A 57,671-nucleotide genomic window follows, 5' to 3' on the forward strand; every position below is an offset into this window, starting at 1 on the left:
ATAGAAAGTATAAAATTAATAACAAAGATAAAAATCCTCCTGGGTACCCCCCTACGATCCGTTTGGAGTATTGATAAATGGTCTTACCGGGAAATTGTTGGCTCAGTTTCACCATTATCACAGCAACCAACATTACAATAATGCCACCGAGCACAACAGACATCCATGCGTCCGGAGTCTTGACGGATTCCACCACATCTCTGGGCAAAGTGAGAATCCCCGCCCCTAGTACCGAATTCGTCAAGAATAGTGATGTCTGTCTTGTTGTAATTTTATCATCAGCACGCACAAACATTTCTTCCCCTCCTTCCATTTATTTCTTTGGTTCTGCATAATTGGATGGGAACATCAAACGCTTGCCTCTACTTCTGCCGGTGAATAAGCAGCTGAAAAAGCTACACAAGTATAGCTCTTTCTGAATTTATTTACTATTTGATTCTGACTGTCTGATTTATATCTGAATGTCCTTTTTTTCATATAAAACATATTATTTCCATTCATATATGATTTATTCCTCAATCTCTGACCACAAATAAGCTGTATTCAAGCATTTCTTACCAAAGCTCTACTTTTCGCAACAGCCAAAGATTGCTCGTGGAACGCTACCTTCTGCCTGGGCATAAGATAGCGTATCAAGAGTGAAGGTGGAATCTGTATGTCTAAGAACAAACGTGGCAAAGCACTATGGCGTACTCCATCCCGGAGCAGAGGAACATGTCCGCTCTGCGGCAGCACGCGAATCAAGCTTCTGTATTTCGGTAAAGGCCTTTCCGGTGAGAAGCTCACCGTCTGTAAAAAATGCGATGGGAAGCAAGCAGTTTAACAAGGTCCACCCTGGGGACCTTCTATTCAATACCATCGGCTTAAAAAAAGGAAGTGCCGTAATTGCGGCACTTCCTTTTCCTTATGAGACTGGAGTATCGCTGCTAGCAGAACGGCTTTCCTATACGTTTAACCGGGCATAGACCGTTTCATGGACAGGAATTCGATTCAGTCTCTTTTCAGAGTATAGGCAAATTCAAGAGAATCTGAACCTTAGTGCGCTGGCTTGATCCACAGCTTGGAGATATCCAGGAAACCAAATGAGCTGGTATGCAACCCAAGCAGGCTATGATTGAGCTGTGCTCTTTTGTTAACATGAGAACCATATAGAAGCCAGCAGTGATCCCGGATGATTCCCTCCACTTTATCCAGCAGCTCAGCCCGTCCCTCTCCGTTTAATAGTGTAAAGTCCTCCAGTTCCCGGTCCAGTAAAGAGCTTTGGGCAGGCTCCAGGTAGGCGTGTAAATAATTGGATTTATTCCTAAAATAATTAATTAATCCCCATTGCCAGTCATCCTCCAGAATTTCCTCCGCCATAATCAGTTCGGCTGAGCTAGGCGCGTCTTTGGCATGTGATTGGATATAGGACTGGAGCTCAATACGCAGCCCGATCTCTGCTCCGCGCCGTTTAAGCCAGTCTGCTTCTTCCAGGTCTTTATGAACTGTATATGCAAGGAGGATACTCTCGCCTTGATAACCACTGCTTGCCAGCAGCTCGCGCGCCTGTTCCAATGGAGGCTCTGTCCAGTCGCTTTGAGCGCTCTTCCAAGGCAGGAAGCTGTCTGCTGGTGTAATGCGGTTGCCGCCCAATTCCCTTACGAGTGCCACTTGGTTGTACAGGATTCGCAGTGCTTGCCGAAAAGCGAGCTGATGATGGACTCCCTTTTTACGGAAATTAACCAGCATGTACTTGCAACCCAAAGCCGGGTAGTTAATGCTGTTCGTCACGGAACCTTCCGAAGGGAGCTTCATCCGGTACGCACCCGGCAGCTCATATTGACGTTCATTCGGGCCGTGATCCGGCACAAACCAAATATCCACCCGATCCAGATGCGGGCGAATCCCGTAATATTGTTCAAATGCGCTGAGCACCAGCACATCTTCATTCAAATCGCTGATACGGTAGGGTCCAGTCCCGATTAGTTCCGTACGGATGTCTACATCATAAGGTAGAATGCTCATGTGCATGCAACTAAACAAATGCAAGAAGAATAGATTCGGACGACGAAGATGGAAACGAATGCAGTGATCCCCCTCTACACTCACGTGCTCGATGTCCTCATAGTTCCAGATGGCTGGACTGTCCAGATCGAATAAACGCTGCAGAGTTTCCTTAACATCCCGCGAAGTCATCACTCTTCCATGATGGAATCGCACGCTTTTACGAAGAAAGAATACCCATATCTTATAATCCTCACTGCTTTCCCATGTGTGAGCCAGTCCCGGAAGAAAAGTCTGGGTTGAGGCTTCATAGGTGACTAACGTGCTGCAGATTTGCCCTAGCAAATAAGCTTCAAAAGCCGTAATCACAAAAGCCGGGTCCAGCTTCTCCAAACGGCGCCCGCGCATCATACGCAGGACATCCTGCCTGGAGGCGGTTTCCGCTTCACTATGAAAGCCCATTTGTATATTCAGCGAGCTGAGCAGCCGTTCCTTTAGCGTTTCATTGGCTTCAGTGACACCGATCAATTCGATGGCTTCCTTAATCTTTCCTTTTCCCATCAACTCCTGAAAGTTATCCTCAATGGCCTCGTCAATTCCCCGCAAAAAAGTCAACTCCGAAGTATGGCCTCTCCCGCGTCCCGGCTTCCAATGAATAAATGCATTTTCTTCAAGCCTCCGCAAAATAAATTTCACATTACGGGGAGTACAGCACAGGGCGGCGGACAAGCTGTCTATCGTTACAGGAACAGGCTCATGGATCCGAAAAGGAATGTTAAACGTTCTTGCTAAATGTATAAAGTGTGCGGTGCTGGTATCCATTGTCGTTGCTCCTCATTAAAGGTGAAATACATCGAATAAATCTTACACTTTTATTTCCCCCTTTTATCATTACAATTATACACAAGTCGTTTTTTATTTCATAGCAGCATTCATAAGCAATCCCAAATTCATCAGTAAGATTAGGAGATCCTCAATCACATGAAACAGCATTTGCGGCACATCCATCCCTTGGCCTGGACCATTATTATCGGCACGATGTTCGGCCGCCTCGTGACCTCGATGAGTATTCCTTTCTTATCCATCTACTTAACCCAAGTTCTCGGTGCTTCGCACTCGCAGACGGGCATAACGGTGGCCGTCAGCTCATTGGCAGGTGTGTTGATCAGCTTCTATGGCGGATACATATCGGATATCTTTGGGCGTAAAATCGTCATGCTGGTCTCTGTATTCGGCTGGGCCTGTGTCTTCTTCGGCTTCGCATCAGCGCAGCATATCTGGGTTTTCTTCCTGGTGAATACGCTGAATGGCCTATGCCGTGCCGTATTCGAGCCAACGTCACGTGCACTACTCTCGGATATCACCCCTCCGGCTCATAAGCTGCTGGTCTTCAATCTGCGGTATGCAGCGGTTAATCTGGGTGTTGTATTCGGCCCGATTATCGGTTTGCAGCTGGGCTCCGCTAAGTCCACCTTCCCGTTTGTGATCGCTGGAGTCGTCTATATTGCTTACGGAATCGTGCTGTTCTTGCAATTCTCGGTCCATCGGTCCAGCCTGCCTGTCCGCTCAGAAGCACACGCTCCACAGCTGCGTGAAGCTCTGGCAGTCACCAGCAGGGACCGGGTATTTTTGCCAGTGCTGCTGGGGACCATCTTTTGTGTACTGGGTTATGGTCATTTCAGCTCTACGCTGGCCCAGTATCTGGCGGTCGATACGCATTTCTCGAACGGCAGTCAGGTCTTTTCCTACATGCTGTCACTTAACGCAATCACCGTATTGGTCGTTCAGTATCCGATTGTCCGCACAGCAAGCAAATTCCCGCCGCTTATTCCGTTAATTCTGGGGAATATTTGTGTGGCGCTGAGCCTGCTCCTGTTCGGGCTTGCCGGTGGAGTAGCGCTTTTAATGCTCAGTGTGGTATTGTTCACGATCGGTGAGGTTCTGCTCTTCACTATGATGGATATGCTGATCGACCGAATTGCCAAGCCTGAATGGAAAGGTACGTATTTCGGCACGATTGGCTTCAATAACCTGGGTAACGTAATGGCTCCTATTCTCGGTGGCCTGCTGTTGGATCAATTTGGCGCCACTAATGGCCCGGCTGTATTTGTTCCGCTTGCTTTAAGTACAGCACTGGGGCTTCCTTTCCTGATTACCGCACACAAAAGGCTGACTGCCAGAGAGCGCACAGAAGCAAAAATCAGCTCGCAAAGCGCTTGACTCCACAAAGGACCTCTCCTAAACAGCATGAAACAAGACCCGTGTAAGCCAAGGAGCTTAGCGGGTCTTGTTTATGAGGAAGAGGGTTGCAACAGGTTAACATAATATATAATATGTTTCCGGGACGGATCAACGTCGGTGATCTCGCTGAAGCAAGCTGTGCTTGCCGTGGAAACTGCTTTTGAGATTACACACAAATTGTCTTGAAGATTACAGAACAAATAAGGAAACCAGGCACCCCTACCCTTTTTCTGTGTTTTAGTATTGCTGGATCGTCTATTGTTGTGTTTAGGCGATGTACGGTGGGAGGTGTTGCTGGGTTTGCTTTGCTATTGTGAATTATTCATATGATGAAATAAGAGAATTGATTATCCAAAATCTTGATAATTCGGCTTGTCGATTACATTACCATTGAGTATAGTTTACGTATTTAATGTTATGTTAACTTTGTTGTTTTTTATCATCAAAAGTATCCACTTCACCCCTATTTCCAGCAAATCGCCCGACTTCACGGCCCCTTTTTGCTATAATAAGGTAAATAGTGATGGGGAGGGATCTAATTTGAAAGATGACGAAAAGGTAGATGCAACCTATGTGGAATTCACAGGCAAGCCAGTTCCTAATAGGACTGATCTTCCCCACTCCCGGTACAGAAAGAACCAGAAGATATTATCTGGCATACCGAAACGATGAGTGTAGACAGCTTTCATGAAGCACATGAATGGATAATGAGCGGACCCTACAACGAGATTGGATATCTCTACAATGGCTATATAACAACGAATTGGATGCTAGCCCATGTTCTTGTGTATGAATCGACTTGGCGGAATACAAATTCTGATCCTCAATTTCTGGTGTACACAAATTATGATTATACCCGTGAAGGCATACTGTACAAAGTTTGGGTTACCCCCGTATCAGCAGTCGGTGTACAAGAAGTAAGACCTGAAGAGTCCTAAAGAATTATAGATAAATCCTGATTAACGCAACCTGATTATAGTTAACATATTTATTATTATGTAATCTTACTGTGTAGGATTGGCTCCGATCAGCTTTGACTTGCATGAAAATAGGAAAAAGGCATACCGTTATAATACGTTACGCCCTCTCTTCATTCCATTCGTCAATCGATATTTGCAACCTTCCACTCCCCTTGCTTGGTGCGCAGCAATGAAATCGTATAGCTCTGGTCGGCCTGATAGCCTTCATCCGTCATAAACTGATAGCTTACATTGAAATTTGCCCGCTGCGTACCTTCTGCAGGGATACCCTCATAGGTCATCTCTGTAAAACGGTAAGATGTCGAGGTATTGATGAAGAAGCTGAGGTAGTCTCCGGTTTCCGGTGAGTACATAGTGCTCATAAACTTTTTTTTATCATGTGCAACTATGGCCTGGAGACAGATCATGACCTCATTCAGCATCTGTCTGTTCTCTTTGCCCACTCCAACATTAGGCTCCTGAATAAAAACTCCGGCAACCAGCGGTGTCCGTTTCTTCATGTATTGCACTTCTCTCAGGATATCTATGAACAGGGGTAGGAGCTCTTCCCGCTGCGCTGGTGTGGTTCGGATTTCAGCTTGATAGATTTCTTCTTTGGCTCGGATTCTGAATACATCCACCCTGCTGTTTCCATCGGGATAGCCGCCCTGGTATTCCTTATATTGAAGCAGAGCAGCAGCACCATCGGCTATTTCAGGTTTGTATGCACCTGCCAGAGCAGAATCATCTGTCTGAATTTTCCGAAAAGAGATCCAGTTCGACTTGTCGCTTGTCCCCCATGCAGTTCTGCCGTTCCTCTCAAAACGGATTAAGTTCTCCGGCATAAATACCGCCAGCGGCAAATTCCGGTCACTGGAATAATCGCCCTTCAGCTCCGTTCCTCCAGTCGTATAAGCCCTTCCGCTTCCGTCATATTCAGGCACTTCGTCTTTGATCAATGAGACTGATTTTGCCGCAGGCAAAGAAGTTGCCCCAGCAGTAGGCACAGTAGTTGCAGTTGCAGATGGAGCGGAGTTAACCTGTGTCGGATTAGCTTTTGACTCCTGAGTATGAGAATTTGAATTACTGCTACAGCCTGAACTTATCGTAGCCATAACAGATACGCAGCCTATCCAGAAGATTTTTTGGATGCTGGACATGAACAATCACCTCAATATCCAGACGCTGGAAATCTCTACATGTTGCACTGTATCGAACGATTTTGCTGCTTTATGCTCAATGAATGAGTTGTATATTCAATCCTGTTTTGGTTATTTTATTTATTCACTCTATTAATACTTAATGTGCTGAAATATTGACTGGGATTCCCCTGCCTGGAATTAAAACGTTCTTTGAATTCACCGCCTGTGTAGGAACCGATGACCCGGTGCCAGAAGTTGCGTGCGGGAGTATTGGCGCGAATCTGCGATACCTTCCAGTCACCAGGGAACATATCGAACAACCGGTGTGCTGCCCATGTGCCTACCCCGCTGCGGCGGTATTTTTGCATCACAAAAAACTCTGTCATGTAAAATTGCCCCTCCGAACTGCGAAGCAGCCTATCCACTAGGGCGAAGCCGGCAATCTTATCATTCACCGTAAATACATAGGCGAATTTATTGTTACCGCTATTCCAGTAAGCCTCCAGGCCGGGATATGGCGGGAACATGCCGTCACGGTCCACCTCAAGCTCCAGATAGCGGGTAAAGTCATATAGATAAAACTGCATCAGCCTGCTGATGGTTTGGCGTTGCTCTTTGGGAACCAGCTCGATTCCAAGTTCCATGGGGTCACCTCTGAGATTCACTTTTATTACACATTCTATAACTTTGTCCCTTCAGGAGCAAGGCAGGCCCCTCATAAGAGCTGTGAATTCCGGCCAAAAGCCACGAAACATGATAAAATAGGAGGAAATCAGAAAGACTAGTCCGCTGAATACCAGAACCCTTAAGGCAGGTGAACAAGTTTTGAGCATTCAAAAAAACACTGACCGCACACATCTCGACCAAAAAGTGCTTCACATGCCATGGTTTGTGCAGCAGTTCATTGACTACAAACGTCCAGATCTCTCACCCTCTACCCTGCTGGAGTATATCCGCGACTATGAATCGTTCTTCGGCTGGCTTCGTGGCGAGGGACTTACCCAGGCCGCCAGCCTGGCAGAGATTACTTTGCTGGATCTGGAGACGTTGCATATGGACAGTATCGTCGGTTACCGCCTGCATCTGACAACACGTGCAGATGGTACAAATTCCAAAGTTACCGTCTCGCGTAAGCTGTCTGCTCTTCGTTCACTATTCCATTATTTAAGCCAGATCGCTGAGGACGAGAACTTCTATCCTTTGCTCAAACGCAACGTGATGGCCAAGGTTGAGATCAAGCGTATTCACAAACCTAAGGATACCGCCGCCAAGCTTAAAGGCAAAATTCTGGAGGACGAAGAACTGCTGGAGTTCGTAGGGTATATTTATGAAGGGTATGGGCGCGATATTGAAGCAAATAAGCAAGCCTATTATTCGTTTCAACTCAACCGTGAACGCGATGCCTGTATCGCCAGCCTTATTCTCAACTCCGGCCTCCGTGTCTCAGAAGTGGTCAACCTTAATGTGGATGATCTGGATGTGAATAACAAGCTGCTGTACGTCTACCGTAAGGGCCACAATGATGAAACGTTCAAGACACCGGTCTACTTCCGGGAGCAAGCCAAAGATGATCTCTCCCTCTATCTAACACTGCGCCAGTCCCGTTACAAAACGCCCAAGAAAGAAAAGGCATTGTTCATTGCTCTGCCTAACGGAAGTCATGAAGGTAAACGGATGACCAAGCGTGCAATCCAGGAGATGATTATCAAATACGCCAAACGGTTCGGTAAGCCGTACTTGACTGTGCACAAGCTACGCCACTCATTTGCCACGGACTATTATTTGCAAAATGATATCTACAAAACGAAGGAACAGCTCGGACACGCCTCAACGGAAACAACGGAAGTCTATGCCCATCTTACAGACAAAACAATGTCTGAAGCAATTGAGCGGCGTCTGGAGAGCTGAATACCCATCCACGGAGGGAGTTTATTGTCTCAAATGTTTCAACATATGGATTTACAGTCCAACTGTGAAGAGTGCTTCGGCCTTTGCTGCGCCGCATTGCCCTTTGCTGTATCAACAGATTTTGCTATTAACAAAAATGCGGGCCAGCCTTGTCCCAATCTTCGGGATGACTTCCGCTGCGGGATTCATACCGGCCTGAGAGCCAAAGGATTTAAAGGATGTACGGTATACGAATGCTTCGGTGCAGGCCCCAAGGTTTCCCATTACACCTTTGCCGGCCGGGACTGGCGGGCGGCTCCGGAATCAGCGGCTCTAATGTTCGAGGTCTTCCCGGTAGTGCGTCATCTTCATGAGCTGATGTACTATCTGACCCAAGCACTTGAGTTACCGGCCGCGGAACCGATCCATAGCCAGCTCCATTCCGCACTTGAGCAGACTACGCGGATGACTCTACTGCCGGCCGAGAAGCTGCTGGAGGTGGATGTGCCTACTCACCGTGCAGAAATTAACGAGTTGCTGCTGCAGACAAGCGATCTGGCACGTGATGCCGCTAGGCGTCAACTGACCAATATCCCCAAACGACCAAAAAACTATGGCAGAGGTGCCGACCTGATCGGAGCAAAGCTCAAAAAATCCGATCTGCGCTGTGTTAGCTTGCGTGGAGCTTATCTGATTGCGGCAGACCTCAGCGGGGCTGACCTGAGGGGAGCCGATTTGATTGGCGTTGATTTCCGAGACGCGAATCTCTGCGGGGCCGATCTCACAAATACCCTCTTCCTGACCCAATCCCAGCTCAATGCTGCAAAGGGCGATGCATTAACCAAGCTTCCTGACGCACTCGCACGTCCTGAGCATTGGTCTTCATTGTAAACCTGCTGTCTACATCTCAACACTTTAATTCCAGCAGTCTGTAAGAGCAGAACAGCGGCCTTGTGCTCCTCCTAGTGGGGAGGCGGGCCGCTGTTCTTTATGACGGGGTTCTATAAGACGTAACTTGTTCGATTACTACTGCATTGTTGGATTTCTATTATGAATTTTTCATATGTTGAAATTTTGAAAATAAGATCGTTGATGCCATAGAAAGCTGGCTAATTCTGCTTTTTCGTTAATGTCAAATCGACGAATACCCGGATTCTGCAGCAGAGAAGGATGATCTTGAATCGAATTCCACATGGCCGCTGCAATAATATGGCTGGTCCCGCTAAGTATATTAAGGTCTTCTTCACTACGGATCAATACGATTTTGGGATATCGTTCCTGCTTAAATCCCTCTACTAGCACAAAATCATACTCCGCAAAGGATTCGATCAGTTCAGCCAGACTGCTTCCCCGTTCCTGAATGACTGATGTCCGTCCCCCGCTTGTGATGGCAACTGCCGAAGCCCCTGCCTGCCGCTGCTTCCAGGTATCCGTTCCCTCATGATCTATCTCAAATTCATGTCCGTCATGTTTAATTACCGCAACAGAACAGCCTCTCTGCCGCAAGAGCGGGATCAAGCCGCAGATAAGGGTCGTTTTACCACTATTTTTAAATCCGACAATCTGGCATACGGCAGGGCTGCTCCTTATATTCTTCAAGCACTTTTGCGATTGCTGTCTACGCCGCCTCATTTCAGCTGCCTCCCACCTTTTATGATCCAGCCATGCTCTCCAAGCCCCTAATTTCCCCGGGCAGCTTAAGCACTTTTACGGAATCACCTGCAGAAAGGCCCCGTTCTTCAGGCGGAACCACAATTAAACAGTCACTGTCCTTGATCGTCACCATGACCGATGATTCGTCTATGCTGACCGGATAGGCGTAAAGGCGGCCCTCATGGATCTCAAGCCTGGAGCGGACAAACCGGGTATAGTTGTTCACTTTAGAATATTCTGCTCCAAGCACTGCTGTCCATTCCGGCAGAAAGGGCTGGACGGCTCCCTGCATTTGTAGGATAACTGGCCGAGCGAATAAATGAAATCCAACAAAACAGGCTCCTGGATTACCTGATAGTGCCAGCAAGAGCGTACCTCCACGCACAGCAGCCGTTGTCACACTTCCGGGACGCATGGTTACCTTATTAAACAACATGTCACCGCTGTTCTCGCGGATCAAATCACCCATGATGTCATAATCCCCGACCGATACCCCTCCGGTGGTAATCACCAGATCGTAGCTCTCAAGTGCCATCTGCACCTTGCTTCGTGCCAGTTCAATATCATCCACTATTGCTCCAAGCATTACCGGATCACCGCCGCTCTCCCGGACCAGTGCCTCCAGCATTGGCGAATTGCTGTTGCGTATTTTACCTGGAACAAGCGGTTCATGCACTTCCAGCAGTTCGGTTCCAGTTGCACATATTCCCACCTTGGGTCTGCGGATTACCTTTACAAAGGGAATTCCGAAAGCCGCCAGAACCGCGATATCTCCCGCCTTAATCATGCTTCCTGCAGGAAGCACAAGCTCTCCTTCCCCCAGCTCAAAGCCACGCGGAGTGACATTCCGGCCCGCCTTGTGCAGCTTGCGGATGCCTACCTGGAGGAGACCGTCTACTTCCCTGCTCTCCGTAGCTTCAAGCATCACAACCGTATCCGCTCCCTGCGGTACCTGAGCTCCTGTCATTATGCGGGCAGCTGTCCCCCGCCGTATATCGACAGCTGGCACTGCTCCGCATGGAATGTTGTCCACAATGTCCAGCCAGATCAGATCCCCTTCATTCATCACCTCAGTATCAGCTGCAATAAGCGCATAGCCGTCCATACCAGAACGGTTAAAGGCCGGGAACGGATGCGGCGCATAGACAGGTTCAGCCAAATAACGTCCCGGACTTTGATATAAAGGCACTTCTTCTGTATCAAGCACCTTCGCATATTCAATGATCCTTGACTGGGCTTCCTTAACCTGGAGCGCCTTACGATGAAACTTAGAATGAGTTACTTCCTCTCTACTGTTCATATACACCCAACCTCTTCTGTCCTGAATTTTTATTGCCCGAACAAAGCCGCCACTATTCTAACCTATTTTAACATGACAACCGGTGATACGATATTTGTTCAACGGTCTTACCCCAAAAAACAGATGCCTCCACAAAAAATGGAGGCATCTTGTCATGATCCATATGATAAAAGCTGAAATTAGAAGAAACACTTGTTCGGGGCATCAGGCACGGATGACCTTTACATCTCCCGGGATCACCTTTTCACCCTCGTATAGCATAAACCGTCCATTCTGCCATTCAACGCGGAGAAGACGTGATTCATCGGACTGGTACTGCCAGACATGCTGTTGACCGCCGTTCATATAAGGAGTTTGACCAGTCACTGACGCATATCCCTCATATTCCTCTTCCAGATAATACGTATAATCGTCCAATTCCAAGGTTGCCGGGACCTCGGCAGGATCATCCAGACGCCCGTCAATCGGCTGATATAATGCGTACTGCAGCTGCTCCCGTTCTTCAATATGCAGGTAGGCAATACGGCTGCCGTCACGCAGGGTCAGAACCACAGCATTGCGGCCGCTGGTTTGCGTACGTCCAGTTACCTCATAGGTCACCAGCGATACCTCGCAAATATCTCCGGCAGACAGGTTCAACATGCTCTTGGGTACTGCCGGTGCCTCAGGTTTGGAGAAGATATTTCCAATACGTTTCCATATACTCAAATGAACCATTCCTTTTAAAGGTTTTGTACAACGCTTGATTTTGAATATCTAAGACCTCAGCCCTTGATAAAGGCCGCTATGATCAAAGCACCGGTCACATGCAGCGAGCCTGCCAATACACCGTAGCCTATTTTGCCCAGCATTGTACCATGATCCAGGTCGAGCTTCGCCCAGCGGAACAGAAGCAGTCTCACTAGTTTTTCCAAGAAGAATAACAGAACAAAGGATACTATAGAGACCACCAGTGCATCTCCCAAACTGTTCGTAGAGGCAATGGAGGACGATAGAATATAACCTTGTGCCAGCAGCTTAAGCACAAACCGCATGGTAACCGCCATATTTCCTGCCCGGATCTCTTCCAAATCGTTATAACGGGTAAAGAGCGAATCCACGTACATCAGCACACTCAACAGTACTGAGCCGCTCACCGTCCATACCACCATGGACACCAGAATGTGGAAATCCATTGTTTAGCCTCCGATGTTCAGTCTGCCTGCCCTCACGGGCAGCATAGAGAAGGCGAAGGAGAAACGTTCTTTCTGTCTCCCCTTCGCCTGTGGACACCAGCCTTATTTGCGGCTTATGCCAATATGTTATTGTTGTTTGTCGTACTGCTTCATCAGCGCAGCCAATTCATCTTCAACCGCCTGATCCTTGCCCAGCTTCTCGAATTCATCATCCAGCGATTTGTTGCCGGAGCTCATTTCGTTGCTGGCTTCTGCCTGGGCTTCCGCCTGCAGCATTTTGTCTTCCATGCGTTTCAGACCGGCTGAAGCGGAATCGGAGCTGAAGCCGCTCATGGCTTTATTAATTTCGGTTTGGGCCTTAGCTGCATTGTAGCGTGCAACCAATGTCTCGCGTTTGTTCTTCATCTGGGTAAGCTGTTTGCGCATTTCCTCCAGCTTGCCGCGCAGATTATCCGCAGAGGCCTTGTTCTGGTCAAAACTCGCCTTGTATTCCACAAGCTTAGCTTCTGCAGCCTTCTTCTCTTCCAGAGCGCGGCGTGCCAGGTCAGCATTGCCAGCTTGAGCAGCAGCATGAGCCTGCTGATTACGTTTGTTCACGAGTGCTTCCTGTTCTTCATAGAGCTGCTTGAATTTTTTCTCAATGGCGATTTGGGCCGCTACAGCTTTTTCTGCATCTTCCAAATCCTCCGTCATGTCACGAATGTATTGGTCCGTCATCTTGACCGGATCTTCCGCTTTGTCGATAATCGCATTCACATTGGACATTGTTAAATCACGCAATCTTTTAAATATAGACATGGTTCATTCCTCCAAAATAAAAGTGAGTTGCTCATTTGTTATCTTTTACGCAGGAAGTGCCATTATCGTTTCAAATTTTGCCCAAATAAATATTGATCGACTTTAAAGTTTACAATTTCCACAACCCTTGCAATGCCTTCCTGGGTCAAATGGTCGTAATGAATGCCCATAACTACGGTAACCGTCCGATGAAGTGCAGCAGCAACACGCATTGCAATCGACTCTGTGATCGTATGCTCCTTATGATGGGGTACTGCTGACGTTGTTACCTTGACGTCACCCGCATCCAAATAAGCGGTACTGGCTGCGCCGATGTGACGGGCGCCCCCGGTAATCAGTAGCAGCAAATCACGGCCGACCTCAGTGGCAGACAATTCAATATCGCCTGGGTCCAGCTCTGGAGAAGACATGAGTTTCTCCCCTTTTCCATTATATTAACCATTGCTCATAAAGATATCTCAGAGAAGTGTAGACCTGATTCTTCACACTGAAATCATCTAGATAATGCCACGGACTTCATCCAGTGACGAAATGCTCTCCTCTATCATAAACTGCTGCAATTCTTCAACAAGCGTACTGCCTGCACGCAAATTCATGAAGTTATACGTTCCAACCTGAATTACTGTTGCCCCGGCCATAATAAATTCGATAATGTCTGTAGCCGAAGTGATTCCGCCCATGCCGATTACCGGAATCGTTACCCGCTTCGCTACCTGGTGCACCATTCTCAGTGCCACCGGCTTGATCGCAGGCCCGGACAATCCGGCATATAAATTATTGAATACGCTACGGCGGCGGCGGACATCAATCTTCATCCCAGAGATCGTATTAATCAGTGAAATGGCATCTGCGCCTTCCTCCTGGCACATTTCAGCCATTCCCGCGATATCCTCAGCGTTCGGGGACAATTTCACGGCAAGCGGCAGCTTGGTTGCGGCTCTCACGGCACGGACTACCTCCTGTGCAGCAGGAGTTTTGACACCAAATGCGATCCCGCCTTCCTTAACGTTAGGGCAGGAAATATTCAGTTCAATCATATCCACTGCAGGTTTACCGGCAGCACTTCGCGCATCGGCGTCACGCTGAATCAACTCCGCACCCAGCACATAGTCATGCAGTGTGTTGCCTCCCAGGTTCACCAAACGGGCAGTATCCAGCGTTTCCCAATAAGGAAGTTCTTTGGCGAGAAATGCTTCAACACCCGGATTCTCAAGTCCGACACTGTTCAGCATGCCCGAAGCCGTTTCAAATACACGGACACCAGGATTACCGGCCTTGGCATGAAGTGTAAGACCTTTGCCGGAGATGCCCCCCAGCAGCGATACATCATAGAGCTTGCTATATTCACGGCCAAACCCGAAAGTTCCGGAAGCCATGATGATCGGATTCTTAAAGTGGACACCTGCTATATTGGCTGTCAGATTAATCATTGAAGATCACCTCATCCGCGAGGAATACCGGTCCGTCAGCACAAGCCTTGCGCTGACCGTCACGGCAGGAGACACTGCATACGAGACAGGCGCCAATTCCGCAAGCCATACGGTTCTCCAGAGATAAATACACGTTAGGTCTCTTGCCAGCCGTTTCTGCGGCTATGCCTTTCAACTGAGCAGCTTTGAGCATCGGATGAGGTCCGCAGACAAAAATATGATCATAGCTGGTAAAATCTACGCTATCAAGCACTAAACCCCCAACATTGACTGTCAGTTCGGCAGCCAGAGGACGAAATGCTTCTGTACGAAATGCTTCTCGGCTGAAGCCCAGATAAATATCACTGCCAGGAAGCTCTTGGGCACAATAATACAGAGGCGCGATCCCAATTCCACCGCCTACCAGAGCAACCTTTCCCTCAACCGCCGGAAATCCGGTGCCAAAAGGTCCTTCGAGCTCAACAGAATCTCCGGGTTCCAGCCCAGCCAGTATCTTCGTTCCCTCACCCACCACATGATACAAAAAATCCACACCATCTTCGTTTACTTGATGTATGCTAAGCGGTCTGGACAGCAACGGATAGGCTCCCCATGCCCGCAACATGTAGAATTGCCCCATCGTTCCCCCGTGATCCCCCTCAACCCGAAGGTGATACACTCCATCCGCCAGCCGTTCGTTACTAATCACCGTCGCCAAGTTATCAAGCTCCTTCAAATTTAATCTTAATAACCATGCCTTAGAAGGAACTTAAAATCTGTGATAAAGTTCACATTCATAAGTGTCTATTTCCGCTTCCAAACTCCGCGTTCGTATGGCTTAGGCACATTAGCCTTATCAACTCCGCCAAGGGCTTCCTCGGCGTGAAGCGCCCAATACGGGTCACTTAACATCCCCCTGCCTACAGCTACAAGCTCTACTTTTTCCTCAGTCACAATAGACTGCGCCTCTTCATAGGATTCAAGGCGTCCGACTGCAATTACAGGGATCTGTAGCCCGCTGCGGATGTACTCTGCCAGATCAACCTGGTAGGCCGGCCCCGCATTGGGTCCACCATTTGATCCAATCGGTCCTTCACCGCCTGAGGACACATGAAACATATCCACTCCAGCTGCCTTGTAGCGCCGGCAGAATTCAAGAGCGTAGGTTTCATCATAACCGCCTTCTACGTATTCCTTGGCGGAGACTCGCATAATCAGCGGCATTTCAGCGGGAAGCACCTCCCGCACTGCCCGGGTCACCTGTTCCCCGAATAGCATCGGGTCTGCACCGTATTCATCATCTCTGACATTGGTCAGCGGAGAGTGAAACTGGTGAATGAGATAACCGTGTGCACCGTGAAGCTCAACGGTATCAAATCCTGCATCCACAGCCCGCCGTGCACCTTCACGGTAGGCTGCAATCAGTTCAACGATTCCTTCTCTTGTGAGCGCCTGCGGTGTCTTGGAGTTGGCGTCGAAAGGGATGGCTGAAGGTGCAACGGGAGGATCGGCATCCAGCGCCTTTCGGCCAGCATGTCCTAACTGAACAGCTATTTTGGCGCCATGAACATGTACAGCTTCAGTCAGTCTCCGGTACGCTTCAATTTGTTCATCGCTCCAGATTCCTGTATCTTGATTTGAAATCCGTCCATCCGGATGGATACCTGTCATTTCCACAATTATGAACCCGGTACCGCCGATGGCGCGGCTGACGTAATGAACGAAATGCCAATCATTTGGAGTACCATCCTGCTTGACTACAGCGTATTGGCACATTGGGGGCATCACGATCCGATTTTTTAGGGACAAAGCCTTTAACTCATAAGGAGCAAATAAATCCGGCATTTCCATTCCTTCCTTTCCGTTGTTCACGTATTCAATTTCGGGTTATTCTCCAATTTAGTATACACGTATTTTCTGCGCCGATAAATCTTAATCAGAAGCACGATGATCCAGCATAATTCAGTCTGCGGAAGGGAATAACAAGACAAGCATAATCTTTTCCCGGAGATTCCAATCCCGATATTGTTTTTCTGTACAGGTTCCATTTATATAGTAAAAGTTTGGTTGCAGTATCATAAAAAGGAGGCGTACCTTGATGAAAAGCCTGCAGATAAGCCGATATCTGCTCATTTTAGCGATTGTCTGCTTCTGTCTGCTCAGCCCCGCATCCGCCGGAGAGCTTGCAGCAGCCCATCCTAAGTTTCCCGGTTTGTTCCCACAGCTGGATAGTGGTACAAGACCTGTAGCAGCTCCCATAGAAGATCAGGCGATCCCCGCAGGTTCTTCACGTTCAGCGTCCCAATCACAAAAACGGGCAGAAACCCTTACCCTCAGCCAATTGCTGCGCAAATATCCTGAAACGATCAAGACACAAGGACCGCGGCGCAAACATATTGCACTCACATTCGATGATGTGCCGGACCCCCGATTTACTCCACAAGTGCTTGATGTACTGCGCAGGCATCATGTTCACGCCACTTTCTTTGTCGTGGGCAGCCGGGCAGAGAAACACCCCGATCTTGTGGCCCGGATGATCAAGGAAGGCCATGCCATCGGCAATCATTCCTATAACCATCCGAAGTTTGGTGAAATCAGTGTAAATGCTTTTAGGACACAGATTATCCGTACGGAAAATATCATCAATACGATGGCCGGCTATAAGCCGCGGCTGATCCGTCCTCCCTATGGAGATATCAGTGAACAGCAGCTGAAATGGGCCAAAGTCCATGGATACAAGCTAGTGAACTGGAATGTAGACTCCCTGGACTGGAAAGGGCTGTCGAAATCACAGGTACGGAATAATATCATTACCCACGCAGGCAAGGGCTCCATCATCTTGCAGCATGGCGGCGGGGGCCGGGGCAGCAATTTACGGGGAACAATCCAGGCTCTCCCTGAAGTGATCAACATCATGCGTAAACGGGGTTATACCTTTGTCACCGTCCCGCAGATGCTCCAGGTCAGCAAAGAAAAGGAAGTAAGAAAATGAATATTAAATAGCACTGAACCTGAGATCCAAAAAAAAGGAAACGAGGACTGCCGGGCTTCGGCATGTTTCGTTTCCTTTTGAGTCTTGAGTCTATTCAATCACATACAGCTGCACATATTGGAAACCGAAATCTGAAACAAAGCTTTGACTGCCAGGGATAAAGATATCGATGCGGTTCCCTTTGATCGCACTTCCCATATCCGTTGCAGTGGCAAGAAATGCCTGCTTAGGCAACCCGGGATGGGAATACCCGGTTACCAGTACCTGGGTCCCAAGCGGGATCACACTAGGATCCACAGCAATGGTACCCAGTTTCAGCGGATTGCCAAAATAGTCAACTGCACCCCATTTGCCATTCTCGCTGGCTGCAGAGGAATAGGCTGTTGCTTTCACCTGAAGCACTTTGCCGTAGCTGTATTCTTTACCCCAGGCTTGAACTGTGTTGCTCTGCGGTTCTACACTTAAGAGTGACACTCCTGTTGATTCCTTAGCTGAGGGTTCAGCCGCCGCAACATTCTGTGTTTTGAGAATGCCAGGGATTGAGAGCCTAAGTCCAGGATAAATATTACTCGCTGGAATATCCGGATTGGCATCCATAATTTTATCCATGCTTATGCCATAATGATTGGATAGAGTATAATAGGTGGTAGTATCTCCTGCGATATGTATACTGTCTGCCTGGACGGGTGCGGCTTGTATCAGAGTGCTGATTCCTATGGCTGCAGCGAGTGCTGCAACGGCTCCAAATTTGATTTTCATGATTTCCTCCTTCATTAGTAGCGCAGTCAGACCCGGGGAAAATCCCTGTTCATGCTGCTTCAAAATAACTCCGGACGTATGTATGTTTCCTTATGCCCTGGTGTTTGTAAAACTAACAGTTATTAATATATCACAACTTTGTAACCTATGCCTAAGAAATTGTTACCATTTTGACAGAAATGGAGTTTTGAAGCGTTATCATTTGATTTAAAATTAACATATCTTTCAATAATGCAGCCGAAAATTCATTATTTCGTTGCATCTTCTGAACATTTTCGCGCAAATTTTACACAGATTTAACATTTCTCCCTTGAGCAAATAGTAGAATGATAGAAGACAAAGACATTGAAGCACTTGGAGGGTCTATGAACGTGAATGCAGAAGAGAAAAAGAACATCCATACCAGCCCAGCAACAGCATATCTGAACCGTGATCTAAGCTGGATTGAATTTAACCGGCGTGTCCTCCAGGAGGCACAGGATATGGATAACCCGCTTATGGAGAGGGCCAAGTTCCTGGCGATTGTCTCCAGTAACCTGGATGAATTCATCAGTGTCCGTGTAGCGGGGATTCAGGATCAGATCCGGGCAGGCTATACAAAAAAAGATTTTACCGGTTACACCCCCTCCGGCCTTTATAAGCGCTTAATCAAAAGGGTCACCAAAATTATTGCCGACCAATACAGAACATTCCGGGATATCTCCAGAAGTCTGCATAAAGAAGGTATCGTGTTTGTAAATTACGACGATCTTACGCAGGCGCAGGAGCTCTCGATTGAACAATATTACCGGGATATTATTTTCCCTGTACTGACTCCAATGGCCGTAGACCAGAGCCGGCCTTTCCCGCTCGTTCACAGCCAGTTTATCTATCTTGCGGTCGTGCTGACACGAAAGGGTAGTCTGGAAGAGGATCCTTATTTTGCAATTCTGCAGATCCCTTCCAATTTGCCCAGATGTATTCCACTTCCCCACCGTTCCAACAGCAAAAAACGTCAGTTTGTGTTTATTGAGGATGTAATCCGCCATCATATCCAGACTTTATTCAGCGGTTATGATCCAGTGGCCGTTAGTGAATTCCGCTTAACGCGCAATTCCGACCTTACTATTGATGAAGAAGGAGCGGAAGACCTGCTGGAAGAGATTGAAAAGGAGCTGCGCAAACGGCGGAGAGGTGTTCCCGCCCGTCTGGAAGTGCAAAAAGGGATTCATCCTTATGCCCTGGAACAGCTGCAGGCTGAATTCGAGCTTGAAGATTTCGTATTTGAGGTGGAGGGGCCGCTGGATCTCGGTTTCCTGCGCGGTTTTGCAAACAGTCTAAAGGGCTTCTCCTATCTCCATGATGCTCCTATCGAACCGCTCTATCCGGCTGAATTCGATGAGAACGAGGATTTCTTCGAGGTGCTTCGGGAACGTGATGTACTGGTATACCATCCCTATGAATCCTTTGATGCAATGACGGACTTCATCATTCAGGCTTCAGAGGACGAGCAGGTCATGGCCATCAAAATGACATTGTACCGCGTCAGCGGCAACTCCCCACTGATTACAGCACTGGCCAATGCCGCTGAATCGGGCAAGCAGGTCACTGTAGTCGTGGAGCTAAAGGCACGCTTCGATGAAGAGCGCAATATCGCCTGGGCGCGTAAGCTGGAGCAATCGGGCTGTCATGTAGTATACGGTCTGGTTGGCCTCAAGACTCATGCCAAGGTTACGCTGATTGTCCGCCAGGAAGGGCTTGAACTTCGCCGTTATGTACATGTCGGAACAGGCAACTACAATGACAGCACGGCCAAGGCTTATACTGACCTTAGCTTGTTCACCGCCAATAATGAGATCGGCCTGGATGCCTCCGAGCTGTTCAACCAGATGACAGGGTATTCCGCCAATTATGACTGGAACTCCTTCATCGTTGCACCAACCAATATGAGCCTTTCGCTTCAAAAGCTGATTCTGCGTGAAGCTGAGCATGCCGCCGCCGGGCGTCCATCCCGGATCATCGCCAAAATGAACTCCCTCTCCAACCAGGAGGTCATCGACAATCTGTACAGCGCAGCCCAGGCAGGAGTACCGATTGATCTGATTGTGCGCGGGGTGTGCTGCCTGCGTCCAGGGATTGAAGGACTTAGTGAACGCATCACTGTACGAAGCATTGTGGACCGTTTCCTGGAACATTCCCGGATCTATTATTTCGAGAACGGCGGCAACCCAGAGGTCTACTTGTCCAGTGCCGACTGGATGACTCGTAATCTTACCCGGCGTATTGAATTGATGTGTCCCGTGAAAGACAGCCAAATCCGTAAACAGATTGTCAAGATTCTTGATCTGACGCTTAAGGATAATGTAAAGTCCAGTTTCCTGCAGCCGAACGGATACTACGAGCGTGCAGACGACAAAAAGGCCCCTTTCCGGAGCCAGTTCGCCGCTATGGATGTTACCCGCTGGAAGGGAAGCCGAGCTTTACCTTGAGCCCCCAAACATTCCTGAACGTTTTGAGGGCATTCTCAATGTCCTCCAGACCGATCAGGAGCTCACCGGCACCCTGCAGCTCCAGATCAAGCGTATTGCCGTGGAGGCGGGCTTCTAGTCCGCTTACGATACCAATCTCGGTACTATCCAGCGCAATGCATAGCTGTACGAGTGTACCAAGCTTATGAATCCATTCTTCGTCGGAAGCCAGTAAAATGTCCTTGTAGGTCTGGGACAATTTCTGCTTCCGGCTTTTTGTGCTGTAGGAGGCAATCAAAGCTCCCAGAATCAGCTGACGGTGGGTTAGTCCGCGGATCGGAGAGTTCATCAGCCAGTACCGCGTATGCCGCTTGGATTGATAATGGTTAATATTGGAGCCGGTCCGATGCAGCATGATTGACACGTAGATCAGCATCCGTTGCTCATCCCGGTCCCCTTCTGCACCAAATGCATCAAAGAGGCTGAGTGCCAGCTTAAAGATATGATCCAGATGCCGCTTCGATGTACGGATATCAAACCGGATGATCGTATTGAGACTGAATTCCAGCGCACTCTCCCGCACAGGCTGCTCCGGTTCGAGCAGGTCATGCAGCATGCCTTCCCGCAGGCCCTCTCCACTGATTAATGCCTCGCTGGCGCCAATATACTTGTAAACCGTGTGGAAAATAATCAGCCCCGAGACGATAATATCCCCACGGCTCTTGGACAGCCCCTCCAAATCTTTGCGCTTCTCATACGGAATAGTAGGCAGTGTCTCCATAAAGTGATCTATGGTCTCACTGGATAAGGTATAGCCGTGTGAATTCGGAAGGGAATAATCCCGCATCTTCTGGTCCAGCTTCCCCAGAGAGCGCAAAGTTCCACCAAGCCCGTAAAGCGGGAGTCCTGCCCCGCTGTTCAGCCAGTCATGCTCTACTAGTCTCCCTATCACATAGGCCTGAAGTTTACGTACTTGGTCTCCGTTCCAATTGCCACCATGGCTGAACATCAGATTTGTATTGACCGCACCGAACGGAAAAGAAATACTTTGCTGGTAGCGTCGTCCCCGAAATAAGGTGATTTCCGTGCTTCCGCCACCGATATCAATTACAAAGCCATCCTGAACATCAAAGGCATTAATAACGCCCAAGAATCCAAAGTAAGCCTCCTGGTGTCCGCTGATGACTTCAATATGAATCTCTGATGCCTCTGAAAGGTAGGTGATAATCTCCTCGGAATTTGCCGCATTGCGGATAGCCGCAGTGGCGCCGGCGCGAATTTTATCAACCTCAAAGGCGCTGCAAATCTCCTTGAACTGGTGCAGAACAGGAACAATGGTATTCATGTCCTTCCGCTCCAGCCTGCCGTCTTTTGTGATCTTTTCACTCAGACGAGCGGAGTATTTGCACTCCTTGATGATTTTGTAGCCTCCTTCTAGCGTAGTATCATATATTACAAGTCGAATAGAGTTGGAACCAATATCAATAATGCCAATCCGGCATAGATCATCTCTCATCTGTATGTACTCCTTTTCAAGTTGATTGGACATTTATGTATACTATATCACCCATTCCGCTGCGAACCAAAAACAAACGGCCGCCGGAGAAAGGTTCCGGGGCCGTTTGGAGCTAATCTATAGAACTTTACTTAAGAAATCCTTCGTCCGGTCATGCTTTGGATTGCCGAAAACCTGCGACGGTTCGCCTTCTTCCACAATCACGCCGCCGTCCATGAACAAGATGCGGTCGCCTACTTCACGGGCAAAGCCCATTTCATGGGTAACGATTACCATCGTCATGCCATCTTCAGCCAGTTTCTTCATGACCTCCAGCACTTCACCGACCATTTCAGGATCAAGCGCCGAGGTAGGCTCATCGAACAGCATTACATGCGGCTGCATGGCGAGAGCCCGCGCGATAGCAATCCGCTGCTTTTGTCCACCGGAAAGCTGAGACGGATAAGCATCCCGTTTATCTGCAAGACCAACAGTGCGCAGCAGTTCAGTAGCGATTTTTTCTGCTTCTGATGCGGGCTGCTTTCTCACTTTCAATGGAGCCAGCATAATATTCTGCAGTACAGTTTTGTGTGGAAACAGGTTGAACTGCTGGAAAACCATACCCATTTTTTCCCGCGTCACGTTGATGTCATGCTTCTTGTCTGTAATTGATTCACCTTCAAAAGTGATTTCTCCGCCTGTAGGCTGCTCCAGCAGATTCAGACAACGCAAAAAGGTACTTTTGCCCGATCCGCTGGGGCCGATAACGACGACCACCTCTCCTTTTTGGATCTGCAGGTCAATGCCCTTCAGGATTTCCAGCTTACCGAAGCTTTTTTGCAGGTTCTTAACGGTGATCACCTGTTCTTAGCCTCCTTTCCAATAAACCAAGGATCTTAGACAATGTAAATGTCAGAATAAAGTACATTACAGCAATTACGAGCAAGGGATTCAGCCCTTCGTAGCTTATAGATGTAACGGATCTCGCTTCGAACAGCAGATCGGCTACCCCAATCATTGAAACGATGGAAGATTCTTTAATGATGGTGATGAACTCATTACCGATAGCAGGCAGTACATTCTTGATGGCCTGGGGCAAGACTATATAACGCATCGTCATCCCTTGCCGCATACCAAGCGAGCGTGCTGCTTCTACTTGTCCGCGGTCCACACCTTGTATCCCGGCACGGAAAATCTCAGCGAGATACGCGGAGCTGTTAATAGTCAGTGTGATTGCCCCGGATTGAATCGGCGAAAACTCTATGCCAAATTCAGGAAGGCCGTAATGGATTAAAAACAGCTGGACCAGCATTGGTGTTCCACGCAAGAATTCCACCCAGGCTGTCGCAATGAAACGCAGTATCCACCACTTGGACATACGAAGCAAGGAAACTACAATGCCGAGCACAAATCCGAAGAATACCCCCAGCACAGCCAACAACAGCGTGTACTTCAAACCGGAAAGGAAAAAATTGCGGTACTCATAAGCAATATCGAATACATTCATTTTTGGCATAACCTCCTGTCTGCAAAAAAATAGAAAACAGCGGATCACCGCCATTTTCATATCCACTCTTATTATTAAACCTTCCCCCGCAACATTCTGCAGGGGCAGTTAAAAGTAACCCTCCTAAAAGCAAGCCAGAAACATTACTTCTCGGCAAGCTCGCTGGCAGCAGCAACATACTCGTCAATCTTGCCTTCGGCTTTCAGGCGGGTCAGTGTCGCGTTAATTTGTTTCAGCAGTTCATCGTTGCCTTTTTTCACGCCAATTACATAACCGTCATCTGCAACCTCAGGTTTGGCATCTGTAATCGCCAGTCCTTTGACGTTCTTCACGAAAGCTTTGGCAACAGGTCCTTCCATAATAGAAGCATCTACACGGTTGGATTGCAGCTGCAGCACGATTTCGGAAATTTTCCCCAAGGAAGTCAACTGAGCACCTTCAATGCCTTTGGCGATGTCTTCCTGGATGGATCCGGTCTGCACACCCAGCTTGATACCTTTCAGGGAATCCATGGTTGCAAACTTGTCTTTGTCGGCTTCCCGCACAACAACAGCCTGCTCTGCTTTATAATAAATATCAGACAGTCCTACCGCCTTCTCACGCTCTGGAGTTGGACTTAGTCCGGAAATCACCATATCCACTCTGCCGCTGGACAGCTCATTGAGCAGGGAATCGAAGTTAAGGTCCTTGATGACGAGTTCAGCGCCCATATCCGCCGCAATATCTTTGGCAATGTCGATATCAAAACCCACAATGGTATCTTTGCCATCCACTACTTTATGGAACTCATAGGGAGGAAAATCCGCACTGGTTCCCAAAGTAAGTGTCTTGGCAGCAGCTTTGGTACCTGTATTCGCACTGGTGTCCGTAGCTGCACTATTGTTTTTGTTATTGTTGCCGCAGCCGGTCATCAGACCTGCTACCAGCACCATTCCTAGTGAAAGTTTACCCCATTTGTTCATTCTGTGTATCTCCCCTGTTCTCTTTAAGTTCTTAAGTTCTCTAAGTTGTCCCATTGACCGATTTATTATAAATCACTACGCATGAATATGCAAAGACAAATTTGTGACAAAGCTTGCTAAATGCAGAAGGAAAATCAGGAGCACTGCTCAGTCCCCCAACCATTTTGCACATGCTGTTAAAAGAAGTATATACTATATACTATGTACTATCTCCAATTACTCCCGGAATAACCGTGTTGGTTCATACAGTCTCTGCCGGTGGTATTAACTTCTGAACTCACAAAACATAAATTTATGTTTACGAAGCGAGTTTTATGCACAAAACTTTTAGGAGGTGCAATCATGCTAGTTGAGGCTATGTACCATGTTCCCCGCGACAAGTGGGCTTATGCCTACGATGCAAAGACTATACATCTGCGTGTTCGCACCAAACGGGATGATGTGGACTGTGTAGTAGCACTTACCGGGGACAAATACAATTGGAAAGATACTTCTTACGATATTATGATGGAAAAAGCGGCCTCGGACGACATGTTCGATTATTGGGAAGCCGCGGTCCGGCCTAAATATAAACGCCTTAGCTACACCTTTCGTGTGAGCAAAGGCAATGAAACAGTATATCTGCTCGACAATGGGATCCGTTCGGAATGCCCGCAAGCACCCAACCATTTCTATGAGTTTCCCTACATCCACCAAATCGATCTGTTTCAGGTTCCAAAATGGGCCAAGGATGCGGTGTTCTACCAGATTATGACGGAACGGTTCGCCAACGGTGATCCTTCGAATGATCCGGAGGGAACGGAGGAATGGGGCGGCAAGCCGAAGCTGGACAACTTTTTTGGAGGAGATCTGCAAGGAGTGCTGGACCATCTGGACGATCTGCAGGAGCTCGGGATCAATGCGGTCTACTTCACTCCCCTTTTCGTGTCACCCTCCAACCACAAATACGATATTGTCGATTATAAGAAGGTCGACCCCCATTTCGGGGATAATGAGTTGTTCAAAACCGTTGTCGAAGAATGTCACAACAAAGGCATTCGCGTCATGCTGGACGCCGTGTTCAACCACTGCAGTGACAAGTTCCCGCCGTTTCAGGATGTTCTGGAGAAAGGCGAGTATTCGGTATACAAAGACTGGTTCCATCTGAACTCCTTCCCGGCCGAAATTGTCGACGGTATTCCTACGTATGACACTTTCGGTTTTTTTGGCAACATGCCGAAGTTCAATACAGCCAATCACGAGGTGAGGTCCTACCTGCTGGAAGTTGCTGAATACTGGATCAAGGAAATTAAGGTGGACGGCTGGCGGCTGGACGTTGCCAATGAAGTCGACCATCATTTCTGGCGGGACTTTCGCAAAGTAGTCAAAGCTGCCAATCCGGAAGCCTATATCGTTGGCGAAGTATGGAGTGACTCGTTGACCTGGCTGCTGGGGGACCAGTTCGATTCTGTCATGAATTATCCTTTTTCGGGTACGGTACTGGAGTTCTTCAACGGAGGGATGGACGGTATTACTTTCGGTCACCGGATTGGAGGCCTCCTGATGCGTTATCCGCAACAGACCAATGAAGTGGTCTTCAATTTGCTTGGCAGCCATGATACCCCCCGGCTCTTGACCGTATTAAACGAAGACAAGCGGAGACTGAAGCTGGCCGTTGTTTTTCTTTTTACTTTTATGGGTACGCCCTGCATCTATTATGGCGACGAAATCGGCCTTACCGGCAACGAGGACCCGGACTGCCGCAAATGCATGGAATGGGATGAAGCGAAGCAGGATCGGGAGTTGTATGATTTTTACCGGATGATGATTGCGTTGCGAAAGGAAAACAAGGCGCTGCGGGAAGGCCGCTTCCGCATTCTGCAGGCGTGTGAGAATGACCCGTGCATCGTATACGAGCGCTCGGATGACGTGATTCATTTTACGGTATGGATGAACAATTCTCCGGAACCCCGTATCCTTAGCCATCCCATGGAAACCGACGATTGGCAGGATGCGCTTACCGGAGCGTCTGTCGCCCCGGAAGACGGCCTGATGCATATCTCGCTCGACCCTTACGGGTACCGGATTCTCAGCCGGGACTTGGGCTAAATGTTCTGAATGGTCGCAGCACTGCCTTATGGCATCAGATAAACAAAGGACGTTCTGCAAAGATCAATATGATCTGCAAAACGTCCTTTTTATATACTTAAGCTTCTCTTCTACTCCAAAATACGGTTATAAATGTCAATGTACTGCTGCGCCGATACGTTCCAGCTGTAATCACCGGCAAACGCATTTTTGGTTACTTTTTTCCAGTGTTCCGGCTTCTGATAGAACGACACCGCCCGGCGGATGGTGTACATCATATCATGGGCGTTGTAATCCTTGAAGGTGAACCCGTTCCCCTCTCCGGTTTCCTCATTATAGGCATGTACGGTATCGTTCAACCCGCCTGTCTCGCGGACTACCGGAATACTTCCGTAGCGCAGGGCCAGCAGCTGGCCGATTCCGCAGGGCTCGAATTTGGACGGCATGAGGAACAGGTCGCTTGCCGCATAAATTTTGCGGGACAGTGCATCGTTGAACAGGATTTGGGACGACAGCTTGGACGGATAACGCCACTGCGCCTCACGGAACCACCGTTCGTAGACTTCATCACCGGTGCCCAGCAGCACAAACTGGATATCATCATAATAGAGCAGCTCATCCAGCACACGCGTTAGGAGATCCAGACCTTTGGAGTCGACCAGGCGGGTGACCATCGCTAACATCGGGATATAAGGTGCGACCGGAAGTCCCAGCTCCTGCTGTAAGGCGAGTTTATTTTCGGCTTTTTTGGCCAAATTGGAACGGTATCGGGTGTAAATTTGCGGATCGCTGGCCGGATTATAGATCTTAGTATCGATCCCGTTGACGATCCCGCTCAGGCTGTCTGCCCGTGAGTTGAGCAGTCCATCCAGCCCATATCCATAATACGCCGTGCGGATTTCTTCAGAATATGTCGGACTAACTGTCGTGATATGATCGCTGTAGACAATGCCCGCTTTCATGTAATTCACATTCCCGTAATACTCTACACCGAGGAAGTAGCTGTCATCCAGACCCAGTAGTTCACCAAGCACCTCGTAAGGAAATACCCCCTGATACAGAAGATTATGAATGGTAAACACGGTACGGATTTCCTTGTAGAATGGATTGTGGCGGTAATGCCCCTGAAGAAGCATCGGAATCACCGCCGCATGCCAGTCATGACAGTGCAGCACATCCGGCTGAAAATCAATAATCTCCAGGCACTCCAGAACCGCACGGTTGTAGAAGGCAAAACGCTCGCCATCATCCATATAGCCGTAAATTCCGTCCCGTCCAAAATAATATTCGTTATCAACAAAGTATATCGGAATGCCGTCATATACCAACCGTTCAATGCCGCAATACTGATTGCGCCAGCCGATCGGTACACTCAGAACAGCAACATGTTCCATTTGGGAAACAAATTTCTCTGGAATCCCCCGGTACTTAGGCAAAATCACCCGGACATCCACACCTGCGCCTTTCAGCGCTTTGGGCAACGCTCCAATGACATCGGCCAGCCCTCCCGTTTTGACAAACGGATGGGCTTCAGCTGCAGCGAATAAAACCTTCATATCTCGATATCCCCCTTAATTGTATGGACTGCGGTCCCTTTTTTATTTTACTGCCTTTCGGCCTGATTTCTTCAACACCAGGAAGCTTAGTGGGGGAATGGTTAGTTCAATGCTGTTGACCTGATTGTGCCATTCATATTTGGTGCTCTTCATCGGATCATTGTGCATACCCGACCCACCGAATTCTATATTCTCCGAGCTAAACAGCTCCTCATAGGTCCCCGGGCGGGGAACTCCAATCCGGTACAATTGCCGTTCCACCGGTTGGAAATTGATGATGATCAGCAAGGTATCGACCGGTTTTTTGCCACGCCGGATATAAGAGACAATACTCTGGCCGCTGTCGTCGGCATCAATCCACTGGTACCCTTCCATATCATGATCAAGCTCCCACAATGCTCTTTCGTTCACATAGAGCTTATTCAGCGCAGCCGTGAAGGCCAGCATGCGGCGGTGGCTCTCATAATCCAGCAGCAGCCAGTCGAGCTGGTCCTGGTCCTTCCATTCGATATACTGACCGAATTCCCCTCCCATGAACAGCAGTTTTTTGCCGGGATGGCTGATATGGTAACCCAGCAGCAAGCGAAGGCCTGCAAATTTCTGCTCGTAGCTGCCTGGCATTTTGTCGAGGAGTGACTTCTTGCCGTGCACCACCTCGTCATGGGATAACGGAAGCGTATAATTCTCGGCATAGGCATAACAGATGGGAAAGGTCAACAAATGATGATGATACGGTCTCTCCCCGAAATCATGTTCTATGTAACCCAGTGTGTCATTCATCCAGCCCATGTTCCACTTGTAGTTAAATCCCAGTCCTCCCTCATGCACCGGAGCTGTAACGCCCGGCCAGGCACTTGACTCCTCCGCCATCATCAAAGCCTTCGGATAATAGTGGTAGATCGTCTTATTGAGTTGCTGAATAAACCGGATGGCATCCAAATTTTCCAAACCGCCATTTACATTTCTGCGATATTCATGATTCTTTTTTTCGAAATCCAGTCTGAGCATACTGGTGACTGCATCTACACGCATTCCGTCAATATGATACATCTCGAACCAGAACAGCGCATTCGATATCAAAAAGGATGAAATTTCCGGTTTGCTGAAATCAAAGGAAAGTGTCCCCCACCCCGGTTTCTCGGCCAGCATTGGATCAGCATATTCATACAGCGGCGACCCGTCGAACAATCGAAGTCCATGGGCATCTTTGGCAAAATGAGCCGGAACCCAGTCGAGGAGCACGCCGATGCCTGCCTGATGCAGCTTGTCGATCAGAAACATCAGATCCTGCGGTTCCCCAAAGCGGCTTGTCGCAGCAAAATACCCGGTGCCCTGATATCCCCAGGACAAATCATATGGATGTTCAGCGAGAGGCATGAATTCGACATGGGTGTAGCTCATTTCCAGCAGATAGGGAATCAGAAGCTTACTCATCTCACGATAAGTGTATAGTTCACCATCTTCTTTTTGGCGCCAGGTTCCAAAATGCATTTCGTAAATATTCAGCGGTGCCTGATAAGGTGCCTTGCTCCGCCGCCGCCAGGCAGCGTCCCCCCAGGTGTAGCCATCCAGTTCAGCAACAATAGAAGCAGTGGCCGGACGCACCTCCGCTTGGAAGGCATAAGGGTCTGCTTTGAGGAAGCTTGACCCGTCTGCAGCCACAATCCTGTATTTGTAAAAAGTTCCCGCTTTCATCTCCGGAAAAAAACGACTCCAAATTCCTGAATCGGGTATCTTATATAACGAGTCCACGTCTTCAGTTCCATCCCAGCCGTTATGATTACCAGCCAATCCTACATATGTCGCATGAGGAGCCCACACGGTAAAGCGTACGCCAGGTATTCCTTCTTCAGCGGCAATGTGCGCGCCCAGCATCGTATAGCTGCGATAATTCGTGCCCTCATGGAACAAATAAATATCATCGTTTGACGGGAGGTTAACAGTTGCTGATATATCGGCCAAATCATCACCACCTTCTAATATAGGATGCACCTTTAACATTACCCGAATGTGCCTGATTTGAAAATGATTTCGGGCAGAAAATCGGGGGTTCAAGAATTAAGAAAATTATTCATGTAATTTTTGCAGAGATAAGGCAATATATTTCACCTATGCGTTTCAAGTGCTTGCTGAGCGTGTATATTACAAGCATTGACAAAAAAATGGGAGGGATAACAAATGAGTAAAAAAGAATGTATCGCCATGCTTCTGGCAGGCGGGGAAGGCCGCAGATTGGCTCCCTTGACCTCCACCATGGCTAAGCCCGCAGTCCCTTTCGGAGGACAATATAGAATCATTGACTTTCCCCTCAGTAACTGTGTGAATTCCAATATTGATACTGTAGGGGTACTGACACAATATGAAGCTAATTCCTTGCACAACCATATTGGAGCGGGTGAGCCATGGGGGCTCCATACCCAGTCGAACAAAGGTGTGAAGCTGCTTCCTTCCGGCGTTGAAGGCAGAGACAGCTACACAGGAACAGCCGATGCTATTTATAAAAACATTGAATTTATTGACAGCCACAGCCCTGAGCATGTCCTAATTCTGTCGGCGGATCACATTTACCATATGAATTACAAGAAAATGCTCAATTATCATGTGGGCAAATCGGCAAAAGCCACCATTTCAGTCATGGAGGTGCCTTGGGATGAGGCCAGCCGGTTCGGTGTGATGAATGTGAATGAGGAGCTTAAGATTTCCGAATTCGCAGAGAAACCCAAGGTTCCAAAGAGCAATCTTGCTTCGATGGGAATATACTTATTCGATTGGAAATACCTCAAAGAGCATTTGCTGCGGGATGCAGCTAACCCTGCCTCCAGCCATGATTTCGGCAAGGATGTGATTCCAGCCATGCTGGATGGCCATGATGAATTGTTCGCATACCGTTTCAAAGGCTATTGGAGAGATGTTGGTACCGTCGACAGCTTGTGGGAAGCTCATATGGACCTGTTGCACGAAGACAAAGGCTTCAAGCTTGATAACTCCCGTTGGCCCATGTACAGCAGAGCCCGCAGGATAAAACCAGCTCCACATAAACCACGCCTTCAGATGCCTACCACTGACAGCCTGGTGAACGAAACCTGCCTGCTGGAGGGCAGTCTGAATCGTTCGGTTGTTTTTGGAGGAGTTGAAATCGGCAAGCTGAGCCTGGTTAAACAGAGCGTCATTATGCCTGGGGTAAAAATTGGCCGTGGGGTATTGATTGAGAACGCCATTATAGGCGAAGGTGCAGTCATTAAAGATGGTGCCGTGATCAAAGGCAGTGCAGAGAACATTGTAGTCGTTGGGCCACATGAGATCGTAGCTGCCAAACCGGTGATTAAGACCCAGCCTTCCCGTCTTTTGCAGGAAGTATACGAAAAAACAGGCCGTCTGCGTGCAGAAGGACTTCCTTCTTAACAACTATATATGTTCAAAAAAGGATGAGGAAGCTGTCAACGACAGCTTCCTCATCCTTTTTATCATCTCAATATTCATGTTATAGCAGTTTGTCTTCCTGCGAAGCAGTGACAGTCTGCTCTTCCGTCATAGGCAGGATCACTGTTACCTGCGTCCCCTTGCCAAGCTCACTGTCCATTTCAAGCTTGCCGCCATGAAGCTCCACGATTTGCTGAGAAATCGCGAGGCCTAGACCCGTGCCGCCATTCAGCGCATCCACCTGGAAGAACCGGTCGCGTACTCTGCCAAGATGCACCTCACTGATACCTATCCCGCTGTCACGAACAACGACTGCCAGTTCACTGCCGCTCAGACAGTGTGCGGACAAAACAATGCTTGAATCTTCGGGGGAAAATTTCACAGCGTTATCTACCAGGTTAAGGAATACCTGCTTCAACCGGTTAGCGTCAGCCTTGATATAGAACGTCTCGTCGCATTCCAAAAGCAGATGAATCCGTTTCTTTTCTGCTTTGGCCCAAATGTTCAGAATCGTCTCCTGAAGCAGCACTTTGATATCTACACGGCCCATTGACAACTTCATCTCGTTCTGCTGTAGCTTGGAGAAATCGAGAATCTCTTCCACAAGCCCAATCAGCCGGTCGCTTTCTTTGGAGATAATGCCCATGCCCAGCTTGGTTTCCTCGGGATCATACCCGCCTGAAATAAGCGTTTCGCTCCAGCCCTTAATGCTAGTAAGCGGGGTCCGCAGCTCATGCGAGATGGAGGAAATGAAATCATCCTTAATCTGATTACTGCGGATAATTTCATCTGCCATGTAATTCAGGGTAGAGGCCAAATCCCCAATTTCGTGTTTGTAATCGCCTTTGATCCGCGTTGTGAACTTGCCTTTGGCCATCTGGGCTGAGACCGCCGTAATATTCTTCAGCGGCTTCACAATGGAATTTGCCAGACCGAAACTGAACAATACCACAATCGACATCACCGCCACACCAATTCCGATCGATACCAGTGTCAGGTTCAACAGGTCACTGTCGATTCTCTCCATGGAGGTAATGTAACGGATCACATAAGTTTCTCGCCCGTTGATATGCACCATCTTGGACACCGCCATTACACTCTCATTCGTTCCGGGCTGGCGTCCCACCCAGCGGCCGAAGCTTCCCCCCACCGCCTCTGGTACATCACTTGTTGTAATCGTGCGGTCGGGCTGAAATCCAGTGGAGCTGATGAGCATATTGCCATCCAGTGTCAGCACCTGCAGCTCGGTATAGTCCATTTGAAAGAAATCCAGCAGCTTTTGCAGCTGATTGGGCGAGTGATCCCCGGAAATCTCATATTTCTGGAAATCCTCCGCCATTCCGATATGCAAGGTGATTTTACTGTATACACTGTCATAGTAATACGTCCGGATCGCCAGCAGGAATATAACCTCAACGAGGAGAAGCGCCACAAAGACGACAAAAATATAGTGCAATACAATCTGTCTGCGCATCCCCTTCTTGATCATTGTGCTTGGCCTTTCCACTTATAGCCATGACCCCACACGGTCTGAAGATATTCCGGCTCCGAGGGATTATTCTCGATCTTCTGACGCAGCCGGCGGATGTTCACATCCACAATCTTGGGATCCCCCATATATTCCTTGCCCCAGACATGATCAAGCAGTGAATCCCGGCTAAGCGGGGTATTCTCCATCTCCAGAAAATACTGCACCAGTGAAAATTCGGTCGGTGTCAGCTCAATGGCCTCTCCGCTGCGCTTGAACTGCTTGGAAATCAAATCAAGTGTAAAGGGTCCGGAATGAAAAGATACCTTGGCGGACTGCTCACGGTGAACATTGACCCGGCGCAGCAGTGACTGGATGCGTGCGATCAGCTCAGTAGGACTGAACGGTTTGCTGACATGGTCATCTGCTCCTACCGAAAGGGCATATACTTTATCCTGTTCCTGTACTTTGGCCGTCAGAAAAATGATCCCCAGACGCTCATTGGTCTCCCTGATCCGTCTGCATACCTCAAAACCGTCGATGCCTGGCACCATGACATCCAGAAGTGCAATGTCAATATCCGGCACCGTTGTCAGCTTGTGAAGGGCTTCATTACCGTCTGCTGCCTCCAGTACTTCAAAACCGTTCCGTTTCAGATTAATCACGATAAAACTCCGGATGGATTCTTCATCCTCCAGGATTAATACCTTACTCATCGATTCCCTTCCTTTCAATAGGCGAGGTGATTTTATTGCTTTCTCCTCCGCTTTTGCTCTCATCCAATTCTCCACGGTAGCCGATTATTTTGTCCATATCGCTTCCTAACAGCTCCCAGCCTTCATTTTTCTCCCGCTCCCATTCAACAGGAGTAAAAAAAGAAACCTCAGCGACCGTTTTTCCGGTGTCCAGCATAATAAATCTTAGATATTTATCCTGAACGGACTTGGTGTCAACCGTCACCTTCTCGAACCACTTCGGTAAAATGTTAATCGTGAATCGGTCAGACGGGTCCTGGTACAGCTGATCGGAGAACGTAAGACCGTTCTTCCCATCCCATTTGTAATAGGAATTAAAATAAGGGATCGTCTGCGGATCGAAATATTCCCAGCCCTTTGGCGGCTCGAGCAGGCCGATCTCCAAAATACCGTCACCGTCGATGTCTTCACTGACAATCTTTCGTTCTTTAAACGTCCGCGCGTCTCCCGGAACAACCACCCGCAGCTTGTTGTTATCCATCACAACCATGGTTGTGTATGCCGAATGGGAATCCACCGCAGCATCCAGGATAATACCTTCTTTGTTCTCTGCTACTTTTCCTGAGACAATATTGTAATAATTACTGAAATACGGGTCCAGATCATCCAGTTCATCCAGAACCTTGAACCCGTCACTGTACTGATAGGTTGTAATTGTGGCAAATTCATTACGCTTGAAATTCACAACCGTGATGTCTTCAATGCCATCCTCGTTCAGGTCATCCAGCAAATATTTGGTGTAGGGCTGGGTCAGCACTTCCTCCAGGACTCCGCCCGTATAGCGGTACACTACCATGCCTTTTTCTTCACCGCGTGAGTATCCTGCAATGATATCCAGTTTGCCGTCGCCGGTCACATCCTGGATATCAACAGAATCGAGCTCCATCCCGTTGCCGTCAAATACAAGCTTCTTCACCCAGCCTTCATCCTGCTTCTCCAAAATCATCCCGTGAATCTGTACCGTTTCGTTCTTGGTAAGATAGAACACCAGCGTCTCCATGACGCCGTCCTTATCCAGATCCTCCGTGAAAATAGAACTGTCATCGTCATTCGCCGGACGAATCAGTGTGGAGCCGGCGGGCTTCAGTGAATTGATCGCTGTCATCAGTGATGCCTTGTCAGCCGACAGCTGGGGTGCCTTCATCCGCGAAACAGGGTCACTGATAAAGGTGCAGCCTGACAGCACAGACAGTGACAGTGATAACGCCGCCAGACGCTTTATAACATGTCTACTCAACTTCATCACTCTTTCCCGGTTACGTGGTTCGATCTGCTATAAATGGGCACGCTCCTGAGAGGTTAGGCGGCGGCCTCTGACATCATGTTTGATTCTTCCGTCTTCCAGCACCCAAAGGCGTGTAGCATATCGCTCTGCCAGCTCAATCGGGATCACGGTAATCACGGTAAGCCCTGTCTCCTTGCACAGCTTGCGCAGCGTCTCCAGCACATTCTCCGCTGTTTTGGGATCCAGGCCGGTAACCGGCTCATCTGCCAGAATAACCTTGGCACCATGCACCAATGCACGGGCAATCGCCACACGCTGACGTTCCCCGCCGCTGAGCTGGCTGGTCTTCATCTTCGCCTTGTCAAGCAGGCCGAGTAAATCCAGCTCGTCCATTGCACCCATGTAATCATCTGAACGCACCATGCCGGTAGCCATCCGCCAGAGAGGCGTCTGGGAGGACTGTCCGATCAGCACATTTTTGAGCGCTGTACGGTTCGGATTCAGTTCCGCATTCTGCTCCAGATATGCCCATTCCCGGTGGATCTTGCGTTTGCCGGCAAAGACACTTTTCATGATATCCGTTCCGTCTACCCTGAAGTTGCCCCTGTCCCATTTCTCCTTGAGCGCCAGGCATCGCAACAGTGTCGATTTGCCGCTTCCGCTGGCTCCCAGCAGAACCACAAGTTCACCTTCTTCTAATTGAAAGCCAATATCCTGCAGGACCGGATTCTTCTCTTCTCCTACTGCTTTGGCCAGATGTTCAACTGTAATCATAGTTCAGCCTCTCCCTGTCTTCATCTCTACTCTATAGTGTACTCTGAAAGCGGGATCAAATTCCATGCGAGCACTCGTTCTTATCTTACCTCAAATCGGCTTCCGTGGCGAGAATAATAACCCTGCCAGGCCGAACACAATATATAAAACACCCAGAAGAACAAAAACCCCTCCGCCCCAGCCAAATTGCAGCAGCACGCCGCCAATTCCCGGACCCATAATGCTGCCGAAACTATAATGAAAAGATGAGACTACGTTAGCGGCAGGCAGTAAATTGCGGGGAAGGATATCTGCAGCATAGCTGAGCCCGAGTGAGAAAAAGGAACCCACAAGCCCGCCCGCTGCCATAAGCACAGCCAGAGTCCATAAGAAGCGGTCTCCCGTAAGAGGCAACAAGGCAAACGCCAATCCCCCGCCCACACCGGAGAAGATCAGTATTTTTTTCCGCCCGTACCGGTCGCTCCATATACCTAACGGCATTTGAAGCAGCAACCCGCCTATTCCCGCGAATGGAAGGAGCGCTGCAATCTGGTTGGCACTGAAGCCGATACGCAGACCATAGACCGGAAAGTTGCTGTTCAGGCTTGCCTCCATATATCCGTATAAAAGAGCGGGAATCAGCGCATACCACGCAAGAGTATAACTGCGGGCGAAACGGCGTGCCTGCCCTTCCCCATGTTCCACTTTGTCCGGATGAGAGTCGGGAAGCTTCAGCGCCACCAGGATCAATACGAACAGAAATAATAGCGCAATCACAGCAAAAGGTACCGCCTGCCCGAAACGGAGCAGACTTATGCCAAGCGGCCCCAGGCTGAACCCTAGCCCGTAGGACATACCATACAGGGATAGATTACGTCCCCGGTGCTCCGCAGGTGTCATTAACAGCACCCAAAGCTGGGCAGCGTAATTGATTGCTGAATCCCCGATCCCTACCAGAAGACGCAGCACGAACCATGCCTTGACACCTGGAAGCAGCGGAAAACATATTAACGAAACCAGCACAATGCTGATGCCTGCTGTGATTAGTTTTTTGAAACCGATTGCGCTGAGAATCCGTTCTGCTACCAGCGTCATGGCAAACGAGCCTACATACAGTGCGGCGGCATTCAATCCGTTGAGTGAGGATGAGACCCCTTTTTGCTCCAGCAGAATGGATAAGACCGGCAGCAGCAAGCCTTGGCTCAGTCCCGCCGCAATGATAACAGTAATCAGAATGATATAATTGAGCCTGCTGCTCTGGTTCACTGATATTGAGTGACTGTCTGACACAGATGAATCCTCCTATGTATTTCTTTGGTTATGGCTGGTGAAACCGCCTGGCAAACACGGAACATTATAGTGGACAACCTTCTTCAAAACAAGAGATAATATATAGAAGTGACCGATTTTTCTGGGGGTGCAAGCTTCATGAACTATAAAATAGAAATTGATGTTTCGCCGGTATATGAGCTGCTTGACAGTTTTATGTTATATGTAACAAAAAAATGGATTTCGAATCTTGACATCGGTCCTGACTGGATCCGTGATGTGGACAGCCGTATCGCTCCGCTTCAGATTTCAGTCTTGCGTCAGGCCGCGGAGTGGCCTTTTGACGACTATGATGTGCTCTACGCATGGGCATACACCAGAGGTACGGCTTCCAAAGTAACGCAGTTCCTCGATGACCTTGAATCCTGCTCGCTGGAAGAATGCTTCGAGCGTACAACACCTTTTTTCCAAGAGTTCACTCTGGAAGAATGCGCCCGGATCAAATATGGATACATTCCGCTCTTGCGCCTGTGGTACGAGCAGTATTTCCGTCATACGGAGCAAAAGATTCTGCCGCTGCTGATCGAGGATGCCTCCGAGAAAAAAATGCTGGAGAGTAAAATGGATATTGTGCCTCTAATTGAATATGCCTCCGGCGGAATTGTCGTGGAGGACATCCCGGAGCTGGAAACCATCGTACTGCTGCCCACCGTCCATAATCGGCCGATTAATACCTATTGCTTCTATAAAACAATGATGCTGGTACAGTATCCGGTCGATGTACCTCTGGACAGTGAAGATGAGCCGCCTACAGTGCTGCTCCGCTTGACAAAAGCTCTTTCGGACCCGACCCGGCTGCGCATGCTGCGCTTTATTGCCCATGAGCCTAAGACCCTGTGGGAGATGCAGTCAGAACTCAGCCAATCCAGAGAAATGCTGATGCATCACCTGCTCATTTTGCGTGTCGCCGGATTGCTGCGTGTACACCTTCGGGGAGAAGGCACAGAACGCTACAGCATTAGGCCTGACGGTGCTTCGGAACTTCAGATGTTCCTAGAGTCCTATATTCGTCTATAATAGGTATACAAATTCAGAAAGAGATACAGATACAGACACAGGGTAGTTGCTCTCAAAACATGGCCTATGCTTCCGAAGCGAGTTTTGAACGAAGCCAGTCAAGGAGCAGTTGCTCTCAAAACATTTAGGAGTGAGCATTATGAAATATTTGACACAGCAAGTGATTTTTGATCTAGACGACACCCTGGTGCATTGCAACAAATATTTCGACCTCATTCTGGGGCAATATTTCGAGCTGATGTCCGAGTGGTTTGGTGAATATGGCGCAACCACCGCAGAATTCCGCAGCAAGCAGGTGGAAATCGATGTGCAAACCGTAAGCACAAGCGGCCTCGCCAGCGATAATTTCCCGAAATCACTCATTGCGACCTACCGCTTCTTTTGCATCAAATATAACCGTCCCGCTGAACCTTTTCATGAACAACAGCTGATGAAGCTCGGGATGAGCGTTTATGATCAGGAGGTCGAAGCTTATCCGGGCATGGTGGAAACGCTGGACACGCTGAAGCAGGACGGTCATGCCCTATATCTCTACACCGGAGGCGACGATACCATCCAGCAGCGCAAAATTGAGCAAATGAAGCTTGATGCTTATTTTGACGACCGGATCTACATCCGCCAGCATAAAAACATCGAGTCGCTGGAGAATATCCTGAGTACGCATAGCTTCGACCGTAAAAACACCTGGATGATCGGCAACTCCCTGCGCACAGATGTGCTCCCGGCTTTAACCGCAGGCATCAACAGTATCTATCTGAAGCAGAAGAATGAATGGCTATACAATCTCATTGAGCTGCAGCGCGAGATGCAGCAGTCCGTCCAGACGATCTCCAGCATCATCGAGGTACCTCCGGTCATCCGGTCTGCAGTACAGTATAAGAGTCAGGGCTGATGCGCTCCCTGGTTCGATGTTACAAATGACATATGCAGCCTACGGCGGGTATGATTATACTATTTGAGTAGATTTTCATCCCACGCAGGAGGTTAGCAATGAATAAGAAAACAAACCCAAACACCTCAGCGAATACCAGACGATTATTGCCAATGCTGCTCGGGGTCGTTGTCATTCTGCTGATTGGCGCTCTTGTCTTTGTCACTACAAAAGGCAAAGCCAGCGAAACAGGCGAACTAGACCAACTCCCGAACTACACAGATGTCAAAGGAACCATCGTTGTGGACGGGCTGAAATACGAAAAACAGCCGCATCTGGGAAGCGAAGATGCCAAAGTAAAAGTCATTGAATTCGCTGATTTCAAATGTCCCGCCTGTAAAAAGTGGACCGCCGCTTATCTGGATACATTCATTAAGGATTATGTGGATACCGGAAAAGTACAGTTCTATTTCATGAATTTCGCCTTTCTCGACCGTGACTCCTATCTTGCCGCCAGTGCCGGCGAAGCCATCTATCATCAAAGCAATGAGAAATTCTGGGAGTATGTGCACAAGCTGTACGAGAACCAGGGTGATGAGGGCAAAATATGGGCGACCCAGAAATTCATTCTAGGCTTCGTGAAGGATAACATTAAAGGCATTGACTACAACAAGTTCGAGCAGGATCTGAAGAACCATACCTATATGTACGATGTAAAAGAAGACTTCAAAATTGCCGGCTCATATGGTGTTAACGGCACGCCGAAGTTTATGGTAAATGGAAAGCTGCTGCCTGACTCCTCCTATGAGGGACTGACCGCTGCTATTGAAGCCGCCACGTCTGACAGCAAATAAATTCACCAAAAGAGGATGCGACCCGGCCAGGAACCCTGGAGGCTGGAGCGCATCCTCTTATATATTGTTTCGAGATGAACATTCAAGCTGCGGATTGATTGCTGCAGATAATCTTACTCGACGCCGAGCTGTCCCGTGTCCCTGCTCTTCAGAACCAGCTTGCCCTCCAGCGGTGAGCCGTCCTCCGCAGTGAGCTTTAGCTTACCGGTGCGCCCCTTCTCAATCAATGCCTTCACTTGGGCATCGGTAAGCGTCCGTCCAAAGGTTTCTTTCCAGATCACGAACTTGCAGCCTTCCTTGTAATGGGAGCAGCCATAACCTTTGCGTCCCATAAAAATCAAACCGCCACAACCCGGACGTGGACAAGCTCCGATAACCTTGGGACCGTTATCCGTTTGGCTATCCGCTGCAGTCTGCTTGCTTCGGGAAGGCTTAGCTGCTGTAGCTGTGCTCCCCTCATCCCCACTGCGCTTCCTTGGCGCTGACGGCTTGTTGACTGGAGTCCGGGAGCCTGCGTTGCTACGGCTCTTGGCTCCGCCGCTGAGGGCAGGCGTCTCCCCTTCGAAAGAGGTTCTGTCCGCCCGGGACTGCACACGGACCTTATCCACGATCATGGAGGCGAAGCGCTTCACATTCGCCATGAACTGGCTGTCTGCTGCTGTTCCCCGGGCGATTTCATTCAGCCGCCGTTCCCACTGACCGGTCATTTCCGGTGAAGTCAGCAGCTCAACACCCGCTCCACGGATCAGCTCAATTGCGGTCCGGCCTTTTTGGGTGATGGCAATTTTTTTACCCTGCATTTCCACATAACCCACATTCTTCAGCCGTTCAATGGTTGCCGCCCGGGTAGCCGGTGTGCCGAGCCCTGAATCCTTCATGGCGTCGCGGAGCTCTTCATCTTCAATCTGCTTGCCCGCACTTTCCATCGCTTTGAGCAGCGTCCCTTCGGTATAGTGCTTGGGCGGCTGGGTATCCTTCTCTTTCACAATAGCATCGCTGCAGTGAACCTCAGCATTGGGATCCATCGAGAAGGGTTCACTAACCTCGATTTCTTCCTCCTCCTCGTCCTCCTTGCCCTTGCCTTTGGCCGGTTTGGACTTGTCCTTCTTCTGATCGCCGTAGATCACCTTCCAGCCCAAACTCAGCAGTTCCTTGACGGTTGTTTTGAAGTGTTCCCCTTCAACCTCGGTAATGACCGTATGCACCTTATACTCCGCAGCCGGATAGAATTGCGAGAGAAACCGCCGGACAATCAGATCATAGAGCTTAGCCTCATCGGCGCTTAGTCCGGAAGCCTTACGGTTCGTTGGCAGAATGGCATGGTGATCCTCAACCTTGGAAGGGTTACAGATGAATTTGTTGCCCTTGTGGACCAAGTTCCTGTTCGCTCCTTTGACCCATTCGTCATAAGCCGTTCCCTGAAGTGCGGACAGTGTCTTGTGCATTTCCGGAATATTCTGCTCAGTCACATAGTTGGAATTCGTACGCGGGTAAGAAATCACCTTATGCTTTTCGTAAAGCGCCTGGGCGAGATCTAGCGTTTTTTTGGCAGAAAAGGCATATTTGCCGTTGGCTTCCCGCTGCAGCAGCGTCAAATCATACAGCTTGTTCGGATATTCTTTGGTTTCTTTCACCTCGTATGAAGCAACCCGCGCCGGTTTGCCCTTCACCTTGGCAGCAATTGCTTCAGCCTTGGCTCCGTCCGTCATCCGTTCTCCTTGCCACATGCCTTTGTAGGCCATCTCATTCTGGGCAAAATGACCCTCGACTTCAAAAAATTTCAGTGAGGAAAAGGCCTCAATCGTCTTTTGCCGGTCATATATCAGCGCAAGCACAGGGGTCTGTACCCGCCCTACTGACAGCAGCACATTATGTTTGGTGGTAAACGCACGCGAACCGTTCATTCCAATCAGCCAATCCGCTTCACTGCGTGCCTTCGCAGCCTTGGTAAGGTTCTCATACTCAGACCCGTCCTTCAGCTCCTGGAAGCCTTTGCGGATGGTTTCCGGGGTCAGATCGGAGATCCATAGTCGCTTCACGGGCTGTGCAAGCTGCAGGTGACGCTGAATCAGTGAAAAGATATGCTGGCCCTCACGCCCGGCATCGCAGGAATTCACCAGCAGATCACTACGCTTCGCCAGCTCCCCAATCACCTTCAGCTGATCCAGCGTACGCGCATTCGGCACCAGCTTGAACTCCTCAGGAATGATGGGCAAATCGTTAATATTCCATTTTTTGTACTTCGAATCATACGCTTCCGGCTCGGCCAGACCGATCAGATGACCAATAGCCCAGGTAATGATATACTGCTCACCTTCCAGATAAGAACGGTAGTTTTTGGCCTTCGGTTCTATTGCGGCGGCGATATTCCGTCCCATATCCGGTTTCTCCGCAATAATAAGTGTCTTCAAAAAGATTCGCTCCTTAGCCTCATTCTTCCAAAATACGTCCAGTAGTCTATTATAACATTAACTCCGCTACTTTTTAACGTATTCCAGGAAACTTTGTCCGGTCATCAGATCTGCCCAGAAGCAACACGGGACAACGCTTCAGCAATGTCCATAACCTCTTTACTGCCCAATCTCCGGTCCATGTACTCCACTTTGTGCTCCCCCGCATCCTTGCCGACAACAATGGCCACAGGTATGCCTATCAGACTGGAGTCTTTAAATTTCACTCCTGCCCGTTCATCCCGGTCATCCAGTAGAGTCTCAATACCGAGCTCTATAAGCTGCTTGTACAGTGCTTCTGCAGTTGACTTCTGTACCTCGTCTTTAACGGACAACTGCAGGATATGCACCTTATAAGGCGCGAGTGCCATAGGCCAGATGAGCCCCTGCTCATCGTTATTCTGTTCAGCCACCGCAGCCAGCAGGCGTGAGATGCCAATACCATAGCAGCCCATAATCATAGGTTTACTTCTGCCGGTTGCATCGAGGAATGAAGCGCCGAGCTTATCACTGTACTTCGTCCCCAGCTTAAATATATGTCCGATTTCAATCCCCTGATGAAAGTGTAGGACCCCTTTGCCGCAAACTGGACAATGCTCCCCTTCCTGGGCTGTACGAAAATCCCCCACTTGCGAAAGACTGAAATCGCGGCCAGGCACCACTCCACTGAAGTGGTAGTCCTTTTCTCCAGCTCCTGTAGTCCCGGAAGTCATTGCAGCTACCGCCCTATCGACCAGCACAGGTAGTGAGAGTCCCACAGGCCCGACATAACCGTTCTCCACTCCTGCAGCTGCTTGTACAGCCCGGGCATCAGCCAGCGCGATCTCACTAGCTCCGATAAAGTTCCTTACCTTGACCTCATTAACCTCATGATCTCCTCGTACAAGGACTGCAAAGGTCTGGCCCCCGCCTTGATAGATCAACGTTTTGATTACCTGCTCCGGTGCAATCTGCAGTTCCTGCTCCAGTTGAGCTATGGTACGGATACCAGGAGTATGGAACTTCACTGCAGCAGGGAGGCTGTCCGTTTTGCGCAGCATATCCTCCTCCCCGGAATAAACCTCAGCCTGCTCCAGATTGGCGGAATAATCACAGGCAGGGCATACAGCAATCGTATCCTCGCCAATACTTGATAAGGCCATAAATTCGTGGGTTTCCCCTTCGCCCCCGATGGCTCCGGCATCCGCTTGTACAGCCCGGTAAGAAAGTCCACAACGCTCAAAAATCCGTTGATACGCCTTGTACATTCTTGCATATGTCTTATCTAGTCCTTCCCAGCCTGTGTCAAAAGAGTATGCGTCTTTCATCAAAAATTCTCTGCCACGCATCAATCCGGAACGGGGACGGCGCTCGTCACGGAATTTGGTCTGAATCTGGTAGACAGTAACCGGAAGTTTCCGGTAGGAGCTGATCTCTCCCCGAATAAGAGAGGTAATTACCTCTTCATGCGTCGGTCCCAGTACAAACTCCCGGTCGTGCCTGTCCCTCAGCTTCATCAGTTCCTTGCCATATACCTCATATCGCTCTGATTCCCTCCACAGCTCGGCGGGCTGCATGGAAGGCATCAGCATTTCCTGTGCACCGGCTACGTCCATTTCCTCCCGCACGATATTCTCAATTTTACGCAATACCCGTCGTCCCAAAGGCAGATAAGTATAAATTCCGGCAGCCAGCTGGCGGATATATCCGGCACGCAGCAGCAGTTGGTGATTAATGGTTTCCGCTTCCGCAGGCGCTTCGCGAAGGGTTGTTGCTAACAGATTACTTTGGCGCATACTTATCAGCCTCTCTTGTGGGAATAAAGTGAATGTCCGGCCCCTGAAATCAACGCAAAAAAGACACATCCGTCAGGGACGAATGTGTCGTGATACCACCCTAATTCAACCGCCAGTACATACCTGGCAGTCCTCGATACGGATAACGGCCGATCCCGGCAGCATAAGGTGCTGCAGCTTCCAAGGCAGGGTATGCTTCTCTCGTTCTTTGAGGGACCTTTCAGCCGGTGAATCCCTTCTCTGTTCTAACGATCCTGGAAACATAGATCCTCGGTCAATGCTTTTCGATATAAAGATTGCTTTTAATCTATATGATTTTACTGGCAACGTCAAGTTAAGCTTGTTTGGCCCACTACCTTGATTCAGATACAAGAGGATCTATTCAACAAAAACCTAATGTGTAAATAAATTTTTTCTCATATCTTTTGTTAGATATGAAATTAATGCGTCAAACAACCGAAATATCTATAGAGTTAAATAAAGAACGATTGCGCAAAGATCAAATGATCATTTCGCGTATTCACGGGGGAGCCAACCATATGAAGCTTATTCAACAACTTGTCCAAAAAATCTCATCCAGATCATTGCAGAAACGATTAATGCTAATATTCACCTTAATGTTGGTTATCCCCATTCTACTTGTAAGCTACTTCTCGTATTCCAGCTCAAAGAAACAATTGGAAACTAAAATGCAGGAATCAACCCGCGATAGTGTAGAGATGCTGCAAGGAACCATTAATGAGACCGTATCTGCTGCAACAAAAAATGTCCAGCAGCTCAGCCAGCAATTCACATCCAGTAACATCGATGCCAAAACACCGGAGGCCCGCGCGCTGATGGATTTATTCATGAAAGAGCATCCTGAACTTGAAATCCTAATTCTCGGCAATGAGAATGGTGCCTGGATGAAATCTCCCAATGGCGGCAAAAAGGACTATGACCCCCGAGCCAGAGATTGGTACACAGCCGCTATGAAGAATACCGGCAAGGTTACGATTATTAATCCTTTCACATCCGCTACAACAGGCAATTACAATCTCTATATCTCCGAAACCCTTCAGGATGGCAAAGGGGCAGTCACAAGCAGCCTGAGCCTTAAGCATATGGGTGAAATGATCAACAAGATTAAACTGGGCAAAGACGGCTATATTTTCATAGTCGATGGTAATCACAAGTTTGTCTCCCATCCCGTCAAAGCAGCCGGAGAAGACGTTGCTCCTGATGTAGTCAAGCTGCTCGACAAGGACAGCGGCTCCATATCCTATACCAGCCCGGATACAGGTCTAGTTATGCGTGGATACTATACCACCGACAAGACTACAGGATTCAAAATTGTCGGTGTACTTTCCACCCAGGAATTCTCCGACGCTTCTTTGCCCATTCTTTATAACGGACTTATGGTCCTGGGGGCAGCACTGCTTATTGCATTGGCGTTGATGTACTTTATTATTCAGGCCATTACCCGCCCAATTCTTAGCCTTAACCGTTCTGCCCGCCGGGTCAGCGAGGGTTATCTGAATGAACAAATTCGGATTAACCGTACGGATGAGATCGGGCAGCTGGCCCAGAACTATAATCTGATGGTTGGCTCACTCCGCAACATCGTTGTCGATATCTCAAACACCTCCGGTTTGCTCGCTTCGTCCAGCCAACAATTGACGGCTACTACAGAAGAGAATTCCAAAGCAACCGGTTATGTTGCTGAGCTGGTACAAGATTCAACTGCAGGAGCAGAGACGCAGACAGCAGCGATGGCCGAAACGGCCCGGGCCATGGAAGAGATGTCTTCCGGCATTCAAAAAATTGCCGAGGCTGCCGCCACGATTGTAGATTCCTCCGCTGACACCGAAGCTGACGTATCGACAGGCAGCCGCAAAATCGAGCAGATGACCCTGCAAATGGATGCCATCAGCCTTTCTACTCATCAAGCCTCTCAGCTAATCGGACAGTTAAACGGATTGAACAGTCAAGTTTCGGCGATGAGCAGCGCCATCTCCACGATTGCAGTCCAGACTAATCTGCTCTCACTGAATGCAGGCATCGAAGCTGCCCGGGCAGGCGAACACGGCCGGGGCTTCGCCGTAGTGGCTTCAGAAGTTCGCAAGCTGGCAGACCAATCCAAGACTACTGCTGACAACATTCAGGAAACGATAGAACAGATGACCGCACTCATTGACCGCACATATGAAGCTATTCATCACACCGTCGCAGCCGATGTTGAGCTTGGCATTAAAGCCACTGTTGAAGCAAAAGAAGCATTCCACAGCATTGAACAGTCTACAGCCAAAATCAATGGGCAAATCCATGATATTTCAGCCATCACCGAGCAGATGTCAGCCGGTGCGGAGGAGGTTGCAGCCTCCGTTCAGGAAATTTCCAATATCGCACGTTCAACGTCCGATGCCTTTCAGAACGTTACAGCAGCTACAGAGCAGCAGCTGGCCTCCATGGATGAGATTTCTGCCTCCTCCACAGAACTGTCCAAAATGGCAGCCGACCTGCAGCAAAAGATCGAACATTTCAAGTTAGAGGAGTAGACTTACGTCTCTCCTCACCAAGCTATTTAGGTAATCTCAAATATTGCATCCGGATATGAATATACAACAAAAGCCGTCGCTCCCGCATGATGCGGAAGAAACGGCTTTTGTTTGGCTTTTATGTCCGGCTTACACCAGAACTGTCGAGCCCATCAAATATTTATCAACTTCACGAGCGGCTTCGCGCCCCTCATTGATTGCCCATACCACAAGGCTTTGCCCACGGCGCATATCCCCGGCAGCGAACACTTTGTCTACATTGGTATTGAACTTGCCATAACGGGCTTTCACATTGCTGCGGCGGTCTGTATCCAGCTTCAGTTCTTCAATAATATCCTGTTCCGGTCCGTCGAATCCAATAGCGATCAGCGCGAGCTGAGCTGGATATACAGCCTCTGTTCCCGGAACCGGCTGATAGATCTTGCGGCCGGTCTCATCCACCATGCGCCGGATTTGCACCGTATGAAGTTCCTTCAGGTTCCCTTCCTCGTCACCAACGAACTTGGTAGTCATGATGGAGAATTCGCGCGGATCATCGCCGAATAAGGCTTTAGCTTCTTGCTGGGCATAATCCAGCGTATAGACATTCGGGAATTGCGGCCAAGGATTCGCGATTGGATCACGTTCAAGCGGAGCCTTGTCATGCGTACCGAATTGGGTGATGCTGCTGCAACCATGACGCAGGGACGTGGCTACACAGTCAGAACCGGTATCCCCACCGCCAAGGACAATTACATCCTTGCCTGCCGCTGATACAAAGTTCCCATCTTCCAGATTGGAATTAAGATAGCTCTTAATTGTTCCGTTCAGATAATCCATCGCGTACATGACGCCCTTCAGCTCAGCGCCTTCGACATTGAAACGGCGGGCTTTGGTTGCACCGCCACACAAAACGACTGCATCATATTCATCAACCAGCTGCTGGGCAGGAATATCCTTGCCGATCTCTGTGCTCACCACAAACTTCACACCTTCAGCAGCCAGCAAATCCACACGGCGCTGAACCACACGTTTGTCGAGTTTCATAGTTGGAATGCCGTAGGTTAGCAGTCCGCCAATACGGTCACTGCGCTCAAAAACCGTTACCGTGTGCCCGGCTTTGTTCAGTTGCGCCGCAGCCGCAAGCCCGGCTGGTCCGGAGCCCACGATAGCCACTGTTTTGCCTGTACGCTTCTCTGGCGGATTCGGTACAACCCAGCCTTCTTCAAAGCCTTTATCAATAATCGCCAGCTCAATTGTCTTGATTGTAACCGGTTGTCCAATCAATCCAACTGTACAAGAGCCTTCGCAAGGTGCTGGACAGATACTGCCGGTAAATTCCGGGAAATTGTTCGTCTTGTGCAGCCGCTCCAGCGCTTCCTTCCACAAGCCACGGTATACCAGATTGTTCCATTCTGGTATAAGATTGTGAACCGGACAACCCGAAGTGCCTCCGCTCATATCAATGCCGGTGTGGCAGTAAGGAGTTCCACAATCCATACAACGTGCACCCTGTGTCCGAAGCTCGTCCTCGGTTAGGTGATGGTGGAACTCTTCCCAGTCCTTTACGCGCTGCTCAGGATCACGATCACCTGGGAGCTGGCGCTTATACTCCATAAATCCAGTAGGTGTAGACATATTTACGATTCCCCCATCCGATCTCTTCGTGTTGATGTATAGTACATTGTAGCATATTGCGGCGTCCATATGTTTTTCAGCGCAATGAAGTACCTGCACATTCTATAATACTTAAACGTTGGGCATTTGTAATTTTAATAATTATAGTAGCATCCAATACTTTCGCACTGTAATGGACTAATCTGCTGATTATTTGTACTATTTCACATGTTGTGTCAGAGAAAACGCTTTTTCCTCAAACCGAACGCTCGTAAACGAAAAATCGGTAATCATACGGGTTTTTTTCATCCCGAATTCCCCGAATACTGGAGATCTCTCTCCACATGCTCCAGTCCACATCCGGAAACTTTGTATCCCCTTCAATGTCCTCTTCGATCCGGGTTACGATCAGCTTGTCAGCAAAGGGAAGCATCATCTTATAAATTTCCGCACCGCCAATAACCATCAGCTCATCGTCCTTGTGCCCTTCAGCTACAGCTTCCTCTATGGAATGTACGACTTCAGCCCCCATAGGAGCAAAGCTGTGGTCTCGTGTGAGAACAACGCTCGTTCTGCCTTTTAACGGCTTGCCGCCAAGAGAATCCCAGGTTTTGCGTCCCATCAGCATTCTCTTACCAAGGGTCTGGGACTTGAAATAATCAAAATCCCGCGGCAGATGCCAGGGCATGTCATTATCCTTGCCGATCACATGGTTGGCAGCCATGGCCCAAATCATGCTAATGCTCACAAAAATCCTCCCCTACAACGAAATATATTCCACCGCTCAAGGATTATATAGCAACCGGTGCTTTGATTCCCGGATGATAGACATAATCGGCAAACTCGAAATCTTCGAAGGTATAATCAAAAATACTCTCCGGTTTTCTTTTGATCACCAGCTTAGGAAGTGTAAGTGGCTCTCTGGCCAACTGAGTGGCCACCTGTTCCAGATGATTTGTATAAATGTGCACATCTCCCCCGGACCAGACGAACTCCCCTACCTCAAGCCCTGTCTGCTGGGCAACCATATGTGTCAGCAGCGCGTAACTGGCTATATTGAAGGGCAATCCCAAAAAGGTATCGACGGAACGCATAGTCAGCATGCAGGACAGCTTGCCATCCGCCACGTAAAACTGAAATACAAAATGGCAAGGCGGCAGCTTCATCTGCTCAATCTCCCCCACATTCCACGCACTGACAATATGACGGCGGGAATCAGGGTTATTCTTTATCGATTCTATAACAGCTGAAATCTGGTCAATATGGCGTCCATCCGTACTCTCCCAGGCCCGCCATTGCGAACCGTATACGGGTCCAAGCTCACCATTTTCGTCAGCCCATTCATCCCAGATCGAGACTCCATGTTCCTTCAAATAGGATGTATTGGTATCACCCTTCAGAAACCACAGCAGCTCATGTACTACCGATTTCAGATGGATACGCTTGGTGGTAACCAGCGGAAATCCTTCAGCCAGATCAAACCGGAGCTGCCGTCCAAAAACCGATCTAGTGCCAGTCCCGGTCCGGTCGCTTTTGGAGGCGCCGTGGTCCAAGATATCCTGAAGTAAATCCAAATATTTACGCAATTGTTCAGCACCCCTCTCCACTATTTTTCTTTTATCATTTTACCATGACCTTACCATCCTTGTAACTTGTTAAGACGCAGAAAAAGTAATTTCCATCACAGGTTGGACTGCTTTGCTTTATGGTTTTACCTCTTCATGTAAATAGTGGATATTTAAGAGGGACTCTTACCCTCCAGCCTTCCGGCCTTAGGATTCTTCGGAATTCCTCAAGTGCGGAATTCAGCTGGAACCGGTGGTAGCTGTTGGCCGTCACAATCAAATCTGCGGACTGATCCGCTAAAATGTTGTGTCAGCAGCCCTGTGCCTCCTCCGATATCCGCAACCGCACCAATACCAGATATCATCCTCAATAAATGGACTAACATTATTTTCTTGAGTGAGGAAATCTGATCATTCACAAAATATAGAACATCAACCTAAGGTGGGAGACAAATCGATAATTGGAAGAAGGTGATATCCAGTGCCACTAGCCAGTGTTAATGGGTACAGCATGTATTATGCGGATTGCGGTCAAGGAACAACGATTATATTTATCCATCCCCCAGTATTGACTAGCTTGAATTTTCTATATCAGATGAACACATTATCGCAAGATTTCCGAACAGTCTCTTTTGATATCCGGGGGCATGGCAGCAGCGAACCTTCCAGAGAAGAGATTACTTATCCGCTGATTGTAGAGGATATTAGGCAGTTGATGAATCAGTTGAAGATTGAAAAAGCATTTTTGTGCGGTTACTCTACCGGCGGTTCTATTGTCCTCGACTTTTTGTTAAACTGCCCCGAGCGGGCATTGGGCGGTATTGTGATAAGCGGAATGTCTGAAGTGAAGGATAATAAGCTAAAAAAGAAAATAGCCCAAGCGCGTTTCTTGTCCCAAATCGGCGCGGTCGGTGTAATTGCCCTTTCCACCTCTTGGAATCAAGCAAAAACCAAACTGCCGCTGCTGCGGACAATGTTCTACGACGCAAAAAAGGCAAACGCCCAAAACGCCGAACAGTATTATCATTACAGCCTTCAGTATAACTGTACGGATCTATTGGAAAAGATTTATCACCCTGTTTTGTTGGTCTACGGAGAAGAGGATACTTTATTCCATCCATATGCTAAGTTGCTGCAAGAGCGATTGCCAAAGAGTGAGCTTGTATGTATCCAAAAAGCCAAACACCAGATTCCCACGAATGCTGCGGGTAAAGTGAACGAGCTAATCAGACAGTTTATTTATTGCTGTGAATCGTCTTGATTATAGCCAGTAAGCTCAGAGAACTCTGCTGTTGTTCCCCGATTCTGAGCTCCAGCCTTCTTTCGGAAGTCCTACAAGTATGAAAAGAGGATGCCCCCAGCAACCGTCAACGGCTCTGTAGAGCATCCTCTTCAATCACTTAAGTGACAAGCGTTAAGTTATTATTTCACAACGTGAATCGGGTGTCCCTCAACCAGTTCAGCAGCTTCCATGACGATTTCGCCAAGGGTTGGATGCGCATGGATGGTGAGTGCGATGTCTTCGAGCGTTGCGCCCATTTCAATCGCCAATCCCAGCTCAGCAATCAGGTTGGATGCTTCAATACCAACGATTTGTGCGCCGAGTACCAGGTTGTTCTCACTGTTAGCTACAATCTTGATGAAGCCTTCGGGAGCGTTCAAGGAAACCGCACGGCCATTGCCTGCGAACGGGAATTTTCCGGCTTTTACTTTGTAGCCCTTATCTTTAGCTTCTTTCTCAGTCAGACCTACGCTGGAGCACTCAGGATCGGTGAAAACAACCGCCGGAATGACTTTGTAGTCAACAACGGATTTGTGACCGGAGATGGCTTCAGCAGCGATCTTGCCTTCGTAGGAAGCTTTGTGTGCCAAGGCCAGGCCTGGAACGATATCGCCGATAGCATAGATGTGAGGGATATTCGTGCGGCCCTGGTGGTCGACTTTGATCAGACCGCGTTCGTCAAGCTCTACACCGATCAGATCAAGTCCCAGTTCGCCATCTGTGTTTGGACGGCGTCCTACAGTAACGAGCAGGTAATCCGCTGTAATCTCCTTGGACTCACCGCCCACGGAGTATTTCACGGTTACTTCCTTGTCGTTCTGAACAGCACTTTCCGCTTTGGCATTCGTCACGATCTCAATGCCTGTCTTCGCCATGTTTTTGGCAACCAGACGGGTCATATCTTTATCGAAGCCTGGCAGTACAGTATCCAGACCTTCAATAATCGTTACTTTAGTGCCAAATTTGGAGTACATCTGGCCAAGCTCGGCACCGATGTAGCCGCCGCCGATAACGATCATGCTCTTAGGGATCTCAGGCAGATCCAGAGCTTCGGTCGAGGACAGTATGCGTCCGCCGAACGGGAAAGGCTTCAGTTCAATCGGACGGGAACCTGTCGCGATGATGCAGTTATTGAATTTGTAGCGAGGGGATTCATGCTCATTGAACAAACGGGCTTCGTTTGTGTTGATGAACATGGCTTCTCCGCTGAACACTTCAATTTTGTTGCCTTTCATCAGGCTGGTTACACCGGTGGTCATTCTTTTCACGACACCGTTTTTGAATTCCTGAGTTTTGGACCAATCGACCTTTACATTCTCGGCAGTTACACCGAAAACTTCGCCGTGCTGTGCAGCTTCGTATTGATGGGCTGCAGAGATCAGAGCTTTGGACGGGATACATCCACGGTTCAAGCAGACACCGCCGAGTTCCGATTTATCCACAATCAGTACCTTCTGGCCGAGCTGGGCGGCACGAATTGCCGCCACATACCCGCCGGGACCTGCACCAATTACCAATGTGTCGATTTCGATTGAAGCGTCTCCGACTACCATTTATTACACCTCCATAACTAACATATCAGGATTTGCAAGCAGGGTCTTAATGTAATTCATAAAGTTCTGTGCTGTTGCACCATCAATGATGCGGTGGTCAAAGCTCAGGGACAGCGCCATTACAGGAGCAGCAACAATTTCGCCGTTCTTAACGACCGGTTTCTCGGTAATACGTCCGGTACCCAGGATCGCCACTTCAGGGAAGTTGATGATCGGAGTGAAGAACATACCGCCTGCGGAACCGATGTTACTGATGGAGATCGTGCTGCCTTTCATTTCATTAGGAGCCAGTTTACCGTCACGTCCGCGCACAGCGAGGTCTGTGATGGCACTTGCAATCATCCAGATACTCTTACGGTCAGCGTCCTTGATTACAGGAACGATCAGACCATTGTCTGTATCTGTAGCAATACCGATGTTGTAGTATTTCTTGTAGACAATCTCATTTGTCGCTTCATCAATCATTGCGTTAAGCGCCGGGAATTGACGGGAAGCTGCAACAAGCGCTTTGACGATGAATGGAAGGTAGGTGACCTTCACGCCTTTCTTCTCAGCAACAGGTTTCATACGGGCACGGAAGGCTACGAGCTCGGTAACATCCACTTCGTCCATGATGGTAACATGCGGAGCGGTGTATGCCGATTTAACCATAGCATTGGCAATGGCTTTACGGATACCCTTGAACGGTACACGTTCTTCTTCGAGACTCACGTTGCCGGAAGCTGCTGCTGGAGCCGCTACTGGTGCCTTGGCTGCAGGCGCTGCCGCCGGAGCAGTTGCTGCGGCCGATGCCGCGGCTGCTGGTGCCGCCGCAGGTGCTGCGGAGCCGCCTTTCAGGAAAGCTTCCACATCTTCATGGGTGATTTTCCCGTTCTTGCCGGAGCCATTCACCTTCGAGAGGTCAACGCCTTGTTCGCGGGCTGACTTGCGGACACTTGGTGTAGCCAATACATCGCGGTTAGGAGCTGGAGCCGCCGCTGGTGCAGCCGCAGGAGCTGTTGCCGCCTGTGCAGCCGGAGCTTCAGCATGGCCGCCTTCCTGATGAGGAACATCGCCTTCTGCAGCAATAATTGCCACAACTTCTCCTACGCGGCAGACCTGTCCGTCTTTGGTGAACACTTCAAGCACTGTACCATTGACCGGTGAAGGCACTTCTACGACGGCTTTATCATTTTGAACTTCCATGATAATATCATCGTCTGTAATTTTGTCGCCGACTTTGATATGCATTTTGATAATTTCACCTTCATGCAGACCTTCGCCCAGCTCAGGGAACTTGTATTCAAAATTGGAAGTTCCGCCGGTTGCAGGGCTGGTCGCTGCCGGAGAGGAAGTTGTATCTGCTCCGCCTTTGGCTGCATCCGCTTCTTGAGTGGATTGCGTTTCGGCATGGCCGCCTTCTTGTTCAGGGACATCGCCTTCTGCATCAATGATTGCTACAACTTCTCCTACACGGCAGACTTGACCATCTTTAGTGAAGACTTCAAGCACTGTGCCGTTAACCGGACAAGGCACTTCAACTACCGCCTTGTCATTCTGTACTTCCATTACGATATCGTCATCGGTCACTTTATCGCCGGCTTTGATATGCATTTTGATAATTTCACCTTCATGCAAACCTTCGCCCAGCTCAGGGAACCGGTACTCAAATTTTGCCACCTTAATTACCTCCTAAAAGTTTGGATAGCATACACTTCATTAATTTTTCTTCGCAAAACCCGCTTCGGAAGCGTACGCTTAGTTCCGATAGCAGTTCAATATATTGCAGACACGGGTGCCGCCCTTTTACAAGGACGGCAAGGTCAGTTACTCTTAGAATTCCATAACTTTCTTAACTGCTGCGATTACACGTGCAGGGGTAGGAATCCATGAATCCTCAATTTGTGCGAACGGGAAAATAGTATCAGGACCTGCTACACGGAGCACAGGCGCTTCCAGATGCAGCAGAGCTTTTTCGTTAATCTGAGCAATAACCTCTGCGGCTACGCCGGAGCTCTTCTGTGCTTCTTGTACTACAATTGCACGGTTGGTCTTCTTAATCGAAGCAACGATAGTATCGATGTCAATCGGGCTAACCGTGCGCAGGTCGATAATTTCGGCCTTGATGCCGTCTTTTTCAAGCTGATCGGCCGCTTTGGTAGCAGTATGTACCATCAGGCCGTAAGTAATAATCGAGACGTCAGTACCTTCACGAACGACATTCGCTTTGCCCAGTTCAACGGTATATTCACCTTCAGGAACTTCAGCGCGGAAGGCATGATACAAGTTCAAGTGCTCCATGAAGAATACAGGGTCATTGTCGCGGATAGACGCGATCAGCAGTCCCTTGGCATCGTATGGATTGGAAGGAATAACAACCTTGATACCCGGACTTTGGGCAATCAGGCCTTCCAGGGAATCGGTATGAAGCTCGGCTGCTTTTACGCCGCCGCCGAATGGAGTGCGGAAGACTACAGGAGCATTGTATCTGCCCCCGGAACGCCAGCGCAGGCGCGCAGCCTGAATAACGATTTGATCGAGTGCTTCAAAGATGAAGCCGATAAATTGGATTTCAGCAATCGGACGGAAGCCTTGCACCCCAAGACCGAAAGCCAAACCGCCGATTGCGGATTCAGCCAGCGGAGTATCGAATATGCGCTCCTCGCCAAATTCCTTTTGCAGCCCTTCCGTTACACGGAATACACCGCCTACATTACCAACATCCTCTCCGAAGATAAGAACATTAGGGTCACGAGTCAGTTCAACGCGCATTGCGTCACGGATTGCTTCTTTCATATTCATCTGTGCCATTGCCTGATATCCCCCTTATTCAAAATCGGCTTTTTGTTCTTCCAGATGTTTCGGAGTTACCTCGAACATGCTGTCGATCAAGCCGGGAATGGTCATTTTTTCGGTCTGCTCTGCCTTTTTGATCTGCTCGTTCACAGTAGCCTTCGCTTCTTCTCTAACACGCAGCGTGTCCTCTTCGGTCCAGAGACCCTTCTTCTCCAAGTACTTGGCCAGACGGGCAATCGGGTCCTTCTCATTCCATTGGCCTTCTTCTTCCTTGGAACGGTATTTGCTGGCGTCATCAGACAGGGAATGCGGACGGAAACGGTAAGTTACAGCTTCAATCAGCGTAGCACCTTCACCTTTGCGGGCACGTTCAGCAGCATCCTGTACCGCAGAGATAACCGCAAAGATGTCCATGCCGTCGATCTTGATACCGGGAATACCCGCAGCAACCGCTTTGTGGGCGATTGATTTGGCTGCCGTTTGTTTGGCAAACGGAGTCGTAATAGCATAGCCGTTATTTTGTACGAAGAAGATGACCGGCAATTTGAAACGTCCGGCAAAGTTCATACCTTCGTAGAAGTCGCCTTCGGAAGAACCGCCGTCACCTGTATAGGTGATTGCTACGTTCTGCTGTTTTTTAAGTTTGAAGCCCATTGCAATACCAGTGGCATGCAGAATCTGTGCGCCGATGATGATCTGTGGCATAAGTACATTTACACCCTCAGGAATCTGTCCGCCATGCTGATGTCCGCGAGAATATAGGAAAGCCTGGTATAATGGAAGTCCGTGCCACACCAGCTGCGGAATATCGCGGTAACCCGGGCATACAAAATCTTCTTTCTGGAGAGCGAACTCACTGCCGATCATTGTCGCTTCCTGGCCGGACACCGGCGCATAGAAACCGAGACGGCCTTGACGGCCAAGGTTGACAGCTCGGTCATCCCAGGTCCGGGTAAATACCATACGATACATGATTTCTTTCAGCTGATCGTCGGTAAGTTTAGGCATCTTATCCTTATTGATAACTTCTCCATCGGGGGAAAGCACCGTAAGGGCCTCTACATCCTCTGTATACACTTCGTAAGGAACTTTAGTCATCATCTTCACCTCAATAAAAAAATTTGAATATCAGTGTCCTCTGTTATAGAATTATTATACACCTGTTTTATCTGTTTCGTCAAAGAAATACGCATAAAATTTATGTTTCCATAAATTTTGTATGTATAACAGGATCTAAAATATCCTATAACAGATAGACAATTATTTGGCAAGTAAATGATATTTAACACATTCACCACTTGGGTAATTTTAACGCAACCCCGAGACTAATGCAAAATCCGACAAGAAAGGTGACGATTCAGCTATGAGCGAACCTGTTTTTCTGAAACGTACAATTGTAAAACAAACCTTATGGAGCGAACATCTTAATGAAGAACGCAAACTGCGTATCTATCTTCCTCCCGGCTATAATGAGGTGCTCAGCTATCCCGTAGTCTACTGCCAGGACGGAGAGGAGTTTTTCAACTTCGGCCGTATTGCCACCCTTGCCGGACAGCTGATCCTGGAGCAGGATATAGAGCCGTTCATTATTGTCGGGGTAGAAGTGAATGTAGCCGTCCGGACACAAGAGTACGCCCCCTTCGGCAGCCGGTTTAAGCAGTACCTCTCGTGCTTTGCCGAAGAAATTATTCCCTTCATTGAACATAATTATCCGGTCCGCCGCACACCGGAAGAACGAATCATCGCCGGTGATTCGCTTGGCGGCAGCGTATCGCTGCATCTAGCACTGTCCTATCCTGCTTTGTTCAGCCGCGTACTAAGTCTTTCCGGTGCTTACTATCCGCAGACACGCGATATCCTCGCTCAGGAAGAAGATCTCTCCTGGCTCGATATCAACATGGTAGTGGGACTGCAGGAAACGGAATATAAGACTGATACCGGTGTCTACGATTTTGTGCAGATGAACCGGGATACCAGGTCTCTGCTGGAGTCACGTGGGGCAACCGTTTCTTACCGGGAAAAAGACGGCTACCATCTCTGGGGATTCTGGCAGAAAGAGCTTCCAGAATCGCTACTCTATTTCTTAAACCAATAAAACAGGTTTGAAAGACAAA

50 protein-coding genes are annotated in these 57,671 nt (G+C 48.8%); 15 read left to right on the plus strand and 35 right to left on the minus strand.

Features of this window, described 5'->3' with window-relative positions; genetic code table 11:
- On the minus strand, positions 1-295 hold a 295-nt coding region (locus tag A3842_RS16050), incomplete at its 3' end, for a GerAB/ArcD/ProY family transporter (RefSeq protein ID WP_178382361.1).
- A gap of 376 nt (positions 296-671) precedes the next feature.
- Between A3842_RS16050 and A3842_RS32565 the strand changes: the two genes are divergently transcribed.
- On the plus strand, positions 672-965 hold the full coding sequence (locus A3842_RS32565) for a hypothetical protein (RefSeq protein WP_178381936.1): 294 nt from the start codon (positions 672-674) through the stop codon (positions 963-965).
- A 70-nt stretch (positions 966-1,035) separates the two neighbouring features.
- Here the strand turns inward: A3842_RS32565 and A3842_RS16055 are convergent, their stop codons facing one another.
- The gene (locus tag A3842_RS16055; RefSeq protein ID WP_074102055.1) at positions 1,036-2,805 is read right to left on the minus strand and encodes an ABC transporter substrate-binding protein; all 1,770 of its coding nucleotides are present in this window, start codon (positions 2,803-2,805) and stop codon (positions 1,036-1,038) included.
- A 159-nt stretch (positions 2,806-2,964) separates the two neighbouring features.
- Here A3842_RS16055 and A3842_RS16060 point away from each other — a divergent pair, with 159 nt between their 5' ends.
- Positions 2,965-4,203, plus strand: coding sequence for an MDR family MFS transporter (locus tag A3842_RS16060; RefSeq protein ID WP_074102056.1), 1,239 nt, complete (start codon positions 2,965-2,967; stop codon positions 4,201-4,203).
- Positions 4,204-4,892: 689 nt separating this feature from the next.
- Positions 4,893-5,162, plus strand: coding sequence for a hypothetical protein (locus A3842_RS16065; RefSeq protein WP_074102057.1), 270 nt, complete (start codon positions 4,893-4,895; stop codon positions 5,160-5,162).
- Between the two features lie 164 nt (positions 5,163-5,326).
- On the opposite strand, the gene A3842_RS16070 is transcribed toward A3842_RS16065, so the two are convergent.
- Both A3842_RS16070 and A3842_RS16075 read right to left on the minus strand, forming a co-directional pair.
- The gene (locus A3842_RS16070; RefSeq protein WP_143186296.1) at positions 5,327-6,142 is read right to left on the minus strand and encodes a hypothetical protein; all 816 of its coding nucleotides are present in this window, start codon (positions 6,140-6,142) and stop codon (positions 5,327-5,329) included.
- 317 nt (positions 6,143-6,459) lie between these two features.
- Positions 6,460-6,969 (minus strand): GNAT family N-acetyltransferase, encoded by a 510-nt coding sequence (locus A3842_RS16075; protein ID WP_074102059.1) that lies wholly within the window; start codon positions 6,967-6,969, stop codon positions 6,460-6,462.
- A gap of 181 nt (positions 6,970-7,150) precedes the next feature.
- Between A3842_RS16075 and xerS the strand changes: the two genes are divergently transcribed.
- Positions 7,151-8,233, plus strand: a complete 1,083-nt coding sequence (gene xerS, locus A3842_RS16080; protein ID WP_074084499.1) for a tyrosine recombinase XerS — start codon at positions 7,151-7,153, stop codon at positions 8,231-8,233.
- 33 nt (positions 8,234-8,266) lie between these two features.
- Complete coding sequence (locus A3842_RS16085) at positions 8,267-9,103, plus strand: pentapeptide repeat-containing protein (RefSeq protein ID WP_083609615.1); 837 nt, start codon at positions 8,267-8,269, stop codon at positions 9,101-9,103.
- Between the two features lie 168 nt (positions 9,104-9,271).
- Here A3842_RS16085 and mobB read toward each other — a convergent pair whose 3' ends face one another.
- The 9 genes from mobB to A3842_RS16130 form a co-directional block, all read right to left on the minus strand.
- The gene (gene mobB / locus A3842_RS16090; protein ID WP_256701722.1) at positions 9,272-9,811 is read right to left on the minus strand and encodes a molybdopterin-guanine dinucleotide biosynthesis protein B; all 540 of its coding nucleotides are present in this window, start codon (positions 9,809-9,811) and stop codon (positions 9,272-9,274) included.
- 52 nt (positions 9,812-9,863) lie between these two features.
- Positions 9,864-11,165, minus strand: coding sequence for a molybdopterin molybdotransferase MoeA (locus A3842_RS16095; protein WP_074102061.1), 1,302 nt, complete (start codon positions 11,163-11,165; stop codon positions 9,864-9,866).
- A gap of 204 nt (positions 11,166-11,369) precedes the next feature.
- A complete protein-coding gene (locus tag A3842_RS16100; RefSeq protein WP_074084502.1) occupies positions 11,370-11,873 on the minus strand; it encodes a DUF4178 domain-containing protein in 504 nt (167 codons plus the stop codon).
- A gap of 56 nt (positions 11,874-11,929) precedes the next feature.
- The gene (locus A3842_RS16105) at positions 11,930-12,340 is read right to left on the minus strand and encodes a DUF350 domain-containing protein (RefSeq protein WP_074084503.1); all 411 of its coding nucleotides are present in this window, start codon (positions 12,338-12,340) and stop codon (positions 11,930-11,932) included.
- A gap of 126 nt (positions 12,341-12,466) precedes the next feature.
- Positions 12,467-13,138, minus strand: coding sequence for a PspA/IM30 family protein (locus A3842_RS16110; protein WP_074084504.1), 672 nt, complete (start codon positions 13,136-13,138; stop codon positions 12,467-12,469).
- 62 nt (positions 13,139-13,200) lie between these two features.
- Positions 13,201-13,548: a prenylated flavin chaperone LpdD gene (lpdD, locus tag A3842_RS16115; protein ID WP_074084505.1), complete on the minus strand. Its 348-nt coding sequence runs from the start codon at positions 13,546-13,548 to the stop codon at positions 13,201-13,203.
- Positions 13,549-13,635: 87 nt separating this feature from the next.
- Positions 13,636-14,568, minus strand: coding sequence for a dihydroorotate dehydrogenase (locus A3842_RS16120; protein ID WP_074102062.1), 933 nt, complete (start codon positions 14,566-14,568; stop codon positions 13,636-13,638).
- Positions 14,561-15,265, minus strand: a complete 705-nt coding sequence (locus A3842_RS16125; protein WP_074084507.1) for a dihydroorotate dehydrogenase electron transfer subunit — start codon at positions 15,263-15,265, stop codon at positions 14,561-14,563. The genes A3842_RS16120 and A3842_RS16125 overlap by 8 nt, the downstream gene beginning before the upstream one ends.
- A gap of 86 nt (positions 15,266-15,351) precedes the next feature.
- Positions 15,352-16,392, minus strand: a complete 1,041-nt coding sequence (locus A3842_RS16130) for an NADH:flavin oxidoreductase/NADH oxidase (RefSeq protein ID WP_074084508.1) — start codon at positions 16,390-16,392, stop codon at positions 15,352-15,354.
- A gap of 253 nt (positions 16,393-16,645) precedes the next feature.
- Between A3842_RS16130 and A3842_RS16135 the strand changes: the two genes are divergently transcribed.
- Positions 16,646-17,539 (plus strand): polysaccharide deacetylase family protein, encoded by an 894-nt coding sequence (locus A3842_RS16135; protein ID WP_074102063.1) that lies wholly within the window; start codon positions 16,646-16,648, stop codon positions 17,537-17,539.
- A 90-nt stretch (positions 17,540-17,629) separates the two neighbouring features.
- Here the strand turns inward: A3842_RS16135 and A3842_RS16140 are convergent, their stop codons facing one another.
- Entirely contained in the window at positions 17,630-18,298 is a 669-nt protein-coding gene (locus A3842_RS16140; RefSeq protein ID WP_083606936.1) for a 3D domain-containing protein, read from the minus strand.
- 365 nt (positions 18,299-18,663) lie between these two features.
- Between A3842_RS16140 and ppk1 the strand changes: the two genes are divergently transcribed.
- The gene (gene ppk1, locus A3842_RS16145; protein ID WP_074102064.1) at positions 18,664-20,766 is read left to right on the plus strand and encodes a polyphosphate kinase 1; all 2,103 of its coding nucleotides are present in this window, start codon (positions 18,664-18,666) and stop codon (positions 20,764-20,766) included.
- On the opposite strand, the gene A3842_RS16150 is transcribed toward ppk1, so the two are convergent.
- From A3842_RS16150 to A3842_RS16165, 4 genes are all read right to left on the minus strand, one after another.
- On the minus strand, positions 20,732-22,294 hold the full coding sequence (locus tag A3842_RS16150; protein WP_083606935.1) for a Ppx/GppA phosphatase family protein: 1,563 nt from the start codon (positions 22,292-22,294) through the stop codon (positions 20,732-20,734). The two genes, ppk1 and A3842_RS16150, sit on opposite strands and share 35 nt — an antisense overlap.
- 84 nt (positions 22,295-22,378) lie before the next feature.
- Entirely contained in the window at positions 22,379-23,101 is a 723-nt protein-coding gene (locus tag A3842_RS16155; RefSeq protein ID WP_074084513.1) for an amino acid ABC transporter ATP-binding protein, read from the minus strand.
- Entirely contained in the window at positions 23,088-23,747 is a 660-nt protein-coding gene (locus tag A3842_RS16160; protein WP_074102065.1) for an amino acid ABC transporter permease, read from the minus strand. The genes A3842_RS16155 and A3842_RS16160 overlap by 14 nt, the downstream gene beginning before the upstream one ends.
- Before the next feature lie 143 nt (positions 23,748-23,890).
- On the minus strand, positions 23,891-24,709 hold the full coding sequence (locus tag A3842_RS16165; protein WP_074084515.1) for a transporter substrate-binding domain-containing protein: 819 nt from the start codon (positions 24,707-24,709) through the stop codon (positions 23,891-23,893).
- Between the two features lie 342 nt (positions 24,710-25,051).
- Here A3842_RS16165 and A3842_RS16170 point away from each other — a divergent pair, with 342 nt between their 5' ends.
- Positions 25,052-26,797, plus strand: coding sequence for an alpha-glycosidase (locus A3842_RS16170; protein WP_074102066.1), 1,746 nt, complete (start codon positions 25,052-25,054; stop codon positions 26,795-26,797).
- Between the two features lie 110 nt (positions 26,798-26,907).
- Here the strand turns inward: A3842_RS16170 and glgA are convergent, their stop codons facing one another.
- Entirely contained in the window at positions 26,908-28,332 is a 1,425-nt protein-coding gene (gene glgA, locus A3842_RS16175; protein ID WP_074084517.1) for a glycogen synthase GlgA, read from the minus strand.
- Positions 28,333-28,374: 42 nt separating this feature from the next.
- Positions 28,375-30,294, minus strand: coding sequence for a 1,4-alpha-glucan branching protein GlgB (gene glgB, locus A3842_RS16180; RefSeq protein WP_074102067.1), 1,920 nt, complete (start codon positions 30,292-30,294; stop codon positions 28,375-28,377).
- A 216-nt stretch (positions 30,295-30,510) separates the two neighbouring features.
- On the opposite strand from glgB, the gene A3842_RS16185 reads away from it, so the two are divergent.
- Positions 30,511-31,734 carry a glucose-1-phosphate adenylyltransferase gene (locus A3842_RS16185; protein ID WP_074084519.1) on the plus strand — a complete coding sequence of 408 codons (1,224 nt, stop codon included), beginning with the start codon at positions 30,511-30,513 and terminating at the stop codon, positions 31,732-31,734.
- A gap of 79 nt (positions 31,735-31,813) precedes the next feature.
- Here A3842_RS16185 and A3842_RS16190 read toward each other — a convergent pair whose 3' ends face one another.
- From A3842_RS16190 to A3842_RS16210, 5 genes are all read right to left on the minus strand, one after another.
- Positions 31,814-33,241, minus strand: a complete 1,428-nt coding sequence (locus A3842_RS16190) for a sensor histidine kinase (protein WP_074084520.1) — start codon at positions 33,239-33,241, stop codon at positions 31,814-31,816.
- Positions 33,238-33,936, minus strand: coding sequence for a response regulator transcription factor (locus A3842_RS16195; protein ID WP_074084521.1), 699 nt, complete (start codon positions 33,934-33,936; stop codon positions 33,238-33,240). Before A3842_RS16195 ends, A3842_RS16190 begins: the two co-directional genes overlap by 4 nt.
- The gene (locus A3842_RS16200) at positions 33,929-35,212 is read right to left on the minus strand and encodes a hypothetical protein (RefSeq protein WP_178381938.1); all 1,284 of its coding nucleotides are present in this window, start codon (positions 35,210-35,212) and stop codon (positions 33,929-33,931) included. The genes A3842_RS16195 and A3842_RS16200 overlap by 8 nt, the downstream gene beginning before the upstream one ends.
- 36 nt (positions 35,213-35,248) lie before the next feature.
- Positions 35,249-35,974 carry a phosphonate ABC transporter ATP-binding protein gene (locus A3842_RS16205; protein WP_074102068.1) on the minus strand — a complete coding sequence of 242 codons (726 nt, stop codon included), beginning with the start codon at positions 35,972-35,974 and terminating at the stop codon, positions 35,249-35,251.
- 90 nt (positions 35,975-36,064) lie between these two features.
- Positions 36,065-37,243, minus strand: coding sequence for an MFS transporter (locus A3842_RS16210; protein WP_256701723.1), 1,179 nt, complete (start codon positions 37,241-37,243; stop codon positions 36,065-36,067).
- Positions 37,244-37,381: 138 nt separating this feature from the next.
- On the opposite strand from A3842_RS16210, the gene A3842_RS16215 reads away from it, so the two are divergent.
- The 3 genes from A3842_RS16215 (at position 37,382) to A3842_RS16225 (ending at position 40,024) form a co-directional block, all read left to right on the plus strand.
- Positions 37,382-38,299, plus strand: coding sequence for an ArsR/SmtB family transcription factor (locus A3842_RS16215; protein ID WP_074102070.1), 918 nt, complete (start codon positions 37,382-37,384; stop codon positions 38,297-38,299).
- 139 nt (positions 38,300-38,438) lie between these two features.
- On the plus strand, positions 38,439-39,191 hold the full coding sequence (locus A3842_RS16220; RefSeq protein WP_074102071.1) for an HAD family hydrolase: 753 nt from the start codon (positions 38,439-38,441) through the stop codon (positions 39,189-39,191).
- Positions 39,192-39,289: 98 nt separating this feature from the next.
- The gene (locus A3842_RS16225) at positions 39,290-40,024 is read left to right on the plus strand and encodes a DsbA family protein (RefSeq protein WP_074102072.1); all 735 of its coding nucleotides are present in this window, start codon (positions 39,290-39,292) and stop codon (positions 40,022-40,024) included.
- Between the two features lie 113 nt (positions 40,025-40,137).
- Here A3842_RS16225 and A3842_RS16230 read toward each other — a convergent pair whose 3' ends face one another.
- Both A3842_RS16230 and A3842_RS16235 read right to left on the minus strand, forming a co-directional pair.
- The gene (locus A3842_RS16230; RefSeq protein WP_074102073.1) at positions 40,138-42,435 is read right to left on the minus strand and encodes a type IA DNA topoisomerase; all 2,298 of its coding nucleotides are present in this window, start codon (positions 42,433-42,435) and stop codon (positions 40,138-40,140) included.
- A gap of 104 nt (positions 42,436-42,539) precedes the next feature.
- Positions 42,540-44,249, minus strand: coding sequence for a proline--tRNA ligase (locus A3842_RS16235; RefSeq protein WP_074102074.1), 1,710 nt, complete (start codon positions 44,247-44,249; stop codon positions 42,540-42,542).
- A gap of 677 nt (positions 44,250-44,926) precedes the next feature.
- On the opposite strand from A3842_RS16235, the gene A3842_RS16240 reads away from it, so the two are divergent.
- On the plus strand, positions 44,927-46,786 hold the full coding sequence (locus A3842_RS16240; RefSeq protein WP_256701724.1) for a methyl-accepting chemotaxis protein: 1,860 nt from the start codon (positions 44,927-44,929) through the stop codon (positions 46,784-46,786).
- A 129-nt stretch (positions 46,787-46,915) separates the two neighbouring features.
- Here A3842_RS16240 and A3842_RS16245 read toward each other — a convergent pair whose 3' ends face one another.
- The 4 genes from A3842_RS16245 to A3842_RS33785 all read right to left on the minus strand — a co-directional run bounded on the left by A3842_RS16245 (position 46,916) and on the right by A3842_RS33785 (position 50,251).
- Positions 46,916-48,403 (minus strand): glutamate synthase subunit beta, encoded by a 1,488-nt coding sequence (locus A3842_RS16245; protein ID WP_074102076.1) that lies wholly within the window; start codon positions 48,401-48,403, stop codon positions 46,916-46,918.
- Positions 48,404-48,638: 235 nt separating this feature from the next.
- Positions 48,639-49,130 carry a dihydrofolate reductase gene (locus tag A3842_RS16250; protein ID WP_074102077.1) on the minus strand — a complete coding sequence of 164 codons (492 nt, stop codon included), beginning with the start codon at positions 49,128-49,130 and terminating at the stop codon, positions 48,639-48,641.
- Positions 49,131-49,173: 43 nt separating this feature from the next.
- A complete protein-coding gene (gene thyA / locus A3842_RS16255) occupies positions 49,174-49,968 on the minus strand; it encodes a thymidylate synthase (protein ID WP_074102078.1) in 795 nt (264 codons plus the stop codon).
- 133 nt (positions 49,969-50,101) lie between these two features.
- The gene (locus tag A3842_RS33785) at positions 50,102-50,251 is read right to left on the minus strand and encodes a class I SAM-dependent methyltransferase (protein ID WP_143186298.1); all 150 of its coding nucleotides are present in this window, start codon (positions 50,249-50,251) and stop codon (positions 50,102-50,104) included.
- 177 nt (positions 50,252-50,428) lie between these two features.
- Between A3842_RS33785 and A3842_RS16260 the strand changes: the two genes are divergently transcribed.
- A complete protein-coding gene (locus A3842_RS16260) occupies positions 50,429-51,208 on the plus strand; it encodes an alpha/beta fold hydrolase (protein WP_143186297.1) in 780 nt (259 codons plus the stop codon).
- A 161-nt stretch (positions 51,209-51,369) separates the two neighbouring features.
- Here A3842_RS16260 and lpdA read toward each other — a convergent pair whose 3' ends face one another.
- The 4 genes from lpdA to pdhA form a co-directional block, all read right to left on the minus strand.
- The gene (gene lpdA, locus A3842_RS16265) at positions 51,370-52,782 is read right to left on the minus strand and encodes a dihydrolipoyl dehydrogenase (RefSeq protein ID WP_074084534.1); all 1,413 of its coding nucleotides are present in this window, start codon (positions 52,780-52,782) and stop codon (positions 51,370-51,372) included.
- Positions 52,783-52,785: 3 nt separating this feature from the next.
- Complete coding sequence (locus A3842_RS16270) at positions 52,786-54,441, minus strand: 2-oxo acid dehydrogenase subunit E2 (protein ID WP_074102079.1); 1,656 nt, start codon at positions 54,439-54,441, stop codon at positions 52,786-52,788.
- Positions 54,442-54,594: 153 nt separating this feature from the next.
- Positions 54,595-55,572, minus strand: a complete 978-nt coding sequence (locus A3842_RS16275; RefSeq protein ID WP_074084536.1) for an alpha-ketoacid dehydrogenase subunit beta — start codon at positions 55,570-55,572, stop codon at positions 54,595-54,597.
- A gap of 15 nt (positions 55,573-55,587) precedes the next feature.
- A complete protein-coding gene (pdhA, locus tag A3842_RS16280; RefSeq protein WP_074084537.1) occupies positions 55,588-56,655 on the minus strand; it encodes a pyruvate dehydrogenase (acetyl-transferring) E1 component subunit alpha in 1,068 nt (355 codons plus the stop codon).
- Between the two features lie 265 nt (positions 56,656-56,920).
- Here pdhA and A3842_RS16285 point away from each other — a divergent pair, with 265 nt between their 5' ends.
- The gene (locus A3842_RS16285; RefSeq protein WP_074084538.1) at positions 56,921-57,652 is read left to right on the plus strand and encodes an alpha/beta hydrolase; all 732 of its coding nucleotides are present in this window, start codon (positions 56,921-56,923) and stop codon (positions 57,650-57,652) included.
- Positions 57,653-57,671: the final 19 nt, after the last annotated feature.

It is taken from the genome of Paenibacillus sp. P3E (assembly GCF_001909045.1).
Taxonomy (GTDB): domain Bacteria; phylum Bacillota; class Bacilli; order Paenibacillales; family Paenibacillaceae; genus Paenibacillus_AQ; species Paenibacillus_AQ helianthi.

Excerpts from the sequence above, each read along its gene's own strand:
- A3842_RS16110 (WP_074084504.1), bottom strand. The coding sequence starts at position 13,138 with ATGTCTATATTTAAAAGATTGCGTGATTTAACAATGTCCAATGTGAAT.
- glgA (WP_074084517.1), bottom strand. The coding sequence starts at position 28,332 with ATGAAGGTTTTATTCGCTGCAGCTGAAGCCCATCCGTTTGTCAAAACG.
- lpdD (WP_074084505.1), bottom strand. The coding sequence starts at position 13,548 with ATGTCTTCTCCAGAGCTGGACCCAGGCGATATTGAATTGTCTGCCACT.
- A3842_RS16205 (WP_074102068.1), bottom strand. The coding sequence starts at position 35,974 with ATGATTACAGTTGAACATCTGGCCAAAGCAGTAGGAGAAGAGAAGAAT.
- A3842_RS16245 (WP_074102076.1), bottom strand. The coding sequence starts at position 48,403 with ATGTCTACACCTACTGGATTTATGGAGTATAAGCGCCAGCTCCCAGGT.
- A3842_RS16285 (WP_074084538.1), top strand. The coding sequence starts at position 56,921 with ATGAGCGAACCTGTTTTTCTGAAACGTACAATTGTAAAACAAACCTTA.
- A3842_RS16095 (WP_074102061.1), bottom strand. The coding sequence starts at position 11,165 with ATGAACAGTAGAGAGGAAGTAACTCATTCTAAGTTTCATCGTAAGGCG.
- A3842_RS16075 (WP_074102059.1), bottom strand. The coding sequence starts at position 6,969 with ATGGAACTTGGAATCGAGCTGGTTCCCAAAGAGCAACGCCAAACCATC.
- A3842_RS16135 (WP_074102063.1), top strand. The coding sequence starts at position 16,646 with ATGAAAAGCCTGCAGATAAGCCGATATCTGCTCATTTTAGCGATTGTC.
- A3842_RS16195 (WP_074084521.1), bottom strand. The coding sequence starts at position 33,936 with ATGAGTAAGGTATTAATCCTGGAGGATGAAGAATCCATCCGGAGTTTT.
- A3842_RS16225 (WP_074102072.1), top strand. The coding sequence starts at position 39,290 with ATGAATAAGAAAACAAACCCAAACACCTCAGCGAATACCAGACGATTA.
- A3842_RS16085 (WP_083609615.1), top strand. The coding sequence starts at position 8,267 with ATGTTTCAACATATGGATTTACAGTCCAACTGTGAAGAGTGCTTCGGC.
- A3842_RS16150 (WP_083606935.1), bottom strand. The coding sequence starts at position 22,294 with ATGTCCAATCAACTTGAAAAGGAGTACATACAGATGAGAGATGATCTA.
- A3842_RS16055 (WP_074102055.1), bottom strand. The coding sequence starts at position 2,805 with ATGGATACCAGCACCGCACACTTTATACATTTAGCAAGAACGTTTAAC.
- ppk1 (WP_074102064.1), top strand. The coding sequence starts at position 18,664 with ATGAACGTGAATGCAGAAGAGAAAAAGAACATCCATACCAGCCCAGCA.
- A3842_RS16190 (WP_074084520.1), bottom strand. The coding sequence starts at position 33,241 with ATGATCAAGAAGGGGATGCGCAGACAGATTGTATTGCACTATATTTTT.
- A3842_RS16185 (WP_074084519.1), top strand. The coding sequence starts at position 30,511 with ATGAGTAAAAAAGAATGTATCGCCATGCTTCTGGCAGGCGGGGAAGGC.
- A3842_RS16220 (WP_074102071.1), top strand. The coding sequence starts at position 38,439 with ATGAAATATTTGACACAGCAAGTGATTTTTGATCTAGACGACACCCTG.
- A3842_RS16105 (WP_074084503.1), bottom strand. The coding sequence starts at position 12,340 with ATGGATTTCCACATTCTGGTGTCCATGGTGGTATGGACGGTGAGCGGC.
- A3842_RS16120 (WP_074102062.1), bottom strand. The coding sequence starts at position 14,568 with ATGATTAATCTGACAGCCAATATAGCAGGTGTCCACTTTAAGAATCCG.
- lpdA (WP_074084534.1), bottom strand. The coding sequence starts at position 52,782 with ATGGTAGTCGGAGACGCTTCAATCGAAATCGACACATTGGTAATTGGT.
- A3842_RS16215 (WP_074102070.1), top strand. The coding sequence starts at position 37,382 with ATGAACTATAAAATAGAAATTGATGTTTCGCCGGTATATGAGCTGCTT.
- A3842_RS16060 (WP_074102056.1), top strand. The coding sequence starts at position 2,965 with ATGAAACAGCATTTGCGGCACATCCATCCCTTGGCCTGGACCATTATT.
- pdhA (WP_074084537.1), bottom strand. The coding sequence starts at position 56,655 with ATGACTAAAGTTCCTTACGAAGTGTATACAGAGGATGTAGAGGCCCTT.
- A3842_RS16140 (WP_083606936.1), bottom strand. The coding sequence starts at position 18,298 with ATGAAAATCAAATTTGGAGCCGTTGCAGCACTCGCTGCAGCCATAGGA.
- A3842_RS16130 (WP_074084508.1), bottom strand. The coding sequence starts at position 16,392 with ATGCCGGATTTATTTGCTCCTTATGAGTTAAAGGCTTTGTCCCTAAAA.
- A3842_RS16160 (WP_074102065.1), bottom strand. The coding sequence starts at position 23,747 with ATGAATGTATTCGATATTGCTTATGAGTACCGCAATTTTTTCCTTTCC.
- A3842_RS16235 (WP_074102074.1), bottom strand. The coding sequence starts at position 44,249 with ATGCGCCAAAGTAATCTGTTAGCAACAACCCTTCGCGAAGCGCCTGCG.
- A3842_RS16165 (WP_074084515.1), bottom strand. The coding sequence starts at position 24,709 with ATGAACAAATGGGGTAAACTTTCACTAGGAATGGTGCTGGTAGCAGGT.
- A3842_RS16065 (WP_074102057.1), top strand. The coding sequence starts at position 4,893 with ATGAGTGTAGACAGCTTTCATGAAGCACATGAATGGATAATGAGCGGA.
- A3842_RS16170 (WP_074102066.1), top strand. The coding sequence starts at position 25,052 with ATGCTAGTTGAGGCTATGTACCATGTTCCCCGCGACAAGTGGGCTTAT.
- A3842_RS16275 (WP_074084536.1), bottom strand. The coding sequence starts at position 55,572 with ATGGCACAGATGAATATGAAAGAAGCAATCCGTGACGCAATGCGCGTT.